The sequence below is a fragment of the Nonomuraea sp. NPDC050783 genome (assembly GCF_040802095.1).
Lineage (GTDB): Bacteria > Actinomycetota > Actinomycetes > Streptosporangiales > Streptosporangiaceae > Nonomuraea.
The window spans coordinates 1-55,199 of the sequence record NZ_JBFAHK010000005.1; the positions used below are offsets into that span (position 1 = coordinate 1).

55 protein-coding genes (1 of these 55 running past the window's edge) are annotated in these 55,199 nt (G+C 72.0%); 31 read left to right on the forward strand and 24 right to left on the reverse strand.

Annotated elements, in window-relative coordinates; translation table 11 throughout:
* Positions 1–310 precede the first annotated feature (310 nt).
* Together AB0H75_RS14595 and mgrA are read left to right on the forward strand one after the other, a co-directional pair.
* Positions 311–2,416, forward strand: a complete 2,106-nt coding sequence (locus AB0H75_RS14595) for a S9 family peptidase (RefSeq protein WP_367796038.1) — start codon at positions 311–313, stop codon at positions 2,414–2,416.
* Positions 2,413–3,408 carry an L-glyceraldehyde 3-phosphate reductase gene (gene mgrA, locus AB0H75_RS14600; protein WP_367796041.1) on the forward strand — a complete coding sequence of 332 codons (996 nt, stop codon included), beginning with the start codon at positions 2,413–2,415 and terminating at the stop codon, positions 3,406–3,408. The genes AB0H75_RS14595 and mgrA overlap by 4 nt, the downstream gene beginning before the upstream one ends.
* Before the next feature lie 49 nt (positions 3,409–3,457).
* Here mgrA and AB0H75_RS14605 read toward each other — a convergent pair whose 3' ends face one another.
* The gene (locus AB0H75_RS14605) at positions 3,458–5,845 is read right to left on the reverse strand and encodes a YbhN family protein (protein ID WP_367796043.1); all 2,388 of its coding nucleotides are present in this window, start codon (positions 5,843–5,845) and stop codon (positions 3,458–3,460) included.
* 220 nt (positions 5,846–6,065) lie between these two features.
* On the opposite strand from AB0H75_RS14605, the gene AB0H75_RS14610 reads away from it, so the two are divergent.
* Complete coding sequence (locus AB0H75_RS14610; protein WP_367796045.1) at positions 6,066–8,087, forward strand: molybdopterin-dependent oxidoreductase; 2,022 nt, start codon at positions 6,066–6,068, stop codon at positions 8,085–8,087.
* A 6-nt stretch (positions 8,088–8,093) separates the two neighbouring features.
* Here the strand turns inward: AB0H75_RS14610 and AB0H75_RS14615 are convergent, their stop codons facing one another.
* A complete protein-coding gene (locus AB0H75_RS14615) occupies positions 8,094–8,552 on the reverse strand; it encodes an N-acetyltransferase family protein (protein ID WP_367796048.1) in 459 nt (152 codons plus the stop codon).
* Between the two features lie 75 nt (positions 8,553–8,627).
* Between AB0H75_RS14615 and AB0H75_RS14620 the strand changes: the two genes are divergently transcribed.
* Complete coding sequence (locus AB0H75_RS14620; protein ID WP_367796050.1) at positions 8,628–9,077, forward strand: hypothetical protein; 450 nt, start codon at positions 8,628–8,630, stop codon at positions 9,075–9,077.
* A 15-nt stretch (positions 9,078–9,092) separates the two neighbouring features.
* Here the strand turns inward: AB0H75_RS14620 and AB0H75_RS14625 are convergent, their stop codons facing one another.
* Together AB0H75_RS14625 and AB0H75_RS14630 are read right to left on the reverse strand one after the other, a co-directional pair.
* A complete protein-coding gene (locus tag AB0H75_RS14625; protein WP_367796052.1) occupies positions 9,093–9,473 on the reverse strand; it encodes a VOC family protein in 381 nt (126 codons plus the stop codon).
* Between the two features lie 43 nt (positions 9,474–9,516).
* On the reverse strand, positions 9,517–10,314 hold the full coding sequence (locus tag AB0H75_RS14630) for a methyltransferase domain-containing protein (RefSeq protein ID WP_367796055.1): 798 nt from the start codon (positions 10,312–10,314) through the stop codon (positions 9,517–9,519).
* 104 nt (positions 10,315–10,418) lie between these two features.
* Between AB0H75_RS14630 and AB0H75_RS14635 the strand changes: the two genes are divergently transcribed.
* The 3 genes from AB0H75_RS14635 (at position 10,419) to AB0H75_RS14645 (ending at position 13,611) form a co-directional block, all read left to right on the forward strand.
* Positions 10,419–12,224, forward strand: coding sequence for an acyl-CoA dehydrogenase (locus AB0H75_RS14635; protein ID WP_367796058.1), 1,806 nt, complete (start codon positions 10,419–10,421; stop codon positions 12,222–12,224).
* A gap of 128 nt (positions 12,225–12,352) precedes the next feature.
* Positions 12,353–13,291, forward strand: coding sequence for an MBL fold metallo-hydrolase (locus AB0H75_RS14640; protein ID WP_367796061.1), 939 nt, complete (start codon positions 12,353–12,355; stop codon positions 13,289–13,291).
* A 95-nt stretch (positions 13,292–13,386) separates the two neighbouring features.
* A complete protein-coding gene (locus AB0H75_RS14645; RefSeq protein ID WP_367796064.1) occupies positions 13,387–13,611 on the forward strand; it encodes a hypothetical protein in 225 nt (74 codons plus the stop codon).
* Here the strand turns inward: AB0H75_RS14645 and AB0H75_RS14650 are convergent.
* From AB0H75_RS14650 to pdhA, 4 genes are all read right to left on the reverse strand, one after another.
* Positions 13,608–13,919: a Dabb family protein gene (locus AB0H75_RS14650; RefSeq protein WP_367796066.1), complete on the reverse strand. Its 312-nt coding sequence runs from the start codon at positions 13,917–13,919 to the stop codon at positions 13,608–13,610. The two genes, AB0H75_RS14645 and AB0H75_RS14650, sit on opposite strands and share 4 nt — an antisense overlap.
* Before the next feature lie 85 nt (positions 13,920–14,004).
* Positions 14,005–15,465 (reverse strand): dihydrolipoamide acetyltransferase family protein, encoded by a 1,461-nt coding sequence (locus tag AB0H75_RS14655; protein WP_367796068.1) that lies wholly within the window; start codon positions 15,463–15,465, stop codon positions 14,005–14,007.
* A 12-nt stretch (positions 15,466–15,477) separates the two neighbouring features.
* Positions 15,478–16,458 carry an alpha-ketoacid dehydrogenase subunit beta gene (locus tag AB0H75_RS14660; protein ID WP_367796070.1) on the reverse strand — a complete coding sequence of 327 codons (981 nt, stop codon included), beginning with the start codon at positions 16,456–16,458 and terminating at the stop codon, positions 15,478–15,480.
* Positions 16,455–17,552 (reverse strand): pyruvate dehydrogenase (acetyl-transferring) E1 component subunit alpha, encoded by a 1,098-nt coding sequence (gene pdhA / locus AB0H75_RS14665; RefSeq protein WP_367796072.1) that lies wholly within the window; start codon positions 17,550–17,552, stop codon positions 16,455–16,457. Before pdhA ends, AB0H75_RS14660 begins: the two co-directional genes overlap by 4 nt.
* Positions 17,553–17,778: 226 nt before the next feature.
* Here pdhA and purS point away from each other — a divergent pair, with 226 nt between their 5' ends.
* From purS to purL, 4 genes are all read left to right on the forward strand, one after another.
* Positions 17,779–18,027: a phosphoribosylformylglycinamidine synthase subunit PurS gene (purS, locus tag AB0H75_RS14670; protein WP_367796074.1), complete on the forward strand. Its 249-nt coding sequence runs from the start codon at positions 17,779–17,781 to the stop codon at positions 18,025–18,027.
* Between the two features lie 167 nt (positions 18,028–18,194).
* On the forward strand, positions 18,195–18,632 hold the full coding sequence (locus AB0H75_RS14675; protein WP_367796076.1) for an ATP-binding protein: 438 nt from the start codon (positions 18,195–18,197) through the stop codon (positions 18,630–18,632).
* Between the two features lie 117 nt (positions 18,633–18,749).
* Entirely contained in the window at positions 18,750–19,430 is a 681-nt protein-coding gene (purQ, locus tag AB0H75_RS14680; protein WP_367796078.1) for a phosphoribosylformylglycinamidine synthase subunit PurQ, read from the forward strand.
* Complete coding sequence (gene purL, locus AB0H75_RS14685) at positions 19,427–21,676, forward strand: phosphoribosylformylglycinamidine synthase subunit PurL (RefSeq protein WP_367796081.1); 2,250 nt, start codon at positions 19,427–19,429, stop codon at positions 21,674–21,676. Before purQ ends, purL begins: the two co-directional genes overlap by 4 nt.
* A gap of 120 nt (positions 21,677–21,796) precedes the next feature.
* Here the strand turns inward: purL and AB0H75_RS14690 are convergent, their stop codons facing one another.
* Positions 21,797–22,711: a hypothetical protein gene (locus AB0H75_RS14690; RefSeq protein ID WP_367796084.1), complete on the reverse strand. Its 915-nt coding sequence runs from the start codon at positions 22,709–22,711 to the stop codon at positions 21,797–21,799.
* Between the two features lie 197 nt (positions 22,712–22,908).
* Here AB0H75_RS14690 and AB0H75_RS14695 point away from each other — a divergent pair, with 197 nt between their 5' ends.
* The 3 genes from AB0H75_RS14695 to AB0H75_RS14705 are packed head-to-tail and all read left to right on the forward strand — an operon-like array spanning position 22,909 to position 27,179.
* Complete coding sequence (locus AB0H75_RS14695; RefSeq protein ID WP_367796087.1) at positions 22,909–24,933, forward strand: adenylate/guanylate cyclase domain-containing protein; 2,025 nt, start codon at positions 22,909–22,911, stop codon at positions 24,931–24,933.
* Between the two features lie 54 nt (positions 24,934–24,987).
* A complete protein-coding gene (locus AB0H75_RS14700; protein WP_367796089.1) occupies positions 24,988–25,650 on the forward strand; it encodes a Crp/Fnr family transcriptional regulator in 663 nt (220 codons plus the stop codon).
* Between the two features lie 44 nt (positions 25,651–25,694).
* Entirely contained in the window at positions 25,695–27,179 is a 1,485-nt protein-coding gene (locus AB0H75_RS14705; RefSeq protein WP_367796091.1) for an MFS transporter, read from the forward strand.
* On the opposite strand, the gene AB0H75_RS14710 is transcribed toward AB0H75_RS14705, so the two are convergent.
* Complete coding sequence (locus AB0H75_RS14710; RefSeq protein WP_367796093.1) at positions 27,140–27,886, reverse strand: methylenetetrahydrofolate reductase; 747 nt, start codon at positions 27,884–27,886, stop codon at positions 27,140–27,142. The genes AB0H75_RS14705 and AB0H75_RS14710 overlap by 40 nt on opposite strands.
* Positions 27,883–28,542 (reverse strand): TetR/AcrR family transcriptional regulator, encoded by a 660-nt coding sequence (locus AB0H75_RS14715; RefSeq protein ID WP_367797115.1) that lies wholly within the window; start codon positions 28,540–28,542, stop codon positions 27,883–27,885. Before AB0H75_RS14715 ends, AB0H75_RS14710 begins: the two co-directional genes overlap by 4 nt.
* Positions 28,543–28,615: 73 nt before the next feature.
* Between AB0H75_RS14715 and AB0H75_RS14720 the strand changes: the two genes are divergently transcribed.
* Both AB0H75_RS14720 and AB0H75_RS14725 read left to right on the forward strand, forming a co-directional pair.
* Positions 28,616–30,049 (forward strand): MFS transporter, encoded by a 1,434-nt coding sequence (locus AB0H75_RS14720; protein WP_367796095.1) that lies wholly within the window; start codon positions 28,616–28,618, stop codon positions 30,047–30,049.
* Positions 30,050–30,103: 54 nt separating this feature from the next.
* Positions 30,104–30,793 (forward strand): DUF899 domain-containing protein, encoded by a 690-nt coding sequence (locus tag AB0H75_RS14725; RefSeq protein WP_367796097.1) that lies wholly within the window; start codon positions 30,104–30,106, stop codon positions 30,791–30,793.
* Between the two features lie 203 nt (positions 30,794–30,996).
* On the opposite strand, the gene AB0H75_RS14730 is transcribed toward AB0H75_RS14725, so the two are convergent.
* Positions 30,997–31,419: an ATP-binding protein gene (locus tag AB0H75_RS14730; RefSeq protein WP_367796099.1), complete on the reverse strand. Its 423-nt coding sequence runs from the start codon at positions 31,417–31,419 to the stop codon at positions 30,997–30,999.
* Positions 31,420–31,548: 129 nt separating this feature from the next.
* Here AB0H75_RS14730 and AB0H75_RS14735 point away from each other — a divergent pair, with 129 nt between their 5' ends.
* Both AB0H75_RS14735 and AB0H75_RS14740 read left to right on the forward strand, forming a co-directional pair.
* On the forward strand, positions 31,549–32,367 hold the full coding sequence (locus AB0H75_RS14735) for a Scr1 family TA system antitoxin-like transcriptional regulator (protein ID WP_367796101.1): 819 nt from the start codon (positions 31,549–31,551) through the stop codon (positions 32,365–32,367).
* Positions 32,360–32,578: a DUF397 domain-containing protein gene (locus AB0H75_RS14740; protein ID WP_367796103.1), complete on the forward strand. Its 219-nt coding sequence runs from the start codon at positions 32,360–32,362 to the stop codon at positions 32,576–32,578. The genes AB0H75_RS14735 and AB0H75_RS14740 overlap by 8 nt, the downstream gene beginning before the upstream one ends.
* Before the next feature lie 40 nt (positions 32,579–32,618).
* On the opposite strand, the gene AB0H75_RS14745 is transcribed toward AB0H75_RS14740, so the two are convergent.
* Genes AB0H75_RS14745 through AB0H75_RS14760 form a run of 4 tightly spaced genes read right to left on the reverse strand, consistent with a single transcriptional unit; the run spans position 32,619 to position 37,802 of the window.
* Complete coding sequence (locus AB0H75_RS14745) at positions 32,619–33,179, reverse strand: hypothetical protein (protein ID WP_367796105.1); 561 nt, start codon at positions 33,177–33,179, stop codon at positions 32,619–32,621.
* Positions 33,176–33,727 (reverse strand): RNA polymerase sigma factor, encoded by a 552-nt coding sequence (locus tag AB0H75_RS14750; protein WP_367796108.1) that lies wholly within the window; start codon positions 33,725–33,727, stop codon positions 33,176–33,178. Before AB0H75_RS14750 ends, AB0H75_RS14745 begins: the two co-directional genes overlap by 4 nt.
* A gap of 56 nt (positions 33,728–33,783) precedes the next feature.
* Positions 33,784–35,682, reverse strand: coding sequence for an ABC transporter ATP-binding protein (locus tag AB0H75_RS14755; protein ID WP_367796111.1), 1,899 nt, complete (start codon positions 35,680–35,682; stop codon positions 33,784–33,786).
* Between the two features lie 35 nt (positions 35,683–35,717).
* Positions 35,718–37,802, reverse strand: a complete 2,085-nt coding sequence (locus tag AB0H75_RS14760) for a PhoX family phosphatase (protein WP_367796113.1) — start codon at positions 37,800–37,802, stop codon at positions 35,718–35,720.
* Between the two features lie 129 nt (positions 37,803–37,931).
* Here AB0H75_RS14760 and AB0H75_RS14765 point away from each other — a divergent pair, with 129 nt between their 5' ends.
* A complete protein-coding gene (locus tag AB0H75_RS14765; RefSeq protein WP_367797117.1) occupies positions 37,932–38,357 on the forward strand; it encodes a sterol carrier family protein in 426 nt (141 codons plus the stop codon).
* Positions 38,358–38,363: 6 nt separating this feature from the next.
* On the opposite strand, the gene AB0H75_RS14770 is transcribed toward AB0H75_RS14765, so the two are convergent.
* Positions 38,364–39,140, reverse strand: coding sequence for a hypothetical protein (locus AB0H75_RS14770; protein WP_367796116.1), 777 nt, complete (start codon positions 39,138–39,140; stop codon positions 38,364–38,366).
* A 341-nt stretch (positions 39,141–39,481) separates the two neighbouring features.
* On the opposite strand from AB0H75_RS14770, the gene AB0H75_RS14775 reads away from it, so the two are divergent.
* The 5 genes from AB0H75_RS14775 (at position 39,482) to purM (ending at position 43,881) form a co-directional block, all read left to right on the forward strand.
* The gene (locus AB0H75_RS14775) at positions 39,482–39,889 is read left to right on the forward strand and encodes a MarR family winged helix-turn-helix transcriptional regulator (RefSeq protein WP_367796118.1); all 408 of its coding nucleotides are present in this window, start codon (positions 39,482–39,484) and stop codon (positions 39,887–39,889) included.
* Positions 39,890–39,897: 8 nt separating this feature from the next.
* Positions 39,898–40,539, forward strand: a complete 642-nt coding sequence (locus tag AB0H75_RS14780; protein WP_367796120.1) for a hypothetical protein — start codon at positions 39,898–39,900, stop codon at positions 40,537–40,539.
* An 85-nt stretch (positions 40,540–40,624) separates the two neighbouring features.
* Positions 40,625–41,371 carry an SDR family NAD(P)-dependent oxidoreductase gene (locus AB0H75_RS14785; protein WP_367796122.1) on the forward strand — a complete coding sequence of 249 codons (747 nt, stop codon included), beginning with the start codon at positions 40,625–40,627 and terminating at the stop codon, positions 41,369–41,371.
* Positions 41,372–41,422: 51 nt separating this feature from the next.
* The gene (gene purF, locus AB0H75_RS14790; RefSeq protein ID WP_367796125.1) at positions 41,423–42,859 is read left to right on the forward strand and encodes an amidophosphoribosyltransferase; all 1,437 of its coding nucleotides are present in this window, start codon (positions 41,423–41,425) and stop codon (positions 42,857–42,859) included.
* Positions 42,856–43,881 (forward strand): phosphoribosylformylglycinamidine cyclo-ligase, encoded by a 1,026-nt coding sequence (purM, locus tag AB0H75_RS14795; protein ID WP_367796128.1) that lies wholly within the window; start codon positions 42,856–42,858, stop codon positions 43,879–43,881. Before purF ends, purM begins: the two co-directional genes overlap by 4 nt.
* Before the next feature lie 90 nt (positions 43,882–43,971).
* On the opposite strand, the gene AB0H75_RS14800 is transcribed toward purM, so the two are convergent.
* Complete coding sequence (locus AB0H75_RS14800) at positions 43,972–44,511, reverse strand: ABATE domain-containing protein (protein WP_367796130.1); 540 nt, start codon at positions 44,509–44,511, stop codon at positions 43,972–43,974.
* Positions 44,512–44,596: 85 nt separating this feature from the next.
* Here AB0H75_RS14800 and AB0H75_RS14805 point away from each other — a divergent pair, with 85 nt between their 5' ends.
* A complete protein-coding gene (locus tag AB0H75_RS14805) occupies positions 44,597–45,487 on the forward strand; it encodes an alpha/beta fold hydrolase (protein ID WP_367796132.1) in 891 nt (296 codons plus the stop codon).
* A gap of 92 nt (positions 45,488–45,579) precedes the next feature.
* On the opposite strand, the gene AB0H75_RS14810 is transcribed toward AB0H75_RS14805, so the two are convergent.
* Together AB0H75_RS14810 and AB0H75_RS14815 are read right to left on the reverse strand one after the other, a co-directional pair.
* A complete protein-coding gene (locus AB0H75_RS14810) occupies positions 45,580–45,810 on the reverse strand; it encodes a DUF3073 domain-containing protein (RefSeq protein WP_192788430.1) in 231 nt (76 codons plus the stop codon).
* Positions 45,811–45,960: 150 nt separating this feature from the next.
* On the reverse strand, positions 45,961–47,088 hold the full coding sequence (locus tag AB0H75_RS14815; protein ID WP_367796135.1) for a Leu/Phe/Val dehydrogenase: 1,128 nt from the start codon (positions 47,086–47,088) through the stop codon (positions 45,961–45,963).
* A gap of 62 nt (positions 47,089–47,150) precedes the next feature.
* On the opposite strand from AB0H75_RS14815, the gene AB0H75_RS14820 reads away from it, so the two are divergent.
* Positions 47,151–48,017, forward strand: coding sequence for a hypothetical protein (locus AB0H75_RS14820; protein WP_367796138.1), 867 nt, complete (start codon positions 47,151–47,153; stop codon positions 48,015–48,017).
* A gap of 322 nt (positions 48,018–48,339) precedes the next feature.
* Entirely contained in the window at positions 48,340–48,543 is a 204-nt protein-coding gene (gene bldC / locus AB0H75_RS14825) for a developmental transcriptional regulator BldC (protein WP_013133571.1), read from the forward strand.
* Positions 48,544–48,651: 108 nt separating this feature from the next.
* Here the strand turns inward: bldC and AB0H75_RS14830 are convergent, their stop codons facing one another.
* The gene (locus AB0H75_RS14830) at positions 48,652–49,239 is read right to left on the reverse strand and encodes a TetR/AcrR family transcriptional regulator (protein ID WP_367796140.1); all 588 of its coding nucleotides are present in this window, start codon (positions 49,237–49,239) and stop codon (positions 48,652–48,654) included.
* Between the two features lie 291 nt (positions 49,240–49,530).
* Here AB0H75_RS14830 and AB0H75_RS14835 point away from each other — a divergent pair, with 291 nt between their 5' ends.
* From AB0H75_RS14835 to AB0H75_RS14850, 4 genes are all read left to right on the forward strand, one after another.
* Positions 49,531–50,523: a LacI family DNA-binding transcriptional regulator gene (locus tag AB0H75_RS14835; protein ID WP_367796143.1), complete on the forward strand. Its 993-nt coding sequence runs from the start codon at positions 49,531–49,533 to the stop codon at positions 50,521–50,523.
* 119 nt (positions 50,524–50,642) lie between these two features.
* Positions 50,643–50,891, forward strand: coding sequence for a hypothetical protein (locus AB0H75_RS14840; RefSeq protein WP_043621500.1), 249 nt, complete (start codon positions 50,643–50,645; stop codon positions 50,889–50,891).
* A gap of 58 nt (positions 50,892–50,949) precedes the next feature.
* Complete coding sequence (locus AB0H75_RS14845) at positions 50,950–51,828, forward strand: N-acetylmuramoyl-L-alanine amidase (RefSeq protein ID WP_367796146.1); 879 nt, start codon at positions 50,950–50,952, stop codon at positions 51,826–51,828.
* Positions 51,825–53,417 carry a beta-N-acetylhexosaminidase gene (locus AB0H75_RS14850; protein ID WP_367796149.1) on the forward strand — a complete coding sequence of 531 codons (1,593 nt, stop codon included), beginning with the start codon at positions 51,825–51,827 and terminating at the stop codon, positions 53,415–53,417. Before AB0H75_RS14845 ends, AB0H75_RS14850 begins: the two co-directional genes overlap by 4 nt.
* 16 nt (positions 53,418–53,433) lie before the next feature.
* Here the strand turns inward: AB0H75_RS14850 and AB0H75_RS14855 are convergent, their stop codons facing one another.
* The 3 genes in view from AB0H75_RS14855 to AB0H75_RS14865 are tightly spaced (at most 58 nt apart) and all read right to left on the reverse strand, a layout consistent with a single transcriptional unit that may run on beyond the window.
* The gene (locus AB0H75_RS14855; RefSeq protein ID WP_367796152.1) at positions 53,434–53,994 is read right to left on the reverse strand and encodes a GNAT family N-acetyltransferase; all 561 of its coding nucleotides are present in this window, start codon (positions 53,992–53,994) and stop codon (positions 53,434–53,436) included.
* A gap of 58 nt (positions 53,995–54,052) precedes the next feature.
* Positions 54,053–55,108 (reverse strand): quinone-dependent dihydroorotate dehydrogenase, encoded by a 1,056-nt coding sequence (locus tag AB0H75_RS14860; RefSeq protein ID WP_367796155.1) that lies wholly within the window; start codon positions 55,106–55,108, stop codon positions 54,053–54,055.
* Positions 55,109–55,114: 6 nt separating this feature from the next.
* On the reverse strand, positions 55,115–55,199 hold the 3' end of the coding sequence (locus AB0H75_RS14865; protein ID WP_367796158.1) for a response regulator. It continues 566 nt past the right edge of the window; the window shows 85 of its 651 coding nt (coding positions 567–651); its start codon lies beyond the right edge, outside the window — the gene reads right to left on this strand; its stop codon occupies positions 55,115–55,117.

A 55,199-nucleotide genomic window follows, 5' to 3' on the forward strand; every position in this document is an offset into this window, starting at 1 on the left:
CCGTTCCGTTTCCTGTCAAATTGACCGGGCCGGTACGACCTGCTGGAATTAATCCACACCCCGTTTCCGGGGCAACCCCTCTAACTTACCAGCCCACAGACCGTCTAGCGAATCGATCTCCGGACCGGCGAGTCCCAAGGGATTACCGGCGAACAGCAGCACAACGCACACCGAAGTCACCGGAGTGAAGGAGGAGGGTTGTGCCGCATCTCGTCGGCTCCTAAAGATTAGCAGCGCCTCCGACCGCTCGTGCCGCTTCGTGTTGTTCTCCGGACACGGAACGATCACGACCGGACCATAGACTCCCCACGTGAGCAGTTACCCGCCGCCAGTGGCGAAGAAGATCCCCACGGAGCGCACCCACCACGGCGACACCGTCATCGACGAGTACGCCTGGCTGGCCAACAAGGACGACCCCGACACCAAGGCCTACCTGGAGGCGGAGAACGAGTTCCTCAAACAGCAGACCGCCCACCTGGCCGACCTCCAGGAACAGGTGTTCCAGGAGATCAAGGGCCGCACCCAGGAGACCGACCTGTCGGTGCCGAGCCGCAAGGGCGCCTGGTGGTACTTCAGCCGCACCGAGGAGGGCAAGCAGTACGCCGTCTCCTGCCGCGTCCCCGCTGACAGCGACGCGCCCCCGCGCATCACCCCGGGCGAGCGCCTGGACCACGAGCAGGTGATCCTCGACGGCAACGAGCTGGCGGGCGACAGCCCGTTCTTCTCGGTGGGCACCAGCTCGGTCACCCCCGACGGCACGATGCTCGCCTTCTCCACCGACTTCAAGGGCGACGAGCGCTTCACCCTGCGCTTCAAGAACCTGGAGACGGGCGAGCTGCTGCCCGACGAGATCGCCGACATCTTCTACGGCGGCGCCTGGTCGGCCGACGGATCGGCGTTCTTCTACACGCGCGTGGACGACGCCTGGCGCCCCTACCAGGTCTACCGCCACACCCTCGGCACGCAGGAGGACGTCCTGGTGTACGAGGAGAGCGACGAGCGTTACTGGGTGGGCATCGGCCTGACCCGCAGCGAGAAGTACCTGGTGCTCGCGGCGGGCAGCAAGATCACCAGTGAGGTCCGCGTCCTCGACGCGGCCGACCCGTCGGGCGAGTTCCGGCTCGTCCGCCCCCGCACGACGGGCGTGGAGTACAGCGTCGAGCACGCCGGCGACTTCTTCTACGTCCTGCACAACGAGAACGCCGAGAACTTCGAGCTGGCCACCGCCCCGCTCGACGCCCCGGGCACGTGGACGCCGCTGATCCCCCACCGCGCGGACACCCGGCTGCTGGAGGTCGACGCCTTCTCCGACCACGCGGTGGTGCACTTCCGCCGCGACGGGCTGACCGGGCTGCGCGTGCTGCCGTACCCCGGCACGGCGGCCGACGGGTGGCGGGAGCGCGCCGAGGCGGCCGAGCGGAACGCGTACGAGATCGACTTCCCCGAGCCCTTGTACGACGTCGGCCCCGCCGGCAACCCCGAGTTCACCACGACCCGGCTGCGGCTGGCGTACACGAGCATGGTCACCCCGCCCAGCGTGTACGACTACGAGCTGGACTCCCACGAGCTGATCCTGCTCAAGCAGCGCCCGGTGCTGGGCGGCTACGACCCGGCGCACTACGAGCAGTTCCGCGAGTGGGCGACGGCCGAGGACGGCACGCGCGTCCCGATCTCGATCGTCAAGCGCAAGGACGCGGCCAGGCCCGCGCCGACCCTGCTCTACGGCTACGGCAGCTACGAGACCTCCATCGACCCGGGCTTCTCGGTGCCGCGGCTGTCGCTGCTCGACCGCGGGTTCGTCTTCGCGATCGCGCATGTCAGGGGCGGCGGCGAGATGGGCCGCCACTGGTACGAGGACGGCAAGCTGACCAGGAAGCGCAACACGTTCACCGACTTCGTGGCGGCGGCCAGGCACCTGAAGGCGTCCGGCTGGAGCGAGCGGATCATCGCGCGCGGCGGCTCGGCGGGCGGCCTGCTCATGGGCGCGGTGACGAACCTGGCGCCGGAGGAGTTCGCGGGCGTGGTGGCCGAGGTGCCGTTCGTGGACGCGCTCAACACGATCCTCGACCCGTCGCTGCCGCTGACCGTCATCGAGTGGGACGAGTGGGGCGACCCCCTGCACGACCCCGACGTGTACGCCTACATGAAGAGCTACACGCCGTACGAGAACGTGGACGGCCGGCCGTACCCGCCGATCCTGGCGATCACCAGCCTGAACGACACCCGCGTCCTGTACCACGAGCCGGCCAAGTGGATCGCCCGGCTGCGGGCGACCGCGCAGGGCGGGCCCTTCCTGCTCAAGACGGAGATGGGGGCCGGGCACGGCGGGCGCAGCGGGCGTTACGACGCCTGGCGCGAGGAGGCGTTCGCGCTCTCCTGGGTCATCGAGAGGGGCATCGAGAGGGGCACGGCGTGACCTACCGGGCCGACGGGCGGCGTTACGAGCGCCAGCCGTACAACCGCAGCGGGCGCAGCGGGCTGAGGCTGCCCGCGGTGTCGCTGGGGCTGTGGCACAACTTCGGCGACGACCGGCCGGTGGAGAACTCGCGGGCGATCCTGCGCCGGGCGTTCGACCTGGGGGTGACGCACTTCGACCTGGCCAACAACTACGGCGTGCCGTACGGCTCGGCGGAGCGCACCTTCGGCCGGATCTTCCACGAGGACTTCGCCCCGTACCGGGACGAGCTGGTCATCTCCACCAAGGCCGGGTACGACATGTGGCCCGGCCCGTACGGCGAGTGGGGCTCGCGCAAGTACCTGCTGGCCAGCCTCGACCAGTCGCTCGCCCGCATGGGCCTGGACCACGTGGACATCTTCTACAGCCACCGGCCCGATCCGGACACGCCACTGGAGGAGACCATGGGGGCGCTGGACCGGGCGGTGCGCTCGGGCAAGGCGCTGTACGCGGGCATCTCCAACTACTCGGCCGAGCAGACCGCGCAGGCGGCGCGGATCATGCGCGAGCTGGGCACGCCGCTGCTCATCCACCAGCCGTCGTACTCGATGATCAACCGGTGGATCGAGGACGGGCTGCTGGACACGCTGGAGGAGGCGGGCATGGGGTGCATCGTGTACTCGCCGCTGGCGCAGGGCCTGCTGACCGACCGCTACCTGAAGGGCGTGCCGGCGGACTCGCGGGCGGCCACCAGCCGGTTCCTCAGCGCCGACCGGATCGACAGGGAGCTGGCGCGCGACCTCGGCGAGATCGCGCGGGGGCGGGGCCAGACGCTGGCCCAGATGGCGCTGTCGTGGACGCTGCGGGATCCGCGGGTGACGAGCGTGCTGATCGGCGCGAGCAGCGTGCGGCAGCTCGAGGACAACGTCTCCTGCGTGGACGGCCCCGCCTTCACCGAGGACGAGCTGGAGGCCATCGACAAGATCACCGGCCCGGCTTCGTCGGCCCGGTGATGGAGCTGCCGCCTCTGATGGAGCTGCCGCCTCTGATGGTTCGCTCCGCTCACAGGGCCTCGTGCCGCTGGAGGTAGGTGAAGGCGGCCCAGCCCGGCAGCACCGGCAGCCAGAACGTGAGCAGCCGGTGCAGCAGCACGGCCGAGGTCGCCAGCTCGGCCGGCAGCCCGGCCACGGTCAGGCCCAGCGCCAGCGCGCCCTCGACCGCGCCCAGCCCGCCCGGGGTGGGCGCGGCCGAGCCGATCGCGTTGGCCGTGAGGTAGACGACGGCGACGGCGGTGAAGCTGAGGCTGCCGCCGAACGCCGACACGCAGGCGTCCAGGCACGTCACGAACGTGATGGTGATCATGAGGGTGCCGGCGCACGCCTCGATCATCTTGCGCGGCGACTGGAGCACGTCGAGCAGGCGCGGCAGCACGTTGCCGAACAGCCGGCGCATCCGCGCGGTGATCAGCCTGCGCAGCGGCGGCACCCCGAGCACCACCACGACGAGCACCGCCAGCGCCAGCAGCACCAGCACCAGGCCCCGCGAGGGGGTGAAGGAGGTGGCGGTGTTGGAGCCGGTGATGTAGGCGAACAGCAGCAGCAGCGCGATGTGGAAGACCAGCATGATGAGCTGCGAGGCGCCCACGCTGGCCACCGCGCTGGCCGGGGCGATGCCGCGCTTCTGCAGGTAGCGGGTGTTGATCGCGACCCCGCCGACGGCGGCGGGCGCGACGAGCTTGACGAACGAGGACGCGAACTGCACCAGCACGGTCCGCCACAGCGGCAGCGGCTCGGGCACGAACCCGCGCAGCATGAGCGCGGCGGCCACGAAGCTCACGAACGAGGCCAGCAGCGCCAGGCCCGACCAGGCCCAGTTGGCCGTGGTGACCACCTGGTAGAGGTTGACCTGGCTGAGCTGGGAGAGCAGGAAGTACGCGGCGATCGCGCTGGCGATGATGGTGACGAGGGTGCGCGGGCGGAACCGTTCGAGGCGCACCTCCTCGACCTTGCTCTGCGGCTTGAGCGCGACGATCTGCTCGCGGATGCCGGGCAGCACGTGCTTGGCCTTGCCCAGGGCCGAGCGGGTCTCCCTGGTGAGCGCGATGCGCTGGAGCAGCGGCATGGCGGCGGCCAGCACGTCGGAGCCCATCACGGCGGCCGCGGCGCGGACCGAGCGCTCGGGGCCGACGCGCAGCGCGAGGTAGGTGAGGAGCTGGGCGACGTCGATGCGCAGCAGCAGGTCGCCGGCGGCGATCTCGCCGCTGCGCGCGTCGGTGAGCACGACCCGGCCGGCCCGGTCGAGGTGGATGCCGTCGCCGGTGAGGCGGCGGTGGGCCAGGCGCTGGATCTGGAGCAGCTCGACCTGCTCCCAGATCTGGTGCAGCAGGGCGTCGTCGATCTCCTCGTCGGGCACCTCGTCGAGGGGGCGGGTCTCCAGGTGCTCGTAGGCGAGCAGCGCGGCCTCGGTGCCGATCTCGCTGGTGCCGAGCAGCCGCGGGGTGCCGGCGCCGGCGGCCTGGGCGGCGTACGCCATGAGCGCCTCGCGCTCCAGCTCGGCGCGCAGGGAGCGGATGGCGCGGCGGCGGGTCTCGGAATTGAGCCGGATGCGCCGCCACAGCCGGTAGGGCAGCCCGGCCACCTGCCGGTCGCGGTCGAGGACGGTGACGTCGAGGCTGGTGCCGTCCTTGAGCCCGACGGCGTAGCGGCGGCTGCCCTGGTGGTCGTCCTCGATGCGGCGGGCGGAGACGACCTGGAACGACAGCTTGCGCAGCGCGGCCACCACGGCGTTGCCCGGCGGCCTGGTGTTGGGGCTGCCGACGCCGTAGAGGGTGGCGTAGCCGATGGCCATGCCGACCAGGACGGTGACGATGGCGCTGGGCAGCGTGATCTGGCGGCCGGAGAAGAAGGCGAGGATGTAGAGGGCGATCGTGGCCCACATCAGCATCCGCCAGGTGGGGCGGCGGGAGATGCGGACCGCGGTGGCGTAGGCGACGACCGAGGTGAGCAGGGTGCTCAGCGGCTCGATGTCGCGGTTGCCGGTGAGCAGCACGCGCAGGTCCTCGGCGTTGCCGCCGACGAGCCACTGGCCGATCAGGAACGAGCCGGCCATGCCCACGATGGCGGCGATGAGCCCTTCGGCGACCCGCAGGCCGTCGCGGTGGAAGACCCGCTCGACGGCGAACGCGGCGGGCACGACGAGCACGGCGGCACCGCCGAGGAAGGCGGCGATGCGGCTCAGCAGCGGGACGAGCTCGGCGCCCTGCTTGACGTCCTGCTCCAGGCCGATGAGCGTCTGCTTGGCGACCAGGGCGAGCAGGACGACCGCGGCCAGCACCGCGAGCGTGACGAAGAAGCGCAGCAGGTCGGAGGGGCGGCGCAGGCGCTGGGGCAGCAGGGGCTCGACGACGTAGACGTCGGTGGGGGCGTCGGTGCCGGCGCGCGGCTCGCCCACGGCTGGATCCCCCTCCGTGGGGCTCGCCGTGTCATCTCGTTCCCTGATTTCGGCCACCGTCAGTGATTCTGCACCTTCCCGGCCGGACGTACGCTTTCCGGTGTCCAGTGTCCCCGTTTCGTGCCGCGGTCGCCGGGCTGCCGCGTGACGTCCGCGCAGGCAGGCTACACGGTGGGGCTCCAGCGGTTCATCTCACATCGCTCGACATAAGCTGTGTCCTATGTCGGGTGAATTGAGGGTTCTGGGGGCGTGTCCGCTGGACTGCCCGGACACCTGCTCCTGGGTCGTCACGGTGGACGGCGGCAAGGCCGTCAAGCTGCGCGGCAACCCGGACCAGCCCTACACCAGGGGCGCGTTGTGCGTGAAGGTCAATCGTTACCTGGAGCACACGCAGGCGCCCGACCGCATCCTGTACCCCATGCGCAGGGTCGGCCCGAAGGGGTCGGGGCGGTTCGAGCGGATCACGTGGGACGAGGCGCTGGAGGAGATCGCGACCCGGCTGCGCGCCATCGTCGACGAGCACGGCGGCGAGGCCATCTGGCCCTACCTCGGCACCGGCACGCTCGGCTACCTCCAGGGCTGCGAGGGCGTGGCGGGCCGGCGGTTCTGGAACGTGCTGGGCGCGTCCAAGCACTGGCTCAACATCTGCTCGGCGGCCGGCAACAGCGGGCTGTTCCGGGCGAACGGCACCGCGGGCGGCATGGACCCGGAGAACTTCGCCCTCTCCAAGCTGATCCTGCTCTGGGGCACCAACACGCTGACCAGCGGCCACCACCTGTGGAAGTTCATCCAGGACGCCCGCGCGGCCGGCGCCCACGTGGTGGCCATCGACCCGATCCGCACCAGGACCGCCGACCAGGCCGACGAGTACCTGCCCATCCGGCCGGGCACGGACGCGGCGCTCGCGCTCGGCCTGCTCAACGTGGTGCTCGCCGAGGGGGCCCAGGACGAGGAGTACCTGGCCGCGCACACCGAGGGCTGGGCGGAGTTCCGCGAGGAGATCCTGGCCCATCCGGTGGAGAAGGTGAGCGAGATCACCGGCATCCCGGCGGCCGACATCCACAGGCTGGGGACGAGGCTGGCGCACACGCGGCCGACCGCCATCCGGGCCACGATGGGCATCCAGCGGCACGCGGGCGGCGGCACCGCCATGCGCACGATCGGCGCGATCCCCGCGGTCACCGGCGACTGGCGGCACCCGGGCGGCGGTGTGGCGTACTCGACCAGCGGCCACGTCCGGCTCGCCATCGACACCCGCGACGACCTGCTGGCCAAGCCGGTGCGGACGCTGGTCATGACCAAGCTGGCCTCGCAGCTCGACGACGTGAAGTGCCTGTGGGTGTACGCGGCCAACCCGCTCGGCTCCACGCCCGACGCCAACACGATCCGGCGGCAGCTCGCCCGCGAGGACCTGTTCACGGTGGTCATGGAGCAGTTCCCGACCGACACCGTGGACTACGCCGACATCGTGCTGCCGGCCACCATGCAGACCGAGCACCACGACCTGCACGCCGGGTACGGGCACCTGTACCTGCTGTGGAACGAGGCCGCCGTCGAGCCGCCGGGCGAGTGCCTGTCCACGACCGAGACGTTCCGGCGGCTGGCCCGGCACATGGGGCTGACCGAGCCGTCCCTGTACGACTCGGACCTGGAGCTGGCCGAGCAACTGCTGTCCAGCGGGCACCCGTCGCTGGAGGGTGTCACGCTCGACCGGCTGCGCAAGGAGGGCTGGGTGCGGATGAACTATCCCAAGCCGTTCGCGCCCTTCGCCGACGGGTTCCCGACCCGGTCCGGCAGGATGCGTTTCCCGCGGGCCGGGCAGGCGTACACGCCCTCGCACGCGACGCTGGCGGCGGCGGAGGGCTCGCCGTACAAGCTGACGCTGATCACGCCGGCCGCGCACACCTCCTTGAACACCACCTTCGGCAACAACGCCGAGCTGCGGCGGCGCGCCAAGGACCCGGTGGTGCTGGTCAACCCGGCCGACGCGGCGGCGCGCGGGCTGGCCGACGGCCAGCGGGTACGCGTCCACAACGACGGCGGCGAGTTCCTGGCCGACGTGGAGATCAGCGACCGGGTGGCGGCCGGGGTCGTGGCCTCGCCCAAGGGCCGCTGGCCGAAGCTCAGCCCCGGCGGCTCGAACGCCAACGCGGTCGTCGCCGAGCGGGACGCCGACATGGGGATGGGGCCGGGCTTCCACGACAACCTGGTCGAGGTGAGCCCGGTCTCCGTCGGGGCGTGAGGGCGCTCAGCCCAGCGCGAGCTTGAAGCCCTCGTGGGAGGCGGCGAAGCCGAGCGAGTCGTAGAAGCGGTGCGCGTCGGTGCGGGTCTTGTCGGAGGTGAGCTGCACCATGGCGCAGCCGCGCTCGCGCGCGCGGTCCACGGCCCAGCCGATCATCCGGCGGCCGATCCCGTGCCCCCGGGCCGAGGCGTGCACGCGTACGGCCTCGATCTGGCAGCGCTCGGCCCCCAGCCGGGACAGCCCGGCCAGGTAGGTGAGCTGCATCGTGCCCACCACCTTGCCGTCCAGCTCGGCCACGACGAGCTCGTCGTACGGGTCGGCGTCGATGCGCTCGAAGGCCGCCAGGTAGCGCGGGTCGCCGGGGTCGCCCTCGCGCCGCGCGCCGAGGGGGTCGTCGGCCAGCATGGCGACGATCGCGGGCACGTCGTCCGCGCGCGCGATGCGGAAGGTCACGTCTTGTCGCATGACCGCATCATGTCAGGGACGGCTCAGGGTCCGTCCCCGATGCCCCCGGGGGGCGCCGGAAGGGACGATGGATCCATGAACGAGATCAGTCGACGCGATGAGGTATCGCTTTCGGGCGCCGCGCTGCGGGGCGCCCCTTGGAAGGCCGCGGCCGTCGGCGGCGGCGCCATGACCGTGGCCGCCCTCGGCACGGGCTGGCTCACCGACCACGTCGACCTGGTATGGGCTCTCGGGCTCGGCATCAGCCTGTTCACCCTGATCGCCGCGCTCGGGGCGGTGGCCAAGCCGAACGAGGGCGACCGGGTCACCCGCCAGGCACGCCTGTGGTCGCTGCGCCACCCGTGGAAGTTCGCGCTGCTGCCCGCGGGCATCACAGCGGTGCTGGACTACCCGGTGCAGCTCGTCCTGGACGGCGAGGGGGTGTTCGGCTCGGCCGCGCAGGCGTTGTGGCACGGCGCGCTGGTCTACCTGATCGCCGGCATCCTGACGCTCACGATGCAGGGCCGGGCGCGCTCGGCCCGGTGACCCCCCGCACGTCCCTCAGGAAGCCTCCCGCTCGGCCTGGCTGCGGCACACGCAGAACTCGTTGCCCTCGGGGTCGAGCATCGTCACCCATCCGGTGCCGTCCGGACGCCGCCGATCGGCGTCGATGGTCGCGCCCAGCCCGACGAGCCGCTCGACCTCCTCGTCCCTGGTGCGGCCGTCGACGCCGTTGACGTCGAAGTGCAGGCGGTTCTTGGCCGTCTTGCCCTCGGGGACGCGGATGAACAACAGGTAGGGGCCCTGCTCCGTACGCAGCATGACCTCCTCGTCGCCCGGGTGGTCGTCCTCGCCCAGGGGAAGGCCGGTGGCCCGGCTCCACCAGGAGGCGATCTCGTACGGGTCGGCCGCGTCGACGGTGACGGCGTGGATCTCGATCACGGGGATACCCAACCCCGACACCACCGAAGACGTCAAGCCGGTTTCAGTCCCACCAGATCGTGACCCACCGGTCGCGCGGCAACGGCCACATGCCGAGCTCGGCTGCCGTGGCCGCCACCTCGTCCACCCTGGACGGATCCAGGCACGCCCGCCGGCAGGCGTTGGCCGCCAGCTCCTCCAGCGTGTCGAAACGTTCCAGGGGCGCCTCGCGCTCCTCCACCCGCACCGCGAAGCCGAGCGCCGCCGCCAGCGCCACGCAGTCCTCGGCGATCGGCCGCACCGGCCGGTCGATGCCGTGGAAGTGCTGCCAGAGCGGGGTCATCCAGCTCATCGGATGGCGGTGCGGCAGCTCCAGCACCACCCGCCCGCGCGTGCGCGCGTCCAGCGCCCGCAGGAAGGCGGCCAGGTCGGGCACGTTGTAGACGACGTGGGCCGCCACGGCGACGTCGGCCGTCGGGACCCGGTCGGACACGTCGGGCCAGCGGCCGTGGACGGTCGTGACCGGCACCCCGAGTTTATCCGCCCTGAGCGTGAGCCCTTCCAGCATCGCGGCCGAGGGGTCCACCGCGTACAGGTGGCCGATGCGCTCGCGCAGCGGCAGCGAGGACGCGCCGGCGCCGGATCCCACGTCGAGGAGCGTGCCCCGGTCGGGCAGTGCCTCGGCCAGCCGGGTCATGGTGGGCCCGTCGTCGCGGTCGGCGAGCGCGCGGTCGGTGCGCGCCCCGAACCGCTCCGGCGAATGGCCCCACGGATCGACGGGGGCCTTGGCCAGGATCTCCTCGGGGATGGCCCAGGATTCCAGTCGCTCCCGCCACCGGGCGGCGAGTTCTTCGGCGTCCATGGAGACGAGCATGCCATGCATGGCGGGGGTTACCCGCGGGTAGCATTCCAGAGTAAGGTTACTCACCAGTACACCCCTTCCTCGGTTCAAGGAGATCGACGCCCATGGGCCACTACAAGAGCAACGTGCGTGACCTGGAATTCAACCTCTTCGAGGTCTTCGGGCGACGCGAGATACTCGGCACAGGGCCCTTCGCCGAGGTGGACGAGGACGTCGCGCGCAGCATCCTGGCGGAGGTCAACAGGCTGGCCACGGGCGTGCTCGCCGACTCCTTCGAGGAGGGCGACAGGAAGCCGCCGGTCTTCGACCCCGCCACGGGCACGGTCACCATCCCCGAAGGCGTCAAGAAGTCGTTCAAGGCGCTGGTGGACGGCGGCTGGGCGCACCTGGACCTGCCGACCGACCTGGGCGGCCCCGGCATCCCCCGCAGCCTCGCCTGGGCGACCGCCGAGATGGTGCTCGGCGCCAACCCCGCGCTCTACATGTACGCCGCCGGCCCGAACTTCTCCTACACCCTGTGGAAGCTCGGCACCCCCGAGCAGAAGCGCTTCGCCGAGCTGGCCATCGAGCGCAACTGGGGCGCCACCATGGTGCTGACCGAGCCGGACGCCGGCTCCGACGTGGGCGCCGGCCGCACCAGGGCCGTACGGCAGCCCGACGGGAGCTGGCACATCGAGGGCGTCAAGCGCTTCATCACCAGCGCCGAGCACGACATGGCCGAGAACATCTTCCACCTCGTGCTGGCCCGCCCCGAGGGCCACGGCCCCGGCACCAAGGGCCTGTCGATGTTCCTGGTGCCGAAGTTCCATGTGGACCTGGAGACCGGCGAGCTCGGCGAGCGCAACGGCGTCTACGTCACCAACGTCGAGAAGAAGATGGGCCTGAAGGTCTCCACGACCTGCGAGCTGACCTTCGGCGAGCGGCACCCGGCGGTCGGCTGGCTGGTCGGCGAGGTGCACGAGGGCATCAAGCAGATGTTCATGGTCATCGAGCACGCCCGCATGATGGTCGGCACCAAGGCCATCGCCACGCTCTCGACCGGCTACCTCAACGCCCTCGAGTACGCCAGGTCCCGCGTCCAGGGCGCGGACCTGACCAAGATGACCGACAAGGCCGCCCCGCGCGTCACCATCTCCCACCACCCGGACGTACGCCGCGAGCTGATGCTGCAGAAGGCGTACGCCGAGGGCATGCGCGCCCTGGTCCTCTACACGGCCACCTTCCAGGACGCCGTCATGATCGACCCGGACGACCGGCACGCGTACGCCATGAACGAGCTGCTGCTGCCGCTGGTCAAGGGCGTCGGCTCCGAGCGGTCGTACGAGCTGCTGTCGCGCTCGCTGCAGACCCTGGGCGGCTCCGGCTACCTCCAGGACTACCCGATCGAGCAGTACATCAGGGACGCCAAGATCGACTCCCTGTACGAGGGCACCACCGCCATCCAGGGCATGGACCTGTTCTTCCGGAAGATCCTCCGCAACCAGGGCGCGGCCGTCGGCTCGCTGCTGGCCGAGATCAACGCCTTCGCCGCCTCCGAGGCGGGCAACGGGCGGCTGAAGGAGGAGCGCGGGCTGCTGGCCGAGGCCGCCGGCGAGGTCAAGGCCATGGGCGACACGATGGCGACCTGGGCGCTCGGCTCGCTGGAGAAGCCGGAGGAGGTCTACAAGGTCGGGCTCAACACCACCCGCCTGCTGCTGGCGCTCGGCGACCTGGTCATCGGCTGGCTGCTGCTGCGCCAGGCCGAGGTGGCGCTGGCGAAGCTGGCCGACCGCGAGGACCCGTTCTACCTGGGCAAGGTCGCGGCGGCCTCGTTCTTCGCCAAGACCGTGCTGCCCCGCCTGGCCGCCGAGCGGCGCGTGCTCGACTCCACCGGCCAGGAGCTCATGGAGCTCCCGGAGGAGGCTTTCTGAGCCGCTGAGCCGCTGAGCCCCCACTGTTCCTGCCACCCGCGGCAGTCCGCGCAGAACGCCCGCCTCCGTGCGGGCGTTCTGTCGTTGAGGACACAGCGAGCGGGCCCGCGGGCGGGTAGCTTCGCGGCATGAGCTCCTCCCGGCACGACCACCCCCTGCCGCCGCCGCGCGTCGAGGAGGTCTCCGACGGCGTCTACGCCTACGTCCAGCCCGACGGGAGCTGGTGGATCAACAACACCGGGTTCCTGGCCGGGCGGCGCGGCGTGATCTGCGTCGACGCCTGCTCGACCGAGCACCGCACCCGGCTGCTGCGCGAGGCCATCGGCAAGGTCAGCGGGCGGCCGATCACCACGCTGATCAACACCCACCACCACGGCGACCACACCTTCGGCAACTGGCTGTTCCCGGAGGCGACGATCGTCGGGCACGAGGGCGTGCGCGCGCAGATCCTGGCCGACGGCGTCCCCTCCTACCGCTCCGCCTGGTCGGCCGAGGTCGAGTGGGGGGCGCTGGAGCTCGCGCCGCCGTTCCTCACCTTCACCGACCGGATCACCGTCCACTCCGACGACCTGCGGTGCGAGGTCCGGCACGTCGGGCACGCCGCGCACACCACCAACGACTCGTACGTGTGGATCCCGGAGCGGCGGGTGCTGTTCTGCGGCGACCTGGTCTTCAACGGCGGCACCCCGTTCGTGCTCATGGGCTCGGTCACCGGCGCGCTCGACGCGCTCGCCCGGCTCAGGGAGCTGGGGGCGGAGACGATCGTCCCGGGGCACGGCGAGGTGTGCGGGCCCGAGGTCTACGACGAGGTCGAGGGCTACCTGCGGTTCGTGCTGGAGACCGCCGGACGCGGCCGGCGGGCGGGGCTGTCGCCGCTCGACGCGGCCCGGCAGTGCGACCTCGGCGAGTGGAGCCGGCTGCTGGACGCCGAGCGCCTCGTGGGCAACCTGCACCGCGCCTACGCCGAGCTGGACGGCCGGCCGCCGGGCGCGCCGATCGACCTGACCGCCGCCCTGCTCGACATGATCACCTACAACGGCGGCCGGCCGCTGTCCTGCCTGGCCTGAACGGCGCCGCCACGGGTGTGGCCGCCGATACCCGGGTATGACCGTGGGCGTAATCGCCGTTTGCCGAAGGCCCGCTCGTCTACTGGAGGCTCGTCATGGGTGTCGGGGTCAGCATCTTCTTCCTCACGCTCGGCGCCATCCTGAGGTTCGCGATCGAGCCCGACGTCTTCGGGAAGAGCGTGCACATGGACGTCATCGGGCTGATCTTCATGATCGTGGGTGGCGTGGGCGTGGTGCTGAGCATCGTGCTGGCCCCGCGGAGGGGCCGCACGTCGGATGACCGCCTGATGCACCGCGAGAACCACCCGCCGGAGCTTTAGGCCCCGGCCTGCTCCTGGATCTCCAGCTGCACGGCCGCGCGGGCGGCCACGATCGGCTTGATGTGCTCGGCGACGACCGCCTGGTGCCGCGGGTGGTCGCGGTAGACCAGGTAGTCCTCGACGGTGTCGAAGTCGGCCACCACCGCGTAGTCGTGGTTGCCCTGGTTGAGACCGGCGTCGGGGCCGACGGTGTAGGCGCGCAGCTGCGGGATGGCGGCCGGCAGCTTGCGCAGCTCGGCGGTCACCATGGCCCGCTGCTCGTCGGTGGCGGTGTCGGTCCAGGTGAACAGCACGATGTGGCGGATCATGGCACGACCCTACCGGCGATCGCCGGGAGAGGGGTTCCCTCCCGGCGACCGCCGCCGTCCACGTCGGCCCGGCCGAGGGCCCGGCTCAGCTCCAGGCCATGATCCGGAGCGGGTCCTCCAGCATGTCGCCGACGTCGCGCAGGAAGCGCGAGCCCAGCTCGCCGTCCACGATGCGGTGGTCGAACGACAACGACAGGGTGGTCACCTTCCGCACGGCCAGCTCGCCGTCCACCACCCACGGCATGTCCCTCACCTGGCCGAAGGCGAGGATGGCTGCCTCGCCCGGGTTGAGTATGGGGGTGCCGGTGTCCACGCCGAACACGCCGACGTTGGTGATCGTGATCGTGCCGCCCGCCATCTCGGCCGGCTGGGTGCGGCCCGCGCGGGCCGTCTCCGCCAGCTCGGCCAGGGCCCGCGCCAGGTCGGGGAGGCTGAGGGTGTGGGCGTCCTTGATGTTGGGCACCACCAGGCCCCGGGGGGTGGCCGCGGCGATGCCGAGGTTGACGTAGTGCTTGACGACGATCTCCTGGGCCTGCTCGTCCCAGGAGCTGTTGATCATCGGGTGGCGGCGGGCCGCCGTCAGGACGGCCTTGGCCACCAGCAGCAGCGGGCTCACCTTGAGGTCGGCGAAGTCCGGCAGGGCACGCAGGCGCCGGACGGCCTCCATCGTGCGGGTGGCGTCGATCTGGAGGAACTCCGTGACGTGGGGGGCCGTGTAGGCGCTGGAGACCATCGCCTGGGCCGTCATCTTGCGTACGCCCTTGATGGGGACGCGCTCCTCCAGCTCCTGCCGGGCCTCCTGCCGCCTGGCTCCGGCCGCGGCCGGGGCCGCCTGCTCGGGCGCGGACGCCGCCGCGTGGACGTCCTCCCGGGTGATGGAGCCCCGCGGGCCGGTGCCGGTGACCGTGGTCAGGTCCACGCCCAGGTCCTTGGCCAGCTTCCTGACCGGCGGCTTGGCCAGCACGGAGATCGCGGCCGGCACCGCAGGGGCGGGGGCCGGGGCGCCGTCCACCTCGACGCGCCTCGGGTTGGCGACCGGGGTGGCGGGGATGGTGGTGTCAGGGGTGGCGGCGGCGGTGGCGGGCTTGCGGGGGCGGCGCTTGGTGGCGCTGGTCTTGACGCCGTAGCCGACCAGGACCGCCTGGCGCTCCTCCTTCGGCGCCGGGCTGCCGTGCGCGCCCGGCTCGACGGCGCCCTCGGCCGGAGGCCGGGGGACCAGGTCGTCGGCCAGCGCCCTGGCCCGGTCCGCCGGGGCGTCCTCGCCGGTCACCGCCGCCGGCGGCGGGCCGGGGTCGGGGGCGCCCTCCTCCGCCACGTCCACGGCGATGATCGCCACGCCCACGTCGACCGTCGCGCCCTCCTCGGCCAGCAGGCCGGAGACCACGCCGTCCCACGGGATCGGCAGCTCGACGATCGACTTGGCGGTCTCGATCTCCACCACGATCTGGTTGACCTTGACCTCGTCGCCCGGCTGGACGTGCCAGCGGACGATCTCGGCCTCGGTCAGCCCCTCCCCGACGTCGGGGAGCTTGAACTCGCGTCGCATGGGACCCCCTTCTCAGTACCCGAAGGTCCGGTCGACGGCGTCGAGCACCCGGTCCAGGTCGGGCAGGTAGTGCTCCTCCAGCTTGGACGGGGGGTAGGGCGTGGAGAAGCCGCCCACCCGCAGCACGGGGGCCTCCAGGTGGTAGAAGCACTGCTCGGTGATGCGGGCGGCCAGCTCGGCGCCGAAGCCGCCGTAGACCGGCGCCTCGTGGACGACCACGACCCGGCCGGTGCGGCGCGCCGACTCCATGACCACGGGCTCGTCCAGCGGGTTGAGCGAGCGCAGGTCCACGACCTCCAGCGAGCGGCCGTCGTCCTCGGCCGCCGCCGCGGCCTCCAGGCAGGTCTTCACCATCGGCCCGTACGCCAGCAGCGTGACGTCGGACCCCGGGCGCACCACCCTGGCCGCGTGCAGCGGCGGCCACCAGTCGGTGGCGGAGGTGTCGATGTCGGCCTTCTCCCAGTAGCGGCGCTTGGGCTCGAAGAACAGCACCGGGTCGTCGCTGCGGATGGCCTGCTGGATCATGGTGTAGGCGTCCGCCGGGTTGGAGCAGGCGACCACGCGCAGCCCGGCGGTGTGCGTGAAGTACGCCTCCGGCGACTCGCTGTGGTGCTCGACCGCGCCGATGCCGCCGCCGCAGGGGATGCGGACGACGACCGGCAGCTTGATCGCCCCGAGCGAGCGCATGGGCATCTTGGCGAGCTGGGTGATGATCTGGTCGGCGGCCGGGAAGACGAAGCCGTCGAACTGGATCTCGCACACCGGCCGGTAGCCGCGCAGCGCCAGCCCGATGGCGGTGCCGATGATGCCCGACTCGGCGAGCGGCGTGTCGATGACGCGGTCCTCGCCGAAGTCCTTCTGCAGGCCGTCGGTGACGCGGAAGACGCCGCCCAGCTTGCCGACGTCCTCGCCCATGATGAGGACCTTGGGGTCGTCCTCCATCGCCTTGCGCATGCCCTCGTTCAGGGCCTTCGACAAGCTCAGGATGGTCACTTCTCGAACCCCTCCAGGTAGGCGGCGAACTGGGCGCGCTCCTGGTCGACCAGGGCGTGGGGCTCGCGGTAGACGTGGTCGAAGATGTCGAGCGGGCGCGGGTCGGGCATGGCCAGGCAGCGCCGGCGCAGGTCGGCGCCGAGCTGGTCGGCCTCCTTGTCGACCGAGTCGAAGAACGCCTGGTCGGCCAGCTCGTTCTTGAACAGGTAGGACTTCACCCGCTCGATGGGGTCCTTCAGCTTCCACGCCTCCAGCTCGCTGGCCACGCGGTAGCGCGTCGGGTCGTCGGTCGTGGTGTGCGCGCCCATCCGGTACGTGTACGCCTCGATGAGCGTCGGCCCCTGCCCGGTGCGCGCGGCCTCCAGCGCCTTGCGGGTGACCGCCAGGCAGGCGAACACGTCGTTGCCGTCCACCCGGATGCCGGGGAAGCCGAAGCCGGAGGCGCGGCGGTAGAGGGGGATGCGGGTCTGCTTCTCCAGGGGCTCGGAGATGGCCCACTGGTTGTTCTGGCAGAAGAACACGATCGGCGCGTTGGCGACGCTGGCCCAGATGAACGACTCGTTCACGTCGCCCTGGGAGGTGGCGCCGTCGCCGAAGTAGACGATCGTGGCGGCGCTGGCGTCGTCGCGCTGGATGCCCATCGCGTAGCCGACGGCGTGCAGGGTTTGGCTGCCGATGACGATCGTGTAGAGGTGGAAGTTGTGCTCCTTGGGGTCCCATCCGCCGTGATTGACGCCGCGGAACAGGCCGAGCAGCTTCACCGGGTCGACGTCGCGGCACCAGGCCACGCCGTGCTCGCGGTAGGTGGGGAAGGCCATGTCGGCGTCGGTCAGCGCGCGGCCCGAGCCGATCTGGGCCGCCTCCTGGCCGAGCAGCGAGGCCCAGATGCCGAGCTCGCCCTGGCGTTGCAGGGCCACGGCCTCCAGGTCGATGCGCCGGACGAGCACCAGGTCGCGGTAGAGCGACCGGACCTCCTCCGGGGTCAGATCGACGTCGTAGTCAGGGTGCTCGACCCGCTCGCCCTCGGGGGTGAGCAGCTGGACGAGCTCCGGGGGTGCTTCCGTCTGAGCACCGTGAGAGGCGTCGAGTGTCACGTGCCGCTCCTGTGCGGTCGGGGCTGGTCTCGGTGGGGTTGCCACCTTAGGCCAGCCTTCTCGGCGGTGAACCATGTGGTGGTGGTTCGTACGCTTTTGGGGACATCGTGGCAGACGTCACAGCCCTTCGCGCAAGCCCCATCTCCTCCCCGTTCCCGTTGTGCCCTCAGCCACACACCCCCGGTAGGCTGGCTTTCCCATCCCCACCGCACGCAGGAGGAAGTCAGTGGCGCGCGTCATCGTGGACGTCATGCTGAAGCCCGAGATCCTCGACCCGCAGGGCCAGGCGATCGCGCGGGCGCTGCCCCGGCTCGGCTTCTCCGGCGTCTCCGCCGTCCGCCAGGGCAAGCGGTTCGAGATCGAGCTCGACGGCCCCGCCGACGGGGCGGCCCTGGAGGAGGTCCGCAAGATGGCCGAGACGCTGCTGGCCAACACCGTGATCGAGGACTACGCGGTCCGGGTTGAGGAGCAGTAGGGAGATTTGGCGTCCTGAATTACCCGTGGCCGGTTAAAGCCGGGTTCCGGCGTGCCACAATGCCACGGGCGTGCCAACACTGAATAACAACAACGTGATTTTGCGGTTAGCCCCGTTTTCACAGGGAAATCTACTCCAGGTGAGATTGCTGCGCCCGGAGGAGTCCGGTGGATATTGAGTTCTCGTTGGCACTGCCCAGGGATGCGATCGGCATACCGATGGTCAGGAGAGTGCTCGGCGATGCCATGAGGTCGCTCAACGTGAGCGAGACCTGCATCGCCGACATGCTGCTCGCCGTCTCCGAGGCGTGCTCCAACGCGGTCCGGCACGGCGGCCCCGCCAACCGCTACGAAGTGACGGCGGCCATCGGCTACGGCCAGTGCGACGTGCGGGTGGCCGACAGCGGCACCGGAGTGCCGTCGATGCCGCACGGTTTCCCCCCTGCCGACACCGAGAACGGCCGCGGGCTGCTCATCATGCGCTCCGTCGTGGACGAGATCTCCTTCGGCGTCACGCCGGGCCGTGGCACCACCGTTCACCTGCGCAAATCGCTCGACTGGGACGACGAGGCCGGCGCCCGCCCCCGCGAGCTCGCCGCCGTCTGACCGTGATACCGGGCATCTGAGCGCACCCGATAGTCTGAAGACACCGCCGCAGACCACCGTCCGACCCCGAAGAGACGGTGGCGCGTGCGCGCGCATTCCTCGGAGGGGACGACTGTCATGAGCGCTGCCCGTGTGGGCGTAGTCACGTTTCCAGGAACTCTCGACGACCAGGACGCCGCCAGAGCCGTGCGCCTCGTGGGCGCGGAGGCGGTCCCGCTGTGGCACGCCGACCACGACCTGAAGGGAGTGGACGCCGTGTTCCTGCCCGGCGGCTTCTCCTACGGCGACTACCTGCGCTGCGGCGCCATCTCGCGGTTCGCCCCGCTGATGGACGAGCTGATCCCGGCCGCCAGGGCGGGGCTGCCGGTGATCGGCACCTGCAACGGCTTCCAGATCCTGTGCGAGGCGCACCTGCTGCCCGGCGCGCTGACCCGCAACGCCTCGCTCCACTACGTCTGCCGCGACCAGCGGCTGCGCGTCGAGCGCACCTCGACCTCCTGGACGAACGCCTTCGAGCGGGGCCAGGAGATCACCCTGCCGATCAAGCACGGCGAGGGCCGCTACGTCGCCTCCGCCGAGACCGTGGCCGAGCTGGAGGCGGGCGGCCAGGTGGTCGTGCGCTACGTCGGCAACCCCAACGGCTCGCTCAACGACATCGCCGGCATCAGCAACGCCGCCGGCAACGTCGTCGGCCTCATGCCGCACCCCGAGCACGCGGTCGAGGAGCTGGTCGGCGCCCCGAGCACCGACGGCCTCGGCTTCTTCACCTCCATCCTCAAGTCCCTGGTGAACGCATGACCGACACCGTGCAGCGGGCGGCCGAGACGCCCGACGAGCCCATGCCCTTCGCCGAGCTGGGCATGAAGCAGGACGAGTACGACCGGGTCAAGGAGATCCTGGGCCGCCGTCCCACCGGCTCCGAGCTGGCCATCTACAGCGTCATGTGGTCGGAGCACTGCTCCTACAAGTCGTCGAAGGTGCACCTGCGGCAGTTCGCCACCAAGGCGCCCAAGTCCGAGGCGCTGCTGGTCGGCATGGGCGAGAACGCGGGCGTGGTGGACATCGGCGACGGCTGGGCGGCCACGTTCAAGATCGAGTCGCACAACCACCCGTCGTACGTCGAGCCCCACCAGGGCGCGGCCACCGGCGTCGGCGGCATCGTCCGCGACATCATGTCGATGGGCGCCCGCCCGATCGCCGTGATGGACTCCCTGCGCTTCGGCGCCGCCGACGCCGTGGACACCCGCCGCGTGCTGCCCGGCGTGGTCGAGGGCATCAGCAGCTACGGCAACTGCCTGGGCCTGCCCAACATCGGCGGCGAGGTCGTCTTCGACCCCTGCTACATCGGCAACCCCCTGGTCAACGCCCTGTGCGTGGGCCTGCTGCGCAAGGACCAGATCAAGCTGGCCACCGCGCCGGGCCCGGGCAACAAGGTCGTGCTGTTCGGCGCGTCCACCGGCCCCGACGGCATCGGCGGGGCGAGCGTGCTGGCCAGCGCCACCTTCGAGGACGAGTCGCAGGCCAAGCGGCCGGCCGTGCAGGTGGGCGACCCGTTCATGGAGAAGCTGCTCATCGAGTGCTGCCTGGAGCTGTACGCGGCCGACGTGGTGGTCGGCATCCAGGACCTCGGCGCGGCCGGCGTCTCCTGCGCCACGACCGAGTTGGCCGCCAAGGGCACCGGCGGCATGACCGTCGACCTCAACCTGGTGCCGCTCCGCGACCCCTCGCTCCGCCCCGAGGAGATCCTCATGAGCGAGTCGCAGGAGCGGATGATGGCCGTGGTCCGGCCCGACGACATCCCGGCGTTCATGGCGATCTGCGCCAAGTGGGACGTCCCGGCCGCCGTCATCGGCGAGGTCACCGACACCGGCCGCCTCGTCATGACGTGGGACGGCGAGGTCATCGTGGACATCCCGCCGGGCACGGCCGCCGACGACGGGCCGGTCTACGAGCGCCCCTACCACGAGCCGGCCGGGCAGAACGCGCTCAACGCCGACGTCCCCGACCACCTGGAGCGGCCCGCCGACCTGCGCGGGACGCTGCTGAAGCTGCTCGGCTCGCCCAACCTGGCCTCCAAGGAGTGGGTGACCGACCAGTACGACCGCTACGTCCGCTCCAACACCGTGCTGGCGCAGCCGGCCGACGCGGGCATGCTGCGCATCGACGAGGCCATCGCCGGGGCGGAGCCGACGACCCGGGGCATCGCCCTGGCCACCGACGGCAACGGCCGCTACGCCAAGCTCGACCCGTACGCCGGGGCGCAGCTCGCGCTGGCCGAGGCGTACCGGAACGTGGCCGTGACCGGCGCCAGGCCGCTGGCCGTCACCAACTGCCTCAACTTCGGCTCCCCCGAGGACCCTGAGGTCATGTGGCAGTTCGCCGAGGCCACCCGCGGCCTGGCCGACGCCTGCCGCGCCCTCGGCGTGCCGGTGACCGGCGGCAACGTCTCCTTCTACAACCAGACCGGCTCGACGGCCATCAACCCGACGCCGGTCGTGGGCGTGCTCGGCGTGATCGAGGACGTCGCCAGGCGGGTGCCGACCGGGTTCGTGGCCGACGGGCTGCGGGTGGTGCTGCTCGGCGACACGCGCGAGGAGTTCGGCGGGTCGGAGTGGGCGCACGTCGTCCACCACCACCTGGGCGGGCTGCCGCCGCAGGCGGACCTGGAGGCCGAGCAGGCGCTGGCCACCGTGCTGGTGGAGGCGGCCGGGCGCGGGCTGCTGGCGGGCTCGCACGACCTGTCCGACGGCGGGCTGGCGATCGCGCTGGCCGAGTCGTGCCTGGCGCGGGGCGTGGGCGCGCGCGTGGAGCTGGCCGGCGACCCGTTCGTGGACCTGTTCAGCGAGTCGGCGGCGCGGGCGCTGGTCGTGGTGCGGCCGGAGGCGTACGAGGAGCTGGCCTCGCTGTGCGGGCGGAACGACGTGCCGTGTTACGGGCTCGGGGTCACCGGCGGGGAGTCGCTGGTGGTCGAGGGCGCGTTCGAGGTGCCGGTCGAGGAGCTGCGGGAGACGCACCGGGCGGCGCTGCCCGCGCTGTTCGGCTGACGTCCCCAGGTCGGACGTCCTTGGGGGTACCGCTCACGTCGAAGGGCCGGCACGACGCGCTCGTGCCGGCCCTTTCGGCGTTCCTACGGGGTTGTCGGCGTTCCTACGGGGTTGTCGCCGTCACGCCTTCTTCAGGCAGATCGCGTAGACGGTGCCGCTGACCGAGGTGCCGTTGTTGCCCCCCTGGCCGATGCGCTCGTTGCCCTCGGCCGCGACGTTGTTGCCCGCGCCGTTGTCGTCCTTGGCGACGCTGACCGTCCAGCCCGTGCCGCCGCTCGGCGCGCTGGCCGTGACGACCGCGTTCTTCAGGCTGCCGAAGCTGAAGCCGCCGCCGGTGACGACGCCGCCCTGGCAGGAGGCGGTCGCGGAGCCGATGCCGTTCAGCGAGACGGTCTTGGTGTAGGTCGTGTAGGTGGAGCCGTCCTTGCCGTCCTTGCCGTCGTCGCCCTTGGGGCCCTGCGGGCCACGGTCGCCCTTGGGGCCCTCGGGTCCCTCGGGGCCGCGCGGGCCGGTGTCGCCCTTCGGACCCTGCTCGCCCTTGGGACCCTGCTCACCCTTGGGACCCTGCTCGCCCTTCGGGCCCTGCTCGCCCTTGGGACCCTGTTCCCCCTTCGGGCCCTGCTCGCCGTTCTTGCCGTCCTCGCCCTTCGTGCCCTGCGGGCCCTGGGGGCCGGTGTCGCCCTTGGGGCCCTGCGGGCCGACGGGGCCCTGCCTGCCGGGGCGGCCCTGCGGGCCCTGCGCGCCGGTGTCGCCCTTCGGGCCCTGCGGCCCGGTGTCGCCCTTGGGGCCGACGGTGACGGAGTTCGTGGTCGCCTCGCCGCTGCCGCCGCCGATCAGGATGCGGATCTCGGTGACGCGGCACTTCGTGGCCGGGTTCACGATGCGGGCGTAACGCGTCTTCTTGTTCACGCAGGCGGTCACCTGACCGGCCGCCGACGAGGCGGTGGCGACGCCACCGACGGTGAGGAGCGAGGCGGCGAGCGCTCCGGCGGTGGCGAGGGTGAGCATGCGCCCACCACGGACCTTGAGGGCCACGGCTGTTCCTTCCGGATACGGATGATGCTGGAGTGGTGCGTGAGATACACGTTTCAAACGCTCCAAAAGATGGCAGAAACTACATAACGCATTCATCACGAAACAGAGGGTTACTGACGGAATTGACCGATTGTCGCCGACCGGGGTGAGTAAAACGACGCATTGGAGCCGACGCCTCCGCGTGGATAATCGGCTTTGTGCCGAGCGCCGATCCCGCCCCCTACCTTCCCCCGGCCACCCAGCCCGTCCGCGGGGTGGTGTGGGCGATCCACCTGGTCCTGCCGATGCTGGGCCTCTGGCTGCTGCTGGCCAACGACACCGTCAACATCCCCTGGCAGCACAACCCGAGCCACTTCTGGCTGATCCTCGCGGTCGCCGGGGTCAACGTCGCGCTCGGCCTGATGATCAGCGAGGCCTCGCGCCGCCGCGGTGACGCCCGGCTGTTCCTCGTGTCCATGGTCTTCCTCAGCAGTGCCGGCTTCTTCTTCATGCACGGCCTGGCCACGCCGGGGTTCATCCTGAAGACCGGCTCGCTCGGCTTCGACGTCGGCCAGCAGGTCGGGCTGTCGGTCGCGGCGGCCTTCGCCTGCGCCTCCGCGCTGCCGCTCGGCGAGCGGGCCGCCGGGCGGGTGCTGGGCTCGCAGCACTTCGTCCGCGCGGCGCTGCTCGGCTTCATGCTGGTGTGGGGCGCGGTCTCGCTGACGCCGGGGCTGACGCCGCTCAGCGAGCCGCCCGCCGAGACGCCGGTCCCCTGGCTCGCCTGGGGCTCGATCCCCGGCCTGCTCCTGTACGCGGCGGGCAGCGTGATGATGTTCCTCGTCCACCGGCGGCGGCCGTCGGCCATGCTGATCAGCCTCATCACCGCGTACGCGCTGCTGGCCGAGGCCATGGTCGCCGGGATGTCGCAGCTCAACTGGCACCTGTCGTGGTGGGAGTGGCACCTGCTGCTGACGCTGGCCTTCGTCTTCGTGGCCTACAGCTCCTACCTGCAGTTCCGGCGCGAGGGGTCGAGCGCGGGCCTGTTCGACTCGGTGACGCTCTCGGCGACCGTGCGGCGCATCAGGCAGGACTACGACCGGGCGCTGGAGGAGCTGGTCGAGCACGTACGGCGGGGCGAGCCGCTGGCCGCCACCCGGCTGTCGGGCAAGTTCCGGCTCAACGAGGGCCAGGCCGCGGTGCTGGACCGGGCGGGCGAGGCCCTGGCCGCCGAGCGCGAGCTGTCGGCCCGGCTGGCGGCGCTGGTGGACGTCAGCGCCCGCACCAGGGTCGGCCTGCCCGAGGGCGAGCTGCTGGCCTCGTCGCTGGAGCGGGTGCGGCAGGCGTACGGGGACGTCAAGATCGCCCTGGTGGCCGACGGGCGCACGCAGGTCGGCTCGCGCGAGTACGCCTTCACCGGCGACGAGCCGATCCGCCGCGACCACCTGCTGGCCTTCCCGCTCACCGTCAAGGGCAGGCTGGCGGGCGTGCTGGAGGTGCCGATCGGCCGCACGAGCCAGGACGAGGCGCTGGCCGCCACGCTCGCCGGCCAGCTCTCGCTCTCGCTGGAGAACGCCCGCCTCTACCAGGAGCTGCACACGCTGTTCCACCAGTACATGTCGCCCGACGTGGCGCACGCCCTGCTGGCCGACCCCGCGCAGGCGGCGCTCGGCGGCGAGCTGCGCGAGCTGACCGCGCTCTTCGCCGACCTGAAGGGCTTCACGACGTTCTCGGAGAAGGTGACGCCCGGCGAGATCGTCGAGATGCTCAACCGCTACCACACCGCCGCCGTGCCGTGCATCCTCGACAACGGCGGCACGATCGTGCAGTTCGTCGGCGACGCGCTGCTGGCCCTGTTCAACGCGCCGGCCGCGCAGGCCGGCCACGCGCGGGCCGCCTGCCGGGCCGCGCTGGAGATGCAGCGGGCCGCGGCCGAGGTGGCCGAGGAGATGGCCTGGAAGCGGGTGGACGACGTGCCGTGGCCGACGTTCCGGGTGGGGGTCAACACCGGTCCCGCCCTGGTCGGCAACATCGGCAGCCCCGAGCTGCGCGGCTTCAACGCCATGGGCGACTGCGTGAACGTCGCCGCCCGGCTGGAGGGCGTCGCCGAGCCAGGCACGGTGGTCATCGGCGAGACGACGCTGCGGCAGCTGGGCAGGGGCGCGTCGGTGAGCCCGCTGGGGGAGCTGAGCCTGAAGGGCAAGGAAGAACGCGTCGCGGCGTACGTTCTGACCGATCTGGCGTAGATCTGGCGTAGATCTGACGTAGAAGGGCGGGGCTCGTACCGACATAATCGGCGCATGGAGCCAGAGCCAGGCGAGTTCCTGTCCATGCTCACCGGCGAGGAGGAGCAGGCCCTCCGCGCGGCCGGCCGCGTCCGGCGCTGGGATCGCGGCACCTCGGTGATGAACGAGGGCGACTACGGCGACTGGGTGCTCGTGCTGCTCGAAGGCCGGGTCAAGGTCTCCTCCCACACCAGCAACGGCACCGAGGTGGTGCTGGCCGTCCGGGGGCCCGGCGGGCTGCTGGGCGACATGTCGGCCATCGACGGCTCGCCGCGCTCGGCCACGGTCACCGCGCTGGAGCCGATCACCGGCATCGTGGTGCGTGACTTCCCGGCGTTCCTGGAGACGCACGGGCGCATCGCGGTGCTGCTCATGAAGCTCGTCACCGGCCGGCTGCGCGACTCCGACCGCAAGCGCATCGAGTACGGCGCCTTCGACACGACCGGCCGGGTGGCCACGCGCCTGATCGAGCTGGCCGAGCGGTACGGCGAGAAGACCAGCAGCGGGGTGCGGGTGGCGCTGCCGCTGTCGCAGGACGAGCTGGCGGGCTGGACCGGCGCGTCCCGGGAGGCGGTCAGCAAGGCGCTGCGCACGCTGCGCGACCGGGGGCTCATCGAGACCGGGCGGCGGCGGGTGGTCATCCACGACCTCGACGGCCTCAGGAAGCGCGCCAGGTAGCCCTGGTACAAATCGGGCGTACGTCGTACGTCATAGTGGGAGGCATGGTCGCGGTCACCTCCCCTGACGACAGCCGCCTCCGCTACGCCTGGAAGGTGTGCTCGGTCACCAGCCTGGGGCTGGTGCTCATCGGCATCGCCGGCAGCACGCTCAACGTGGCGCTGCCGGCCGTCGTGCGCCACTTCCACGCCGACGCCACGCAGTCGAGCTGGATCCTGCTGTCGTTCCTGCTGGTCAACACGGCGACCCTGGTGTTCTTCGGCCGGGTGGCCGACCTGCTGGGCCGGCGGGAGGTCTATTTAGCGGGGTTCGCGCTGTTCACCGTGGCCTCGCTGCTGGCGGGGCTGTCGCCGGACGTGTGGTTCCTGGTCGGGATGCGCGTGGTGCAGGCCGTCGGCGCGGCGATGATCCTGGCCAACGGCACCGTGATCATCACCGACGCGTTCCCGCCCGACCGGCTCAGCCAGGGCATGGGCGTCTACATCGGCACGCTGTCGGTGGCGCAGCTCGCCGGGCCGACCCTGGGCGGGCTCATCGCCGAGGCGGCGGGCTGGCAGTGGATCTTCTGGGTGAACGTCCCGGCCGGGCTGGCCGCCTTCGGCTGGGGCGCGGTGATCCTGCGCAAGATGCCCAGGGGGCCGCGCGTGCCGGTGGACGGACTGGGCAACGTGCTGCTGTTCGCGGCGCTGTCGGCGGCGCTGCTGGCGCTGTCGGAGGCGGGCTCGCGCGGCCCGACGAGCCCGGTCGTCCTGGCCGGGGCGGGGCTGTTCGCGGTGCTGGTGCCGCTCGTCGTGCTGGCCGAGCGGCGGGCCGCCAACCCGGTGCTGGACCTGCGGCTGTTCGGCGGGCGGCTGCTGGCCTGCGCGAACCTGGCCTCGTTCTGCAACGCGCTGGCGCGCTCGGCGCTGATCCTCGTGGTGGCGCTGTACTTCCAGGCGGCGCGGGGGCTGGACGCGTTCGCGGCCGGGCTCAGCGTGCTGCCGGTGCCCGTCGGGATCGGGCTGGCCTCGCCGCTGGTGGGGCTGCTGGGGCGGCGGGTGCCGCCGTACGCGCTGTCGATCGGCGGGGCGGTGCTGAGCGCGCTCGGGCTCGGGACGCTGGCGCTGACGGCCGATCCCGGCACGCCGTACTGGGTGGTCGGGGTCGGGCTGTTCGTGGCCGGCTGCGGCAGTGGCACGTTCCTGACCGGCAACACCACGCAGGTCATGCGGGCGCTGCCGGCCGGCAGCCTGGGCGTGGTGAACGGCTTCCGCGTCATGATCATGAACGTCGGGATCGTCGTCAGCGTCGGCCTGTCGCTCAGCGTGCTGACCGCCTCCGTCGGGCCGGAGCTGCGCGCCCAGGTGTACGCGGGAACGCTGTCCACGCTCTCGCCGGTCGCCGTGGGACAGCTCATGGACGGCTTCCAGCGGGCCTACGCGCTGCTGTTCGCGGTGGCCGTGGCGGGCGCGCTGCTGGCCGTCCTGGCCCGCTCGCCCCGCCCGGCCGCTCAGAGCAGGGCGGAGAGCCTGGACTCGACGTCGCGGTAGCGGGAGACCGGCACGAGGTGCACCCCGGCGAACGCGCCCGACTCGCGCAGCGCCAGCACCTGCTCGCAGGCCACCTCCACGCCCGCCATGCGGTCGGCCGCCACCCGCCGGACGAGGTCGTCGGGCAGGTCGATGTCGGGGATCGCGGCGGCCAGGGAGCGGGCGTGCCGCTCGCTGGCCAGGACCATCACCCCGGCGTAGACCGGCACGTCCGCCGGATGGGCCTCGCGCCACCGGAGCTGGGCCTCCACCGAGTAGCTGACCTGGAGGAACAGGAAGTCGGCCGCGCGCTTCCACGCCGGCAGCGCGCGCAGGCCGGCCGCCGCGCCGAGGCGCAGGTCCGGCGAGAACGCCCGCGCCTCCTCGATCATGGAGCGGACCGTGAGGTCGCTGGTGCGGTTGCCGCTCGTGGGCTTGTCGCCATAGACGAACAGGAACTGGTCCACCCCGTACGCCGCCGCCGTCAGCAGGTCGCGCCGGAAACCGAGCAGGTTGCGGTCGCGCGAGTTGAGGCAGGCGATGCCGCGCCCGCCCATCGCCTCGACCTCGTGCGCCACGGCCACGCTGGAGACCGTGGCGCGGCCGATGTGGTTGTCGGGGATGAGGAACGAGTGGGCGATCTTGCCCAGGGTGCCGATCTGGTGCCTGACGTGCTTCAGATCGGGCGTGGTGGGCGGTTCGATCTCGCAGATCAGCTCGAAGGTCACGGGCTGGACTCTAGCCTGCGGGCGGCCAGCGCCTCGATGCCGGCCAGCACGAGGTCCACGCCGAAGGTGTCGTAGAGCTCGGGGTCCAGGCCGCCGGCCAGCGGGCCGGCCATCTCCACGATGTACGGGTAGGTGTCGGCCGACAGCGTCTGGAGGCCGAGCCGCTTGACCCTGACCCGCTCGGCGACCTCCTGGCCCTCCCGGTGGTGCGCGGGGGCGTCGGCGATGGCGATGGCGCTCTGCAACAGGTATTTGCTGATCAGGCAGCTCTCCTCGACGCTGAACCCGGCGCTGCGGCCCAGGCCGAGCGCCTGGTTCCAGACGGCCAGGAAGCTCGGCACCGTCACCTGGTCGACGTGGTCGAAGACGTTGCGGGCGCACGGGTGCCCGCGCAGGGCCCTGATGAGGCCCACCATGAGGTCGCGCAGTTGCTCCTGCCACGGGCGCTCGTCGGCCGCGCCGGGCGCGAAGCCGGAGATCAGGTGGTCGGCCATGCCGGCCAGGAGCTGGTCCTTGTTCTTGTAGTGCCAGTACAGGGCCATCGGGGTCACGCCCAGCTCACCGGCCAGGCGCCTGATCGTCACGGCGTCGAGCCCTTCGGCGTCGCCGATCTCCAGGGCGCGCTCCGCGATCGCCTGAGCGGTCAGTTTTCCCATCACGGTTGACAACTATACGTCGTACAAGTTGAACTGTACGACGTACAAGTACAACGTATAGGAAGGCGTCGCCATGCGATGGTGGGCGTTGGCAGCGGTGACTCTGGGCACCTTCATGACTTATCTGGACAACAACGTGGGCAACGTGGCGTTGCCCACCATCCAGCGGGAGCTGGGGTTGTCGATCTCCGGACTGGAGTGGATCACCAGCTCGTACATCCTGGTCTTCGCCGCGCTCATGCTGGCCGGCGGGCGGCTGGCGGACGTGTTCGGCGCGCGCGGGATCTTCCTCGGCGGCCTCGCGGTCTTCACCCTCTCCTCGCTGGCCGCCGGGCTGGCCACCAGCGGCGACCTGCTGATCGCGGCGCGGGCCGTACAGGGTGTGGGCGCGGCCCTGCTCACGCCCACCGCGCTGGCGCTGATCGGGCAGATCTTCCCCGACCCCGGCGAACGCGGCCGGGCCGTGGGCGTGTGGAGCGCGACCGGGGCGCTGTCCATGGCGCTCGGGCCGGTGACCGGCGGCTTCATCAGCGAGAACCTGCACTGGGGCTGGATCTACCTGCTCAACGTGCCGATCGGGGTGGTGACGGCCGGGCTCGCGCTGTGGGCGGTCAAGCCGTCCGCCCGGGGCCGGCGGCACAGCCTGGACCTGCCGGGGCTGGCCGCCTCGGCGCTGGCGCTGGGCGCGCTGACGTACGGGCTCATCGAGGGCGCCGGGGCCGGATGGACCTCGCCGAAGATCCTGGCCGCGTTCGGGGTGGCCGCCGTGGCCGCCGCGGCGTTCGTGGTGATCGAGTCCAGGAGCGCCGAGCCGATGCTGGTGATGTCGCTGTTCCGGGCGCGGGTGTTCACCGGCGGGCTGCTCACCAGCGGCATCTGGTCGTTCGGGGTGTTCGGGATCTACTTCTTCAGCGCCCTGTGGCTGCAGAACGTGCTCGGCTTCTCCCCCACCGAGGCGGGCGCCTCGTTCGTGCCGATGGCCCTGGTCACGGCCGTGGTGGCGCTGCTGTCGCAGCGGGTGAGCCGGCTGCTCGGCATCGGTCCCACCGTGGCGCTCGGGCTGGCGCTCATGGGCGGCGCGATCTACTGGCTCTCCGGCGTCGGCGCGGGCGCGGCCTACGCCGACGTGGGGCCCGTCTTCATCCTGTACGGCCTCGGCGCCGGCCTGCTCGTGCCGCTGACCGCCGCCGTCCTGGGCGGCATGCCCGCCGGCCGCGCCGGGGTCGCCTCAGGCATGCTCAACGTCTCGCGCGAGGTCTTCGGCCTGCTCGGCGTCACCGTGCTGGGCGCGATCCTCAGCTCCCGGCAGGGCGCGAGCGGCCTGCCGGCGCTGCCCGCCTTCCTCGACGCCTACCAGTTCACGCTGGTCATCGCGGCGATCGTGGTGCTGGCCGGGATCCCCGTCGCGCTCTACGCCCTGCGTGCCCGCCGCGCCCCGGCCGAGCGGCCCCCCGCCCCCGCCCCCGCCCCGGCCCCGATTTCGCCGGAGCCGTCCGGACACCGATGACTTTCGGCGCCGTGCCCGGTCTCTTCCTCAACGGCACCTGATCAGGGAGGGACCATGAGCACGAACGCACTACCGCCCGTCGTCGACGTCGACACCTGGCGGCGCGAGCTCGACGAGCTGCGCGCCAGGGAGAAGGCCGCGACCCGGGAGCTCGACGCCATCGCCGCCCAGCGCCGCCGCCTGCCCATGGTGCGGATGCCGGACTACACCCTCGAAGGCGAGAACGGGCCGGTCCGGCTGGCCGACCTCTTCGAGGGGCGGCGGCAGCTCATCGTCTACAACCACATGTGGTTCCCAGGCAAGGAGTGGCAGTGCCCGGGCTGCACCGGGTTCACCTCGCAGTTCACCCGGCTGGAGTTCCTGGACGCCTACGACGCCCGGTTCGTCGTCGTCACCCAGGGCCCGATCGACGAGGCACTGGCCTACAAGCGCCGGGTCGGCAACAGGATGACCTGGTACTCCACCGCGAACAGCCCCTTCGGCGCCGACGTCGGCGCGCCTCCCGGCGGCGGCTTCGCCGTCAACGTGTTCCTGCGCGACGGCGACACCGTCTACCGCACCTGGCACACCGACGGCCGCGGCACCGAGCAGCTCAGCCACACCTTCGCGCTGATCGACCTGCTGCCGTACGGGCGCCAGGAGGAGTGGCAGGACTCCCCGGAGGGCTGGCCCCAGTCCCCCACCTACAGCCGCTGGTCCGGCTCGAAGGAGATCGCCGCCCTGTACGGCGAGCCCCCGGCCTAGCGACCGTCGAGGAGCCGCAGGGCCGCCCGGGTACGAGCGACCAGCTCGGGATCCCCCTCGGCCCTGCGCAGAGCCAGCGCCTCCCGCGCCTCCCGGCCACGGCCCAGGTCGGCGAGCGCCCGGCCGAGGTGGCCGATGGCGTCGCCGTGCTCGCCGAGGACCAGCAGCCCGGCCCCGAGGGCACGCGACGTGGGCGGGGGCGGTCAGGCGGGCGGGAGGATGGCCCAGACGACGCGCTCGTGGCGGGTGTTGCGGAAGTGACCCCACAGGCCGTGGGTCAGCAGGTCCACCAGGACGAGGCCGCGCAGCCGCTCGACGCCGGGGTCCGGGTCGGGGTCCGGGGAGGGGTCGTTGTCGGGCAGGCCCATGACGGGCTCGCCGGGCGAGCGGCCCGGGTCGGTGACGACCAGCTCGTAGCGGCCGGGCGGGTCGGCGGTGAGCTTGAGGCGGACGTATCCGGTCCCGGGCGGCGGCCCGAAGCCGTGGCGCACGGCGTTGGTGACCAGTTCGCTGGTGACCGTCTCCAGGTCGTGCGCCCGCCTCCCGGCCCAGCGGAGGACGGTCTCGCGGGCCATCGCGGGGAGGAGCAGCGGGTCCGCGTCCCCCGCCAGGAAGGTGTGTTCCATGGACGTACGGCTTTCTCTCGGCGGTAGGCCAACAAGAGCATGACCGTCCGGCTATGGAAATGCCGCAGGTCACCGGCGTACGGTTCCATACCGTTTGTAAGTGACTCCGGTGAGTGACGAGGGTGCGGGATGGACGGGAACGGGCAGGACCCCAGTGTCAGAGCTTGGAAGGAGTACGCAGAGCGCCTTCGCCGGTACCGGACCGAGCAGGGCCTGAGCCAGGAGCGCCTGGCCGACCGGGTGCCCTACAGCGAGGCCGCGGTCGGGCACGTGGAACGGCTCATGCGTAAACCGTCGGAAAGTCTCACGAGGGAGCTGGAGAAGGCGCTGGGCCTCCAGGGCGAGCTCATGGAGCTCCTGCCGGAGATCCACGGGATCGGGCCGAAGTGGTTCCGCGAGTGGCCCCGGGTCGAGAAGCTGGCGCACACCATCAGGACGTCCGAGCCGATGCTGGTCCCCGGCCTCCTCCAGACCGAGAGCTACGCGCGGAACGTCTTTCGCGGCAAGCCGGGGATCACCGAGGAGGAGGTCGAGGCGGCTCTCTTCTTCCGCCTCCGCAGGCAGCAGATCTTCGGCCGGCCCCGGCCGCCCGTGTACTCGGCGCTGCTCGACGAGAGCGTCCTGCGGCGTCCCATAGGGGGCGGCGAGGTGATGAGGGAGCAGCTTCAGAAGCTCCTCGACGTGATCAACCCGCCGTTCGTCACGGTCAGGATCCTTCCCCTGTCCGCGGGACTCGCGACGGGTTGCCTCGGGGCCTTCGAGATAGCCACGCTCCTCGACGGCGGACCCGACCACGCGTACGTCGAGTCCGCCGGGGAGGGCCGCGTGACCATTCGTGCCAAGACGGTTCAAGCCCTTATGGTGCGGTGGGAGGCGCTGTCCGGCATGGCGCATCCCGTGAACCGGAGTCGCGAGGTCATCCACGAGGTGATGGAGAGCTATGACTGACGGAAAAGGTCTCCGCGCGGACATGTGGACCAAGGCCAGAGCATCAGGTGACAACGGCGGGAGCTGTGTCGAGGTGATGCGGCGGGCGGACGGCGGGGTGCTCGTCAGGGACAGCAAGGACGGCGGGCAGGGGCCCGTGCTGAGCTTCACCCGGGCCGAGTGGCTCGCTTTCCTGGACGGGGCGGGCAAGGGCGAGTTCGACCTGCCGTAGGGTCGCGGTGGCCCCTGCCGCCCTGGCTGCGGGGGCCCGGTCAGCCGAGCTGCGTCGGGTCGTGCTCCGGGACGCACGGCTTGACGGAGCCCTCGATCACCATCGCGTTGAGCTGCGACGTGTACGGCCCCTTCGGGTTCTCGGTGAACTCCAGCACCAGCGTCTGGCCCTCACCGACGTAACGGGGGGTGATGACGAAGCTCTTCCCCGCCGGCCTGGCGACCTTGTAGTGCACGGACGCGCGCCACTCCTCCGGGGTGTCGTACCCGCCGCCGGCGAGCGCGCCCCGGTCGTCCCGGCACTTGGTGTAGGGCTTGAGGTACGCGACGTCGGCGGTCACGCCCAGGTCCTTGAGGTCCTGCTCCAGCTTGTCGGCGTCCCTGAACTCCTTGAGCTCCACGGTGATGGTGCCGTTGGGGTTCTCGCTCACGGCGTACGCCGGCCCGGGTCCGGTCAGCAGCGGCACGGCCACCGCCGCCGCGGCCGCCAGCCCGGCCACCGCCGCCCCCGCGAGCAGGCGGCGGCCGACGCGGCGGCTGCGTTCGTTGCGCGCGGTCATCTCGGTCTTGAGGTCCATCAGCAACTGCTCCTCGAATCTCATCGTGGGATTCCTTCCATGACGAAGGGCAGGTGGCGCAGCGCTTTGCGGGCGCGGTGCAGCCGGACCATGGCGGTCCCCGGGCGGATCCCCAGTGCCGCCGCCGCCTCCGACGGCGTGAGCTGCTCCAGGACCACCAGCTCCAGGACGGCGCGCTCCCCGTCGGGTAAGCCGGTCATGGCCTCGAAGGCCGCCCTGGCGGGCCGTTCCGCGTCTATCCGCTCCTCCAGCCGGGACACGTCGTCGCCGTCGAGCGGGCGCCGCCCGCTCACCCGGTGGGTGAGCTGGGACTCCCGCAGCGCCCGCCGCCGCTCGGACGACAGCGTGTTGCGCGCGACGCCGTACAGCCACGCGATCTCGCTGCCCCTGCCCGGGCGGTAGGTGTGCGCCGAGTCGAGCACCGCGAGGAACACGTCGGCCGTCAGGTCGGCGACCGTGTGCGGGTCGTCCACCCGGCGGGACAGGAACCTCGTGACAGCGTCGACGTGCCGCCGGTAGAAGGCTTCGAACGCCACGGGGTCGGTGGCGAGCTTCCCCCGTTTGAGACGCACCGGCCTTGCTCCCTTCGTCGATCTACACCCGTACTTGGTGAGAACCGGCGGAAGGCTTACAGAGCGACGGGCGCCGGGGCGGCCACCTCGGACGGGGCGGGGTCGGCGAACTGGGTGCGGTACAACTCCTCGTAGCGGCCGCCGGCGGCCAGCAGCTCGGCGTGGGTGCCGCGTTCGACGATCCGGCCGTCCTCGACGACCAGGATGAGGTCGGCGGCGCGGATGGTGGACAGGCGGTGCGCGATGACCACGGCGGTCCGGCCGGCCAGCGCCTCGCCGAGCGCGGCCTGGACGGCGGCCTCGGAGGTGGCGTCCAGCGCCGCCGTGGCCTCGTCCAGGATCACCACTCGGGGCTGGGCGAGCAGCAGGCGGGCGATCGTGAGGCGCTGGCGCTCGCCGCCGGACAGGCGGTAGCCGCGTTCGCCCACCACCGTGTCGAGGCCGTCGGGCAGCGAGGCGATGAGGTCGGCCAGGCGGGCCCGGGTGAGGGCGTCCCACAGCTCGTCCTCGGTGGCCTCGGGGCGGGCCAGCAGCAGGTTGGCCCGGATCGTGTCGTGGAAGAGGTGGCCGTCCTGGGTGACCAGGCCGAGGGTGTCGCGGATGGAGTCGAAGGACAGCTCGCGCACGTCCACGCCGCCGATGCGGACCGCTCCCGAGTCCACGTCGTACAGGCGGGGCAGGAGCTGGGCGATCGTGGACTTGCCCGCCCCGGAGGAGCCGACCAGGGCCACCATCCGGCCCGGCTCGGCCCGGAACGAGATGCCGTGCAGCACCTCCTCGCCGCCGCGCGAGTCGAGCACGGCGACCTCCTCCAGCGAGGCCAGCGAGACCTTGTCGGCCGAGGGGTAGGCGAAGCGCACGTCGTCGAACTCGACCGAGACCGGCCCGTCGGGGACCGCGCGGGCGCCGGGGCGCTCCTGGATGAGCGGCTTGAGGTCGAGCACCTCGAAGACGCGCTCGAAGCTGACGACCGCGCTCATGATGTCCATGCGGGCCGAGGCGAGGGCGGTGAGCGGGGCGTACAGGCGGGTGAGGAGCATGGCCATCGACACGACGGCGCCGGGCTGGAGCTGCTCGCGCAGGGCGTAGAAGCCGCCGAGGCCGTAGACCAGGGCCAGGGCGAGGGCCGAGACCAGGGTCAGCGCGGTGACGAAGGCGGACTGGGTCATGGCCGAGCGCACGCCGATGTCGCGCACCCGGCGGGCCCGGGCGGCGAACTCGGCCGACTCGCGGGCCGGGCGGCCGAACAGCTTGACCAGCGTCGCGCCCGGCGCGGAGAAGCGCTCGGTCATCTGGTTGCCCATCGCCGCGTTGTGGTCGGCCGCCTCGCGGCGCAGCCGGGCCACGCGCGTGCCCATGCGCCGGGCGGGGAGCACGAAGACGGGCAGGAGCAGCAGCGCGAGCAGGGTGACCTGCCAGGAGATGCCGATCATCGCGGTGAGCGTCAGGGCCAGCGTCACGACGTTGCCGACCACGCCGGACAGCGTGTCGGTGAACGCCCGCTGCGCCCCGATCACGTCGTTGTTGAGCCGGCTGACCAGCGCGCCGGTGCGGGTCCTGGTGAAGAAGGCGATCGGCATGCGCTGCACGTGGTCGAAGACGGCGGTGCGCAGGCCGAGGATCAGGTCCTCGCCGAGGCTCGCCGACAGCCACCTGTTGAGCAGCCCGAGCCCCGCCTCGACGACGGCGATGCCCGCGATCGCCAGCGCCACCGTGACCACGGCGCCCAGCGGCTCGGCGTTGAAGATCGCGTCCACCACCCGGCCCGCGAGCAGCGGCGAGGCCACCGCCAGGCCCGCGAGCACCACGCTGAGCAGCACGAACAGGGCGAGTTTTCGGCGGTGCGGCCGGGCGAAGCCGCCGATGCGCCGGAGCGTCGCCCGTGACAGGGGGCGGCGCTCCGTCCGGTTGTTCATCGAGTACAGCTGGTGCCAGGCCGTCATCTCCATGCTCATGGCATGGAACGCTAGTTCCTCAAGTTAACTTGAGGTCAACTGCCGATCTTCTTGTTCCTCTCGTGCCAGACCACCGCCACGGCCGGGCGCGGCTGGTCCCCGTCGGGCCAGCGGCTGGCCGGCTGGTCCGGCGTGGCGCCGTCGAGCTCGCCCGGGTGCTGCACGGCCACGAACACGCTGCGCTGGTCGTCGGTGACCAGCGGGCCGCAGGTCTCGGCGCCGACCGGGACGGTCAGGAACTGGCGCAGGTGGCCGCGCTCCCTGCCGCGCACCGGCATGACGAACAGGCCGTCGTTGGAGCCGAGGGCGTTGCCGTCGGTGGAGATCCACAGGTTGCCGTCGCGGTCGAACGTGACGTTGTCCGGGCACGAGATCGGCGAGACCTTGCTCTTGTCGTAGCCGGCGAAGTAGGTCGAGGCGTCGTTCGGGTCGCCGCAGACCAGCGGGAGCGACCAGGCGAAGGTGCGCCGGCCGGCGTCGTTGTTCTTCTCGACCAGCTCCAGCACGTGGCCGTGCTTGTTGAACGGGCGCGGGTTGGCCTCGTCCACCTGGGCGGCGGTGCGGTTGGAGTTGTTGGTCAGCGCCACGTAGACGCCGCCGGTGACCGGGTTGCGCTCCATGTCCTCGGGACGGTCCATCTTCGTCGCGCCCACCTTGTCGGCGGCCACGCGGGTGTAGACCAGCACCTCCTGGGCGGTCATGCCCTCCACGTACGACCGGTCGCCCGACACCAGCGGGATCCACTCGCCGGAGCCGTCGAAGGCGCCGTCGGAGGGCAGCCTGCCGGAGCCGTCGATCTCGGCGGCCGGGCTGTCGCCGGTGAACCTGGCCACGTACAGGGTGCCCTCGTCCAGCAGCGTCCTGTTGTGCCGGTCGAAGCCGGGGATGTAGCGGTCCTTGGAGACGAACTTGTAGATGTACTCGAAGCGCGAGTCGTCGCCCATGTAGACGACCAGGCGGTTGTCGCGGGACAGCGTGGTGTTGGCGGCCTCGTGCTTGAGCCGGCCGAGCGCGGTGCGCTTGACCGGCGTGGAGTCCGGGTCGAACGGGTCGATCTCCACGATCCAGCCGAACCGGTTGGCCTCGTTGGGGTGCTTGGCCAGGTCGAAGCGCTCCTCGACGCGGTCGAAGCGGCGGTTGCCCGCCGGGGTGCCGGTGGTGATCGTGTAGCGGGTGATGTACGGCTTCTGCGCCTCGGGGACCTTGTCGCCGTTGACGAAGTACTGGTCGATGTTCTCCTCGGCGGTCAGCACGGTGCCCCACGGGGTGGTGCCGCCCGAGCAGTTGTTGAGCATGCCGACCGGGTACAGGCCCTTGGGGTCGGCGGCGGTCTTGAGCAGGTCGCTGCCCGCGGCCGGGCCGGAGAACCTCATCCTCGTCTGGGCGGTGATGCGCCGGTTGTAGCGGCGGCGGCCCTTGGTGACCAGCTTCCACTCGCCGGTGCCGCCGGCGCGCTCGATCTCCACGACCGAGCCGCCGTGCGCGGCCAGGGCGATCCTGATCTGCTCCTCGCTCGCGCCGGCGCCGCCGGTGTAGCCGCGGAACATCAGGCTCTCGTCGGTGTACTCGTGGTTGACCCACAGCAGCGCGCGGTCGCGGCCCAGCGGGAGCAGCGTCACGTAGTCGCAGTTGTAGCCGAACTGCTTGCTCTGGGCGTCGGCCGTCTGATTGTCGAAGTCGAAGGCCGGCGCGTCGGGCAGCACGGGGTCGCCCCAGCGCACCACCACGGAGGACCTGTAGCCGCCGGGGACGCGCAGCGCGTCCTCGGTGTTGGGCGGGACGGGGGTGAAGCTCAGGCCACCGCCGCCCTGCCCGCCCCCCTGCCCGCCGCCGTGGGCGCCCCTGGCGGCATCGGCCGGCTGGTCGGCGAGCGCCGGCGCCGCCCCCGCCACGCCCGCGCCCGCCACCAGGGCGCCGAGCGCGCCGGCGCGCAGCACGCCGCGGCGCGAGAGCGCGTCCTTCACCACGTCGCCGAAGTAGGCGTTGTCCGAGGTGTTGGCCACGTCGTGCGCGCACGCGTTCCCGCAGCGGAACTGGCAGGTCAACGCGGAACGGCCACCCTTGTGCGGGGTGGAGAGCAGCGGCAGCAGCCGCCGTCCGCCCCCGATGAGGTTTGCCACAGATCCTCCATTTTGTGCGCGGTTGTACCGCCGGGGAGGTTACGGTCGGCGGCGAAACCGGAGGTGAACGAGGACCTCCGTCCGCATGAACGCTTCCCGCGAGACAATGAGGGCGTGCCACCTCGCAAGATGGATCCGGAGAAGCTGAGAGCCGCCCTCGACGCGCAGCTCGTCGCCCTGGACGAGCCGCCCTACGACGGCCCCGCGGGCGCGCTGCCCGGCGCGCTGGTCGCCGCCGTGCTGGCCGCCTACGACCGGGGCCTGACCCCCGAGCGCGACGCGGCCCGGCAGGCCGTGCGCCACCTGCTCGACCGGCTGGCCGCCGCGGCCCCCGGGCGGACCGTGGAGGTACGCGTGCCGCCGTACGCGGCCGTGCAGGCGATCCCCGGCCCCCGCCACACGCGCGGCACGCCGCCCAACGTGGTCGAGACCGACGGGCGCACCTGGATCGAGCTGGCCGTCGGGCGGGTGACGTGGGAGGAGGCGGTGGCCAGGGGTGCGGTCTCCGCCAGCGGCTCGCGTGCCGACCTGTCGGCGCACCTGCCCCTCCCGTAGCGCCGCTCAGCGCAGGGAGCCGCCGCGCGTCCAGGAGAGGTGGTCCTGGACGCAGCGGTCCGCCTCCGGGCTCGGCAGGTGGGCGCACTCCTGCACCACGTTCCGCCAGAACCAGCTCGCCACGATCGCGAAGAGGACCAGCGACAGGACGCTGATCACGATGCCGGCGATGGCGCGGCCCCTGCCGGCCCTCCTGGCCAGGGCGACGCAGCCGAAGACGATCGACAGGATGGCGGTGATCAGGCCGGTGAAGCAGACGAACACCAGGAACGGGCTGGCCACGCCGAGGACGAGCGCCGCCGTGGCCAGGCCGTCGCCGGTCCGGTCGGGCGCGGGCCGGCCGCCGTACTGCTGGGGGGCGCCGGGGTAGGCGTACGGGGGCAGGGTGTAGCCGGGCGGGCCGCCGTACGGGTAGGACGGGGTGGTGCCGGGGACGGCCTCCTCCTGGGGCGGCTGGGCGGGCCGGTCGTCCGGGAGGGGCTGGGCGGGACCGCCGCCGCCGTACGGGTGCTCGGGCCCGGCGGGTCCCGATCCGCCCGGCGGGGTGAAGGACGGGTGGCCGCCCCCTTCGTAGCGGGAGGGCGCGGGCGGCCTGGCCTCGGGCTCCTCCTCGGGAGGGTCGCTCTCCCAGCCGGGGTAGGCCGGGGTCGCGCCCGGGACGGGGAAGACCTGGGTGGTCTCGGCGTCCTCGCCGCCCGACCGGGGCTGGTCGGGCGGCTCGCCGGGCGGCTCGTACGGCGGCGCCCCCGGCCTCGGCACGGTGGGCGGCACTGTAGGCGGCACGGTGGGCGGCACTGTAGGCGGCGCTGTGGGTGGCACTGTAGGCGGCGCGGTAGGTGGCGCTGTGGGCGGCACGATGGGCGGGGCGGGTGCGATCGGCGGAGTGGGCGCGATCGGCGGGGTGGGTGCGATCGGTTCCTCCTCCTCGTCAGGCCGTGGCTCGTTCGGATCCCGCTCGTTCGGATCCCCGGATGTGGTCACGTCTGCGTCTCCCGACGGGTCTGCATGCCGGACACCCTCACTTTTCCGCGATGCCCGCCCGCCGAACCGCGCGACACGGTAAGCGGGCGCCCATCCTTGCGTCACCGTGCGCCAAAGCGGCAGGCGGCGGGCAAGATGAGGACATGCTGGAAGAGACCCTGTCGTACGCCCTGATCAAGCTCATGAAGGCGCAACGCAACCAGCTCGCCGCCGCCCTGGTGCCGCTCGGCCTGCACGCCGGACAGGAGATGCTGCTCAACCAGCTCTGGCGGGAGGACGGCCTGACGCAGGGCGAGCTGATCGCCCGCCTCGGCGTCGAGCCGCCCACGGTCACCAAGACCCTGCAGCGGCTGGAGCGCGCCGGCTTCGTCCGCCGCTCCCCCGACCCCGACCGCCCGAGGATCGCCCGCGTCCACCTGACCGAGGCGGGCCGGGCCCTGCGCGGGCCGGTGGAGGAGATCTGGCGGGAGATGGACGAGGAGTTGCAGCGCGGTCTCGGCGACGCCGAGCGCGCGGCCCTGTCCCGCCTGGTCCGCGCCAAGCGCGCCTGAGGCCGCCCGTGGACCCGCGAGCGCTGCGCGCGAGACTGCGGCACGTCTACTGGATCGGGGGCGGCAGCGGCGGCGGCAAGTCGACGATCGCCCGGCGCCTGGCGGCCCGCCACGGCCTGTCCGTGTACGCGACCGACGACGTGATGCCGGAGCACGCCCGCCTCCTCACCCCGCGGGAGGCCCCGCAACTGAGCCGCTTCAAGGACATGGACATGGACGAGCGCTGGGTGCACCGCTCGCCGCGGGCCATGCTGGAGACCTTCCACTGGTACCGGGGCGAGGGCTTCGGCCTGATCGTGGCGGACCTGCTGCGCCTGCCCCCGGGGCGGGGCGTGATCGCCGAGGGGTTCCGGCTGCTGCCGGGCCTGGTCGGGCCGCTGCTGGTCGACCCGGCGCGCGCGGTGTGGCTGCTGCCGACGCCCGCCTTCCGCCGGGCCGCGTTCGACAGCCGGGGCACGGCGTGGGACATCCCGCGCAGGACCGGCGATCCGCGGCGGGCCCTGCACAACCTGCTGGAGCGCGACCGCCTGTTCACCGACCGCCTCGCCGAGGAGACCGGGCGCCTCGGCCTGCCCGCTGTCGAGGTCGGCCCCGGGACGGGCGAGGACGAGCTGGCCGAGCGGGTGGCGCGCGTGTTCGGGCTCTGCTGAGCGGACCCGGGAACCCCCTTGCCGCGACCCGGCCTCTTCTGGTTAGCTGGCTAATTAGCCGGCTAATTAGCGAAGGGGAGTTCTCATGCACGTTCTGATCACGGGTGGCTCGTCGGGCATCGGCGCCGCGACCGCCCTGGCCTACGCCGCCACCGGCGCCCGCGTGACGATCACCTACAACTCGGGTGCCGACCGCGCGGCCGCGCTGGTCAAGCGCATCGAGGCCGACGGCGGCCAGGCCGCGGCCGTCCACCTGGATCTGGAGGACCACGCCACCATCGCCCCCGCCGTCGCCCAGGCGGGCCCGGTGGACGCGCTGGTGGCCAACGCCGTCCGCTGGGGCACGATCATGCCCAACAGCATCCCGTTCGAGGAGGTGCCCGCCGCCGAGTGGAGCGCCGCCCTGCACGCCAACGTCGTCGGCAACGCCCTGCTCGTCCGGGCGGCGCTGCCGGGGATGCGGCGGCGCGGGTTCGGCCGGATCGTGTTCGTCTCGTCGGGGGCCGCCGAGGAGGGGCTGCCGGGTCCCGGCCCGTACGGCACCGCCAAGATGGCCCTGCACGGCATGGCCCGCGCCCTGGCCTGGGAGGCGGGCCGCGACGGCATCCTGGTCAACGTGGCCGTCGCCGGCCTCACCGTCACCGAGGCCGAGCGCCCCGTCCCCGCCCACGTCCTGGACGAGATCGCCGCCCGCACGCCCACCCGCCGCCTGTCCACCGCCGAGGACCTGGCGGCGCTGATCGTCTTCCTCGGCTCGGCCGCCAACCGCAACGTCACCGGCGAGCTGGTCCGCGACGGCTCCAATGCGGGCAGGTCATCGCACGTCATCTGATCCAGCCCCCGGGTGTGCGAGCACGGAGGCGGCCGACCTAGACTGAAGCACGTGCTGAAGGGCGACGGCCGGCTCGGCCATGACCTGGACCCCCACGACCGCGCACCTAAAGACGCCTGTGGCGTCTTCGGCGTCTGGGCGCCAGGCGAGGAAGTTTCCAAACTCACCTACTACGGGCTGTACGCGTTGCAGCACCGCGGGCAGGAGTCCGCGGGCATCGCGGCCAGCGAGGGCAGCCGCATTCTCGTCTACAAGGACATGGGTCTGGTCTCCCAGGTCTTCGACGAGTCGGTGCTCGGCACCCTGAGGGGCCACCTGGCCATCGGCCACTGCCGCTACTCCACGACCGGATCGAGCGTGTGGGAGAACGCGCAGCCCACGCTGAGCAGCACCGAGGTCGGTGGGCTCGCGCTCGCGCACAACGGAAACCTGATCAACACCCCGGAGCTGGCCCAGCGCCTGGCCCCGGGGTCCACCAGGGCCACCACCGACACCGAGGTCCTGACCACGCTGCTGGCCCAAGACCGCACCCGCTCCGTCGAGGACTCCGCCGCCGAGCTGCTGCCGCAGGTCAAGGGCGCCTACTCGCTGGTGTTCATGGACGAGAAGACGCTCTACGCCGCCCGCGACCCGCAGGGCATCCGCCCGCTGGTGCTCGGCCGGCTGGAGCGCGGCTGGGTGGTCGCCTCCGAGACGGCGGCCCTCGACATCGTGGGCGCCACGTTCGTCCGCGAGATCGAGCCGGGCGAGCTGCTGACCATCGACGAGCGCGGCGTGCGCTCGCGCCGCTTCGCGCTGGCCGAGCCCAAGGGCTGCCTGTTCGAGTACGTCTACCTCGCCCGCCCCGACACCACGATCGCCGGGCGCGGCGTGCAGGTCACCCGGGTCGAGGTGGGCCGCGTGCTGGCCCGCGAGCACCCGGTGGAGGCCGACCTCGTCATCCCCACGCCCGAGTCCGGCACCCCGGCCGCCGTCGGTTACGCCGAGGAGAGCGGCATCCCGTACGGGCAGGGCCTGGTCAAGAACTCCTATGTGGGCCGGACCTTCATCCAGCCGTCCCAGACCATCCGCCAGCTCGGCATCCGGCTGAAGCTCAACCCGCTGCGCGAGGTCGTCGAGGGCAAGCGCCTGGTGGTCGTGGACGACTCGATCGTGCGCGGCAACACCCAGCGCGCGATCGTCAAGATGTTGCGCGAGGCCGGGGCGCGCGAGGTGCACGTGCGCATCTCCTCGCCGCCGGTGGCCTGGCCGTGCTTCTACGGCATCGACTTCGCCACCCGCGCCGAGCTGATCGCGGGCTCGCTGACGGTGGAGGAGATCCGGGCCTCGCTCGGCGCCGACTCCCTGGGCTACATCTCGCTGGAGGGCCTGACCAGGGCCACCACGCTGCCGGCCGACCGGCTGTGCCGGGCCTGCTTCACCGGCGAGTACCCGATCCCGATCGACCAGGACAACGTCGGCAAGTTCGTGTTGGAGAGCAAGGCGTGAGTACGTACGAGGCCGCCGGCGTCGACATCGAGGCCGGCGAGCGGGCCGTCGACCTGATGAAGGACAAGGTGGCGCGCTCGCGCCGACCCGAGGTGATCGACGACGCCAGCGGCTTCGCCGGCCTGTTCGACGCCTCGGCCCTGCTGCGCTACCGCCGGCCGCTGCTGGCCACCTCGACCGACGGCGTGGGCACCAAGGTCATGATCGCCCAGCGCTACGGCAAGCACGACACGATCGGCGTCGACCTGGTCGCGATGGTCCTCGACGACCTGGTGGTGTGCGGGGCCGAGCCGCTGTTCATGACCGACTACATCGCCTGCGGCAAGGTGGTGCCCGAGCGCGTCGCCGAGATCGTGGGCGGCGTGGCCGAGGGCTGCCGCCTGGCCGGGGCCGCGCTGGTGGGCGGCGAGACCGCCGAGCACCCGGGCGCGATGGGCCCCGACGAGTACGACCTGGCCGGCGCGGGCACGGGCGTCGTGGAGGCCGACCTGCTGCTCGGCCCCGACCGCGTCCGCGAGGGCGACGTCGTGCTCGGCCTGGCCTCCTCCGGCCTGCACTCCAACGGCTACTCGCTGGTCCGGCACATCGTCGGGGAGGCGGGCCTGTCGCTCGACGCGGTGCTGCCCGAGCTGGGCCGCCCGCTCGGCGAGGAGCTGCTGGAGCCGACCCGCGTCTACTCGCTCGACTGCCTGGAGCTGGCCCGCTCGGCCGAGGTCCACGCCTACGCGCACATCACCGGCGGCGGCGTCGAGGGCAACCTGTCGCGCTCGCTGCCGGCCCACCTGGACGCCGTCCTCGACCGCTCGTCGTGGACCCCTCCGCCGATCTTCGGGGTGCTGGCGGGCCACGGGCGGGTGGCCCAGCAGGACATGGACCGCACGTTCAACCTGGGTGTCGGCATGGCCGCCGTGGTCGCCCCCGACGCGGCCGACGCGGCCCTGCGCCTCCTGGCGGACCGGGGGCTGCCGGCGTGGGTCCTGGGCGAGGTCGTCCCGGGCTCGGGCCGGGCCCGCTACCGCTGAGCCTCCGCCAACGGGGCCAGGCCCGCTACCGCTGAGCCGCCGCGAACGGGGTCGGGCGCGCGCCGCCCGGCCCCGTTCGCGTGCCCGGGGTCACTTGTGGCGGTGGTAGTGGCGGGCGACCCGCACCCGGTTGCCGCACAGGTCGGGCGAGCACCAGCGGCGGCGCGGGTGGGCGGGCAGGAAGAGCATGCGGCAGCCGGGGCCCTCGCAGCCGCGCACGCGCCCGGCCGCCGGGTCGGCGAGCAGGTCCACGGCGGCCTCGGCGAGCTGGGCGAGCAGCCCGGCCAGGGGGTCGCCGTCGCGTTCGGTGCGCAGGTGGGGGCCTTCGCCGCGCCATTCCAGCACGCGGTGCGGCGGGGCGGCGCGGGCGGCCTCGTTGAGCGCGTCGAGGGCGGCCGGCGGGGGCGGGTCGCCGGCCCGTACGGCCTCCAACGCCGCCGCCACGTGCCCGCGCAGCCGCCGGACGGCGGCCAGGCCGTCGGGCGGCAGCGGGCCGGGTGGCGCCGCCAGCCGCTCGCCCTGGCGGGCCAGCCACGCCTGGAAGCTCCCGGGGGTGTCGAGGGCGTCGAAGTCGCGGGCCCGGGTGTTGAGCAGGTCGAGCGCCAGCGGCTCGCCGATCAGCAGCTCCATGACATCTAATGCTACATCGGGGCATTGACCCGTTAGAAACCGCTCGTTATAACTAATGCATCTTCTACCGAAAGAGGCATTAGTCATGGACATCCCCGAGGTACGCCATGCGTTCGTGGACGTGGACGGCGTGCGGGTCTTCTACCGCGAGGCGGGCCCGCGCGACGGCCTGCCGGTGCTCCTGCTGCACGGCTTCCCGTCCGCCTCGCACCAGTACAGGCGGCTCATGGACGCGCTGGGCGGCCGCTTCCGGCTGCTCGCCCCCGACTACCCGGGCTTCGGGCACACCGTCGTGCCCGACGGCTTCACCTATACCTTCGACCGCCTGGCCGACGTCGTGGAGGGCTTCGTCAAGGCCGTCGGCCTGGAGCGCTTCGCCTGGTACGCCTTCGACTTCGGCGGCCCGGTCGGCTTCCGCGTGGCCCAGCGGCACCCGGAGTGGATCGCCGCGCTCATCGTCCAGAACGCCAACGCCTACGAGGAGGGCCTGTCGGACCTGGCCCGCCGGACGATCGCCGAGCCGCCCGCCGACCTGTTCACCCTGGCGGTCACGCGCGCGCAGTACGAGGACGGCACCGCCGACCCCGCGCGGGTGGCGCCCGACGGCTGGACCCTGGACCAGCACTTCCTGGACCTGCCCGGCCGCGCGCAGGCCCAGCTCGCGCTCGCCCGCGACTACCGGAGCAACGTGGAGCTGTATCCCGCCTGGCAGGCGTGGCTGCGCGAGCACCGGCCGCCCACGCTGGTGCTGTGGGGGCGGGGGGACGCGTTCTTCCCCGAGGCGGGCGCGCACGCGTACCTGCGGGACGTGCCCGGCGCGCGGGTGCACGTGCTCGACACCGGGCACTTCGCGCTGGAGGAGAGGCTGCCGGAGATCGCCCCGCTGATCGCCGGCTTCCTCGGCGCGCTCGACGACGGGCCTGACCACGGGCCCGACAATGGGCCTGACCACGGGCCCAACGACGGGCAAGCGTGACGAAGCCCCACGGTTACCCGTGGGGCCCGACGCTCATGGGCGGGGATCCGGCGCGGGCGCCGGCCCCGGCCACGTGTCAACCGGAGGTGTGCCTACCGACGGCCGGACGGACGGCCATCGTCGTCGTCACCGGCGCCGTAGTCGTCGGCGTAATCGGCATAGCGATCCGCCAGCTCGTCGTTGAGGTCGTCGGCGTCGTCATTGCGGCTGGAGTCTCCGACCCCGAGTTCGTCGCGAAGACGGTCAAGATCTGTGCCACCGCTGTTGTACTTCAGCTGGCGAGCAACCTTGACCTGCTTGGCCTTTGCTCGGCCGCGCCCCATTGGCTCGACCCCCTCGTCGGGGTCGTCCCCGACCCCTCGTCGCTAACGCACCACACACTGACGCCGCCTGACTTTGGACGTCAGCCTATCGTTCGCCTATTACCGTACCTGTTTTGTGCCCAGCTCGGTACGTCGTATGGGCGTGGGGCGTCAGTGGCCGAGCCAAATGGCCCTAATACGCCCGACTTCCGACATTCTGCGCTCAGCTAGCCTATCCGCTGCGACCGCAGGAGGAACTCCCTCATCGGCCGCGATCCGGAAGATCTTCGAAGTCGTGTCGTAAATCTGTGCCGCCTTGGCCCTGGCCCGCTCCATGTCGAAGCCGCGGATCTCGTCGGCCACCTGGATCACGCCGCCGGAGTTGACCACGTAGTCGGGGGCGTACAGGATGCCGCGCTCGGCGAGCTGCTTCTCGACGCCGGCGTGCGCGAGCTGGTTGTTGGCCGCGCCACAGACGATCTTGGCGCGCAGCCGGGCCACCGTCTCGTCGTCGAGCGCGCCGCCCAGCGCGCACGGCGCGAACACGTCGATGTCGGCGGCCGTCAGCGCCGCCGCGTCGGCCACCACCTCGACCTCGGGACGGCGCTGGCGCACCCGCTCGACGGCCTTGGGATCGACGTCGCAGACCACGACCTCGGCGCCGTCCTCGCGCAGGAGCTCGACCAGGCGGTGGCCCACCTTGCCGACCCCCTCGACGCCCACCCGCCGGCCGTGCAGCGAGGGCGTGCCGTAGACCAGCTCGGCGGAGGCCCGCATGCCCTGGAAGACGCCGAACGCGGTGAGGATGGAGGAGTCGCCGGCGCCGCCGTTGGCCACCGTGCGGCCGGTCACGAAGCGTGACTCGCGGGCCACCACGTCCATGTCCTCGCTGTAGGTGCCGACGTCGCAGGCGGTGTAGTAGCGCCCGCCCAGCGACTCGACGAACCTGCCGTACGCGCGCAGCAGCGCCTCGCTCTTGTCCTTGGCCGGGTCGCCGATGATGACGGCCTTGCCGCCGCCGTGGTCGAGGCCGGCCAGCGCGTTCTTGTAGGCCATGCCCTTGGCCAGGTTGAGCACGTCGGCGAGGGCCGCCTGCTCGCTCTCGTAGGGATAGAAACGAGTGCCGCCCAGCGCGGGGCCCAGCGCCGTGTTGTGGACGGCGATGATGGCACGCAGGCCGCTCTGCTCGTCGGCGCAGAACACGACCTGCTCGTGGACGTCCTTGTGGGACGTGCCGAAGACGTCGGTCACGGTGGTGACTCCCTGTCCGGTCCGCCGCATCTTCGCGACGGAGATCACACTGACACTCTAGTAAGGGACACGACGGTGCATGAGGGTGCGCTTCATGACACGATTCCTCCGTGCTGCCCTATGCCGCCTACCTCCGCGTCTATGAGCCACTGACCGCGTTCGCCGAGTCCGAGCGCAAGGTGTGGGCCGACTACGCCGACTCACGCGACCGCCCGCGCCGCGCGAACGCGCTCAACGCGGAGCACGACGAGTCGGTGAAGCGCCTGCTCGGCGTGCCCCCTCAACCCGTTCCCGCTCAGGAGAGCCCCAACGCCTATCTGCGGCGCGTCGAGGACCGCCTGTACGTCTGCCCCTGGCAGACCCGCCTGCGCTCGTGGCTGGCCTTCTCACGGCGGCGTGGGGCGACTCCGCAGAAGCTGATGGACCATCTCGTCCCGCGCGGCGTCGCCGACCAGATCGCCGATGACTTCGACCGCTTCAAGCAGAAGGCCGGATCCGCCGCGTTGCGCACGCACATCCGCTCCACGGCGTGGCATGTCCCGCCGTCGTGGTTCGTGCCGTTTGATGGGAACGAGCGCTGGCTGGTGCTCGGCTCCACCACTCCTGGACAGGACGTGAAGACGACCGCTACGGGACGCAACCTCATCTACGTCACCTCCATGGCGCAGGCCAGGAGGCGGGCGGCTCGGGCGCTCAACGTGCTGCGCAGGCATCTGGGCGACCTGGCCGCGAGCTTCGAGGTGGAGGACGTCGCCAGGTGGCTGGAGGAGTTCCACCCCCACTCCCTGGTCGAGCTCGACTACGGCGGCCTGGTGCACCTCATGGACGACGACGCGTTGCAGGCCGACCAGTCCGTCGCCGAGCTGGCGGCCGCCCTGACGGGCCTGGACACGGGTCAAGAAGAACTTGCCTACGCCATGTACCAGAGAGTGATCCTCCGGTGGAAGTCAATGCAACAGCTGGAATCTGCCAACTGAGCCCCAATACGGCTGTCTGACCTGCATGAGTAGGTCACGTCTCGCGGCTGCTCTCTTCTGCGAACTGAGTAGTTTGCCGTTTTCACTGCGATACCACGAACCGTGTCGCTAGAATCACCGAGCGTGACATGGCCACGAGGGCGGGCAGTTGGGTCAAAGAAGGGCTCGCCAATCGCTCTGCGTGGCGGTATGGTCACATCGGGTGATGCCGCATATGGCTTAGAAAAGCCGCACGCTCTGCGCCATAGGCGGACATCCGTGACACGCGCAAAAGGCAGTCACAGGATCGCTAGCCGGTCCACACGGAGGAGAGGCCGCACAAATGTCAGCTCGTACACCCGAGGCCGAGCCACTGCTTACGCCCGCCGAGGTCGCCACCATGTTCAGAGTCGACCCCAAGACCGTCACGCGGTGGGCCAAGGCGGGCAAGTTGACGTCCATCCGTACCCTCGGTGGTCATCGGCGTTACCGGGAGACCGAGGTTCGGGCACTGCTCGCGGGGATTCCGCAGCAGCGCTCCGAGTAACCGAGGGTCGTCACTCACGAACCTCAGGGGGGATGAGGGGTGGACCAGGCCGCACTGGGCCCGGTCCACCGTGAAGTCGTGGCGCCGCCCGCCCGGCGCCATCCTTCCTTACCCTCCGGCGCCCTGGACCAGCCGCTCCACGAGAGCGGCGACGCCGGCGTCGTAGGTGGCGGCGACCCCGAGCAACGCCACCATGTGGTCCACGAGCATGCGCTCAAGCGCCGGGCGCTCCAGATCCCGGTGCTCCAGCCAGTCGAGGCCGGCCGTCTCCACCGAGGCGATCCACGAGCGCAGGGTCGTGCGCAGCACCGGGCTGGGCTCCTCGACCCCCATCTGCCTCTGGATGAGGCGGAACAACCGCCGGCGCACGCCGTCCACGATCTCGCCGACCTCGCCCGACCGGTTGGCGGGGCCGCCGCGCAGCAGCGCCGCGAAGCCGGCCGCGTGCTCCTCGACGAAGTCGAAGTAGCGGCGCAGGCCCGAGGCCAGCTCGTCCAGCGGCCGGCCGCCGCCCTGTGGCCGCAGCCGCGACTCCAGCTGCTCCGCCGCGCTCTTCAGCGCGGCCACGTAGAGCTCCTGCTTGCCGCCGAAGTAGTGGTAGACCAGGGCCCGCGAGGCGCCCGCCGCCGACGCCACGTCGTCGATCGAGACATCCTCCGCGTCGCGGGTGCTGAACAGCTCCAAGGCGGCCGCCATCAGCTCTTCCCGGCGGCGGTCCACGCTGAGCCTGCGCCGTGCCGGCCGTGCCGTCTCGGCTGACTTCCCGGATGTCACATCTGTACGGTATCCGACCCCTCGGCTCGCGGCTGACGTGTGCATATTCGGTCAAGGTCCGCATTCATCAGTCAATCCGCCGTGAAGGCCGTACCCTGCGGCGAACTCGATCGTTTGGTCAGACAGGTGCCCGTATCCGCATCGCGGGGGAGACACATGTCAGGACCGCCCGTCAAAACTTCAACCATCACTGAGCTGAGAGAGGTAGATGCCTTGCCTCGGCCCAGACCCACCATCCGCAACGTCGCCGAGCGAGCCGGCGTCTCGAAATCGCTGGTCTCTCTCGTGCTGCGCGGATCCCCGCACGTGAGCGAGCACCGGCGCCAGGCGGTGCTGCAGGCCGCCCGCGAGCTGGGCTACCGCCCCAACGCGGTCGCGCGCAGCCTGGTCGAAGGACGTACCCATCTCGTCGGCGCGCTCGTGGCCGACCTGCACAACCCGTTCTACGCCGAGTTCCTCGACGGCCTGCAGGAGAGCCTGCACGGCGACGGGTTACGCATGCTCATCGGGAACAGCCAATGGGATCCCGCCTTCGAGGACGAGGCCGTCGAGTCCTTCCTGGAGCTCCGGGTGGACGGCCTGGTCCTGCTGGGCATCGCCCCGACCAGCGAGACGCTGATCGAGGCCACCGCCTACACCCCGACGGTCGTCGTCGGGGAACGTGACATCGAGCTCGACGGCGTCGACATCGTGGTCGACGACGACCAGCTCGGCGCCCGGCTGGCCATCGACCACCTGGTCGAGCTGGGCCACAAGCGCATCGCGCACATCGAGGGGCCGCGCTCGTCCCGGTGCGAGGGGTACCTCGTGGCCATGCGGCGGCACTCGCTGGCGCCGTACATCATGGTCGAGGCGGCCGACGCCTCGGAGGAGGGCGGCCGGGAGGCGGCCACGGCGCTGCTGACCCGCGACCCCAGGCCCACGGCGATCTTCGCCGCCAACGACGTGGTCGCGCTGGGCGTGCTGTCCGCCGCCGCCGACCTGGGTCTGCGCGTCCCCGAGGACCTCTCCGTGGTCGGGTACGACAACACGCACCTGTCGGCCTCCCGCCACATCTCCCTGACCTCGGTCGACCAGCCCCGCCGGGCCATGGGACGGTCGGCCGCGGCGCTGCTCAGCGACCGGATCGGCGATCCGGGGAAGGTCGCGCGGCTGCGCGAGATCCGCCCCGAGCTGATCGTGCGACGGAGCACGGGTCGCGTCTGAAAAGCACCAAGGCTGGGTCAAGCCGTGTGGCGGCGCGGCCGCACGGCGGTTTACTCGGCAGCGACCTGCTATGGGTGGCCGGATCCGTTCCGGCCACGATCTGATCCGGGGGAACAGTCATGCGTGATCCGGAACTGGTGTCCTGCGCTCAGCGCGCGGCTGCCGAGCTCGAACGCGCCTGGGGGCACTGGCGTGCGGGCAGGGGGCGGGGCGCCGACGGAGGAGCCGAATCCGTCGCCAGCTACGTCGCCCACTCCCTCGACCACCCGTGGGGCCGGCCCCGCGTCGTCCTCGGGCTCGACGCCGAGGACGCGCGGGAGCTGGCCGCCCTGCTGGAGCGGCAGGAGGTCGGCGAGCACGTCTGGTAACGCGCCGATCTCGCCGTCCGAGGGGTTCGGGCAGCGGGCCTGACGTAAGTTGGAGCCCATGCGTGCTCTAGCAGCCCCAGTCCTCGCCGTCTGCGGCCTGATCGCCTCCGCGTGCGGCGGCGCCGACCCCAATGGCGCCGCGGCAGGTCAGGCCGCTCCCGCGACCAGCGCCTCCCGGCAGGAGACGCGGCCCCAGCAGCAGGAGTCGCAGCCGCAGCAGCAGGAGTCACAGCCGCAGCAGGACTCCGCCAAGCAGGAGCAGCCGCCGGAGGCCGAGCCGCTCGACGGCAAGGTGATCGTCATCGACCCGGGCCACAACGGCGGCAACTACCGCCGCCCCGACATCATCAACCGCCAGGTCGACGTCCTGACCGAGAAGAAGGCGTGCGACACCACCGGCACCTCCACCAACGACGGCTACAGCGAGGCCGCCTTCACCTGGGACGTCTCCACCCGCCTGGCCAGGATCCTGCGCAGCCGCGGCGCGACCGTCAAGCTCACCAGGAGCGGCAACACCGGCGTCGGCCCCTGCATCACCCAGCGGGCCGCGATCGGCAACAAGGCGAAGGCGGACGCCGCGATCTCCATCCACGCCGACGGCGCGGGCCCCAAGGACCACGGCTTCCACATCATCATGCCGAAGAAGATCGGCGGCCCGGTGGACAAGGTGGTGGGCTCCTCCGGCAAGCTGGGTCTCGCCGTCCGCGACGCCTACCGCAAGGGCACTGGCGTCCCCTACTCCACCTACATCGGCCGCGACGCCCTCGACTACCGCAGCGACCTCGGCGGCCTCAACCTGTCCACCGTGCCGAAGGTCTTCATCGAGACCGGCAACATGCGCAACGCGGGCGACGCGGCCAAGCTGCGCAGCCCGGCGTTCCGGCAGAAGGCGGCGGTGGCGCTGGCGGACGGTTTGCAGCACTATCTGGGAGCATGATCCCGTTCCCTGAAGTTCTTTCCCGTCTGTCCGGTTCCTTCGAGCTGAGCGTGGGCGCCACCGTGTCCGGCGACTTCCCGGACGCCGTGCGCCTCGCCCTCCCCGGGCTGGACCTGCGTCCCGGCGACTCCGGCGAGATCGACGTGCGGCGCGACCCGGCGCTGGGCGAGGAGGCGTACCGGCTGACGGCGGGCTCGCGGGGGGTGGAGATCGTGGCCGGCGGGCGGGCCGGGGCGTTCTACGCGGCGCAGTCGCTGCACCAGCTCCTGCCCGGTGACTCCTACCGGTTCACCGAGCGTGCCTCGTGGCCGGTGCCCGGCGTGCGGGTCGAGGACGCGCCGCGCTTCCCCTGGCGGGGCCTGCACCTGGACGTGGCCCGGCACTTCTTCCCCAAGCGGGAGGTGCTGCGCCTCATCGACCTGATGGCGCTCCACAAGCTCAACCGGCTCCACCTGCACCTGGTGGACGACCAGGGGTGGCGGGTGGAGAGCCGGGCGTACCCGCTGCTGCACGAGGTCTCCTCCCACCGGCCGCGCACGGCGGTCAACCACCACCGGGAGCCCGCGGCCTACGACGAGGTGCCGCACGGCGGCTACTACACGCTCGACGACCTGGCCGAGATCGGGGCGTACGCGCGGGCGCGCTGCGTGACGGTGGTGCCCGAGATCGACGTGCCGGGGCACGCCTCGGCGATCCTGGCGGCCTACCCGGAGTTCGGGGCGACCGGCGAGCGGCACGAGGTGCTGGACCGGTGGGGCATCTCCCCCGCCATCCTGTCCCCGCTGCCGCCGACCGTGGAGTTCCTGACCACGGTCTTCGACGAGGTCATGGGCGCGCTGGGCGGGACGCCGTACGTGCACATCGGCGGCGACGAGGTGGTGCTCGACCACTGGGCGGCCTCGTCCGAGATCGTCTCCTACGGGGAGTCGCTGGGCCTGGCCGGCGCCAACGAGCTGCAGGCGTGGTTCCTGCGCCGGCTGGCGGACGCCCTCGCCGAGCGGGGGGCGCGGGCCGTGGTGTGGGACGAGGCGTTCGTCAGCGGCGGGCTGCGCGCGGACACGGTGGTCATGCCGTGGCGCGGCATGGGCGTGGGCCGGCGCGCGGCGGCGGCCGGGCACGACGTGGTGGCCACGCCGGTGTTCCCGCTCTACTTCGACTACGCCGAGGCGTCCGCGGCCGACGAGCCGATGGCCATCGGGGACGCGATCACCCTCGCGGACGTGGCCGCGTTCCGGCCCGCGCCGCCGGAGTGGAGCGACGAGGAGCGCGCCCGGGTGCTCGGCGCGCAGGCGCAGCTGTGGACCGAGCGCGTCCCTGACGCCCGCACGCTGGACTACCGGATGTGGCCGCGGGCCTGCGCGCTGGCCGAGGTCGCCTGGTCGGGCACCGGCCGGGACGGCTTCGGCGAGCGGCTGGCGGAGCACCTGGGGCGGCTGGACGCGCTGGGCGTGGAGTACCGGCCCCTGGACGGGCCGCGCCCGTGGCAGCGGCGCCGGCCGCACCGGCCGAGCGGGACCCGGGTGGCGGACGTCATGGCCCGCATCGAGGCCATGACCCACGACCCGGAGTCCACCAGGCCCAGCGTCTAGGAGCGCGGACCGGACCCTAGAAGCGCAGGGCCGGGCGGTCGTTCAGGATCTTGTGGAACAGCCGGTGGGCCTGCCAGCGGCCGTCGATCTCCAGGTAGTCCGGCGCGGTGCCCACCTGCTCGAAGCCGGCCTTGCGGAGCACGCTCTGCGAGGCCACGTTGTCCAGCAGCGTCGCCGCGGCGATCCGGTGCAGGCCGAGGTCCTGGTCGGCCATCCGGCACACCTCCAGCACCGCCTCGGTGGCCAGGCCGCGGCCGGTGTAGCCGGCGTCGATCCAGTAGCCGAGGTCGGCGTTGAGCCACGGGCCGCGGACGATGTTGTTGAGCGTCATGCCGCCCACGATCTCCTCGCCGTCGGCCAGCGCCCACGGCATGGTGCGGCCGTCGGCCATCTGCCGCAGCAGGTCCTTGAGCCGGTGGCTCTGGCCGGTGAGGGTGTAGTACTCCTCCGGGCGCCGGGGCTCCCAGCGGCGCAGGTGGTCGCGGTTGCGGACGCGGGCGCGGAGCAGGGCTTCGGCGTCCCCTTCCGTGAGCCGGCGCAGGACGACGTTGTCGGCGAGTGGCACTGCTTCGATCACTTTTCCACCATAGGGGGCGGGGTTTCGGGATGACGCCCTGCCGTCCTATGCGTGCGCGTCAGGCGGCGGTGCGGCCGATGGCCTCGGTGATGTTCTTCAGGCCGTGGCGGTGGACGCGGCGGGCGAGCTGCCGGTGGATGCGGGCGGCCCACAGCGGGCCGCCGTAGATCCAGCCGGTGTAGCCCTGGACGAGCGTGGCGCCGGCCAGCACCCGCTCCCACACGTCGTCGGCGTCCTCGACCCCGCCCACCGACACCAGCGCGATGCGGTCGCCGACGCGGGCGCGCAGGCGGCGCAGCACCTCCAGGGAGCGGCCCTTGAGCGGCCGGCCGGACAGCCCGCCGCTCTCGCCGCCGTGCCGGATCGTGGTGTTGGTCGCGATGATGCCGTCGAGGCCCAGCTCCAGGGCGAGGTCGGCGACGGCGTCCACGTCCTCGTCGGCGAGGTCGGGCGCGATCTTGACCAGCAGCGGGGTGCGGCGCGGCGTGCCGTCGGTGACCTCCTTGACGGCGGTGAGCAGCGGGCGCAGCAGCGAGACGGCCTGGAGGTCGCGCAGGCCCGGCGTGTTGGGCGAGCTGACGTTGACCACGAGGTAGTCGGCGAGGGGGGCCAGCTCGCGGGCGCTGGCCACGTAGTCGGCGGCCGCCTCCGGCTCGGGGACGACCTTGGTCTTGCCGATGTTCACCCCCACCACGACCGGCACGCCGCGGGTGCGGCGCAGGCGGCGGGCGGCGGCCGCGGCGCCGTCGTTGTTGAAGCCCATCCGGTTGATCACCGCGTGCCGCGGCACCAGCCGGAACAGGCGCGGGCGCGGGTTGCCCGGCTGGGCGTGCGCGGTGATGGTGCCCACCTCGACGTGCCCGAAGCCGAGCGCCGCGACGGCCTCGGCGCAGGCGGCGTCCTTGTCGAAGCCCGCGGCCAGCCCCAGCGGGCCCGGGAAGTGCACGCCGAACGCGGTGATCCGCAGAGCCGGGTCGTGCGGCGCGAACGCCCGGTGCAGCAGCCGCTTGAGCAGCGGCAGGCGGGCGAGGAGCGCGAGGGCGCTCACGGTCAGACGGTGCACGGCCTCGGCGTCGAGACGCCGCAAGACCTGCGTGAACACGAGGCGATACATCACGGGTCAGGCTACCAATCCCGCCTCGTGGGCGATGATCGCGGCTTGCACGCGGTTGCGCACGTCGAGCCGGGTGAGGATGGCGCTCACG

Bases quoted from the DNA above. Each gene is read 5' to 3' on its own strand.
- AB0H75_RS14755 (WP_367796111.1), bottom strand. From the start codon at position 35,682: ATGAGCATGGAGATGACGGCCTGGCACCAGCTGTACTCGATGAACAAC.
- AB0H75_RS14635 (WP_367796058.1), top strand. From the start codon at position 10,419: ATGGGCCACTACAAGAGCAACGTGCGTGACCTGGAATTCAACCTCTTC.
- AB0H75_RS14640 (WP_367796061.1), top strand. From the start codon at position 12,353: ATGAGCTCCTCCCGGCACGACCACCCCCTGCCGCCGCCGCGCGTCGAG.
- AB0H75_RS14650 (WP_367796066.1), bottom strand. From the start codon at position 13,919: ATGATCCGCCACATCGTGCTGTTCACCTGGACCGACACCGCCACCGAC.
- AB0H75_RS14805 (WP_367796132.1), top strand. From the start codon at position 44,597: ATGGACATCCCCGAGGTACGCCATGCGTTCGTGGACGTGGACGGCGTG.
- AB0H75_RS14610 (WP_367796045.1), top strand. From the start codon at position 6,066: ATGTCGGGTGAATTGAGGGTTCTGGGGGCGTGTCCGCTGGACTGCCCG.
- AB0H75_RS14630 (WP_367796055.1), bottom strand. From the start codon at position 10,314: ATGGACGCCGAAGAACTCGCCGCCCGGTGGCGGGAGCGACTGGAATCC.
- AB0H75_RS14720 (WP_367796095.1), top strand. From the start codon at position 28,616: ATGCGATGGTGGGCGTTGGCAGCGGTGACTCTGGGCACCTTCATGACT.
- AB0H75_RS14845 (WP_367796146.1), top strand. From the start codon at position 50,950: ATGCGTGCTCTAGCAGCCCCAGTCCTCGCCGTCTGCGGCCTGATCGCC.
- AB0H75_RS14745 (WP_367796105.1), bottom strand. From the start codon at position 33,179: ATGAGATTCGAGGAGCAGTTGCTGATGGACCTCAAGACCGAGATGACC.
- AB0H75_RS14615 (WP_367796048.1), bottom strand. From the start codon at position 8,552: ATGCGACAAGACGTGACCTTCCGCATCGCGCGCGCGGACGACGTGCCC.
- AB0H75_RS14730 (WP_367796099.1), bottom strand. From the start codon at position 31,419: ATGGAACACACCTTCCTGGCGGGGGACGCGGACCCGCTGCTCCTCCCC.
- AB0H75_RS14765 (WP_367797117.1), top strand. From the start codon at position 37,932: ATGGATCCGGAGAAGCTGAGAGCCGCCCTCGACGCGCAGCTCGTCGCC.
- AB0H75_RS14620 (WP_367796050.1), top strand. From the start codon at position 8,628: ATGAACGAGATCAGTCGACGCGATGAGGTATCGCTTTCGGGCGCCGCG.
- AB0H75_RS14860 (WP_367796155.1), bottom strand. From the start codon at position 55,108: ATGTATCGCCTCGTGTTCACGCAGGTCTTGCGGCGTCTCGACGCCGAG.
- AB0H75_RS14800 (WP_367796130.1), bottom strand. From the start codon at position 44,511: ATGGAGCTGCTGATCGGCGAGCCGCTGGCGCTCGACCTGCTCAACACC.
- AB0H75_RS14740 (WP_367796103.1), top strand. From the start codon at position 32,360: ATGACTGACGGAAAAGGTCTCCGCGCGGACATGTGGACCAAGGCCAGA.
- AB0H75_RS14840 (WP_043621500.1), top strand. From the start codon at position 50,643: ATGCGTGATCCGGAACTGGTGTCCTGCGCTCAGCGCGCGGCTGCCGAG.
- AB0H75_RS14810 (WP_192788430.1), bottom strand. From the start codon at position 45,810: ATGGGGCGCGGCCGAGCAAAGGCCAAGCAGGTCAAGGTTGCTCGCCAG.
- AB0H75_RS14645 (WP_367796064.1), top strand. From the start codon at position 13,387: ATGGGTGTCGGGGTCAGCATCTTCTTCCTCACGCTCGGCGCCATCCTG.
- AB0H75_RS14715 (WP_367797115.1), bottom strand. From the start codon at position 28,542: ATGGGAAAACTGACCGCTCAGGCGATCGCGGAGCGCGCCCTGGAGATC.
- AB0H75_RS14725 (WP_367796097.1), top strand. From the start codon at position 30,104: ATGAGCACGAACGCACTACCGCCCGTCGTCGACGTCGACACCTGGCGG.
- AB0H75_RS14735 (WP_367796101.1), top strand. From the start codon at position 31,549: ATGGACGGGAACGGGCAGGACCCCAGTGTCAGAGCTTGGAAGGAGTAC.
- bldC (WP_013133571.1), top strand. From the start codon at position 48,340: ATGTCAGCTCGTACACCCGAGGCCGAGCCACTGCTTACGCCCGCCGAG.
- AB0H75_RS14830 (WP_367796140.1), bottom strand. From the start codon at position 49,239: ATGGCGGCCGCCTTGGAGCTGTTCAGCACCCGCGACGCGGAGGATGTC.
- purL (WP_367796081.1), top strand. From the start codon at position 19,427: ATGACCGACACCGTGCAGCGGGCGGCCGAGACGCCCGACGAGCCCATG.
- AB0H75_RS14700 (WP_367796089.1), top strand. From the start codon at position 24,988: ATGGAGCCAGAGCCAGGCGAGTTCCTGTCCATGCTCACCGGCGAGGAG.
- AB0H75_RS14785 (WP_367796122.1), top strand. From the start codon at position 40,625: ATGCACGTTCTGATCACGGGTGGCTCGTCGGGCATCGGCGCCGCGACC.
- purQ (WP_367796078.1), top strand. From the start codon at position 18,750: ATGAGCGCTGCCCGTGTGGGCGTAGTCACGTTTCCAGGAACTCTCGAC.
- AB0H75_RS14775 (WP_367796118.1), top strand. From the start codon at position 39,482: ATGCTGGAAGAGACCCTGTCGTACGCCCTGATCAAGCTCATGAAGGCG.
- AB0H75_RS14655 (WP_367796068.1), bottom strand. From the start codon at position 15,465: ATGCGACGCGAGTTCAAGCTCCCCGACGTCGGGGAGGGGCTGACCGAG.
- AB0H75_RS14705 (WP_367796091.1), top strand. From the start codon at position 25,695: ATGGTCGCGGTCACCTCCCCTGACGACAGCCGCCTCCGCTACGCCTGG.
- AB0H75_RS14850 (WP_367796149.1), top strand. From the start codon at position 51,825: ATGATCCCGTTCCCTGAAGTTCTTTCCCGTCTGTCCGGTTCCTTCGAG.